We start from the raw sequence: 57,671 nt of genomic DNA on the forward strand, positions 1-57,671 counted from the left end.
AACCCACTGCGTATCGTTTTGAAAAACAATTCCAAATTTATCTTTAGGTGTTATTTCATCAATAATTATTTTATCATCTTCAAATGATAAATAACTAAGTAGTGGAGATTTTTTCCTTGTAATTTCTTTTTTTACATCCTTGTCTTCAATTAAATTGCTTTCAAATTTGTAAGGATTTTTAGAAGGTGAGATTAAAAATTTTTTATTACTTTTGTAATCTTCAATATAATCGAATGCATAAAATAATAAAGTATCATCATTAGGTCTTGCTTTATGAGGGATTTCTGTGCCTCTATCAGTGTAAATGTTTATGTCTAATTTATTTTTATATTTAGTTTGATCACAGTTATTATAATACCAATTAGTGTCACCTTTATCAAAAGATTTACATTTTTCACTTTCAATTTTTTCTAAATATTGTGAGTGACCATTTTTTGATAACCAATTATTAAAGTTACCAATCATTCTTTCAATATTTATATTTTTATTTGTTGGTGGACCTGCATAGGAATTAACAATGCTTATAAAAAGAAATAAAAGTAAGTATTTTTTCATTTCACATCTTTAACCTAACTTTAAAATGAAGTCATCTTTTGAGTTCCTTTTAAAAATGACCTTTAAAGTAATGAACAAAGTAATGAACAATCTTAAAAAACTAAGTAATTCAATGGTTATTCAATCAGCGAATGAGAATGTAATCCCACTCTTTCTAAACAAAAATTCAAAAAGGGCAGTCTTTACTGCCCTTTTTTTTTATTTATAATATTTTTAAAGTATCTTAAAAAAAAATTGTTAATAAAAAGTTTATTATTTTTTTAACATCATTATTAATTTTTCCACTACCAACAATGGCACACGATATTATGGGCAAGATTGGATTTTATGATGGTCTTTCCCATCCTGTTTTAGGATTGGATCATCTACTTGCCATGATAAGTGTTGGAATAATATCTGCTCAGATCGGTGGTAAAGCTATTAGGATTGTACCTTCCATTTTTTTAATTTTAATGACAGTTGGAGGTTTGTTTGGTTTTTCATTAATTGTTAAAGAATTTTATTTTGTAGAAATTGGAATTGTTTTTTCTGTAATTCTTTTAGGGATAGGAATTAGTATTGAAAATAAAATCCCAACTAAAATAATAATGATTTTTGTAGCAACTTTTGGCTTATTTCATGGAATTGCTCATGGATTAGAAGTACCTGCGGCTGCTAATCCTATTTTATTTGTTTTAGGTTTTATTATTGGAACAATAACACTACATTTATTAGGTGTCTTAATTGGTCACTTATCAATTAAAAATAACATGTCTTTAATTTTACTACGATTAACAGGGGTATCTTTTGCTGTTTATGGAATTTATCTACTTAATGAAATATTTTAAAAGTATTTGATATTATCTTTAAATAACTGATATAATTTTTAAATGTCAAAAAGATATAGCGGAAAATCATTTAAGGACTCTAGTGTTAGTAAAAAACCAAAATTGAGTCTGAAAGAAAAAAGAAAGCAAAAAAAAGAAAAAACTAAAAAATCTTAAGTTTAACTTCTTTTTTTGCTATGTTTTTTAAAGCTAAAGTTTTTAGGTCTGCTATTTCTACTTTTAAATTTTTTCTTTCCTTTAAAACCAAAGCTTTTATTTTCTGGTTCTGAAGATGTATTTTCTAAGGATTTTCTTTCAAGATATTTTGGATTGTTTGTAAAACCATTTGGTTTTGATTTATTTTTTTTAGTAAAACTTGATTTTCCTTTAAAACCAAAACTTTTTTTCTCTCCATCTCTAGATGGCTTATCTCTAAAACTTGATTTTCCTTTAAAACCAAAACTTTTTTTCTCTCCATCTCTAGATGGCTTATCTCTAAAACTTGATTTTCCTTTAAAACCAAAACTTTTTTTCTCTCCATCTCTAGATGGCTTATCTCTAAAACTTGATTTTCCTTTAAAACCAAAACTTTTTTTCTCTCCATCTCTAGATGGCTTATCTCTAAAACTTGATTTTCCTTTAAAACCAAAACTTTTTTTCTCTCCATCTCTAGATGGCTTATCTCTAAAACTTGATTTTCCTTTAAAACCAAAACTTTTTTTCTCTCCATCTCTAGATGGTTTATCTGATCTACTTTTACCATAAGATTTTGGCTTATCTCTAAAACTTGAAGATCTGTCCTGTTTACCTTTTCCAAAAGATCTTTTTTCATCTCGAGCTTTTCTTTTTTTATTATTCGGCCCCTTACCTCTTCTTTTATTTTTTGAGTCTCTTCTTAAGCCACTAGGTGCTGGTTTGAAATTTGGATCAATTAACTTATTTATAGAATTCCACATCGATCTATCATCAGGTGTTAAAAAAGTTAAGGCAGATCCTTCAGATCCTGCTCTAGCAGTCCTTCCGATTCTATGAACATAATCCTCTGGAACTTGAGGTAGATCATAATTAATCACGTGTTGAATTAGAGGGATATCCAACCCTCTAGCAGCCACATCTGTTGCAATTAAAATTCTCTTCAATCCTTTTCTAAAAGAATTAATAACACGATCTCTTTTGCTTTGACGAAGGTCTCCATGAATAGCATCAGCTGAATGCCCCTCTTCTTTAAGTTTTTTAACCATCTTATCGGCACCTCTTTTGGTCTTAACAAAAACTAAGATAGAGCCTTTTCTGGCTAAAAATTGATCAATTAATTCATCGTACTTATTTTCTTTAAAAACTTGAAGAGTTTCTTGTTTGATTTTTGCAATTGGAACAGAAGTTGCTCCTGTTGAAATTCTTTCAGGTTTGTTTAAATATCTATCTGAAATTCTTAAAATATTTTGAGGTAAAGTTGCTGAAAATAATAATGTTTGATGATCTTTTGGAACAAATTTTAAAATCATCTCAATTTGTGGGGTAAACCCCATATCTAACATTCTATCAGTTTCATCTAAAACTAAATACTTTGTAGCTGATAAGTTTAAGCTTTTTCTTTTTAGATGATCATTAATTCTTCCTGGAGTTCCAACTATTATTCTAGATCTATTACCTAGTTGTCTAAGCTGTTTTTGCATCGACTCACCGCCAATGAGTAAGGCTGATTTAATATTTATTTTATCACTTATAATGCTTTTAATTGCCTCCATTACTTGTGTTGCAAGCTCTCTTGTTGGACACATAACTAGAGCAAAAGCATTTTTGTCTAAAATCAATTTGTTAATTAAAGGGATACTAAAAGCTAAAGTTTTACCTGTTCCAGTTTGTGCTGTTCCTAAAATATCTTTTCCCTCTAAGGCCACAGGTATTGCCATGGCCTGAATAGGTGTCGGCTTTGTAAAATTCATTTTTTGTAACGAATTTTTTAATGAATCTTCTATTTTAAGTAATTTAAAATTTTCCATTTAATGATTTAGAAGTGTTGATCTTGATTCTGTGTTCCTTCTAATTTTATTGCGATATCTATATGTTTTTAAAACAATCACAAGAAATGAATTCTTCATTAAAGTCTATTTACTAAGTAATTAGTGTCTTTTTTTAAGTTTTCAAATCAAAGAATTAATGTATAAGAGCCACAATTTATGAGCAATAACATCAGAAACATCACCATCATTGCGCACGTTGACCATGGCAAAACTACCATGATTGATAATCTTATGAAACAAAGTGGTTCATTTAGAGATAACGAAGTTGTTGATGAAAGATTGATGGACTCTGGTGAGTTAGAAAAAGAGAGAGGAATCACTATTCTAGCCAAACCAGCATCAATTAATTGGCAAGATTCTAGAGTAAATATTATAGATACTCCTGGTCACAGAGATTTTGCTGCAGAAGTTGAACGTGTACTAAGTATGGCTGATGGCGCGTTACTTCTGATAGACTCTGCAGAAGGTGTAATGCCTCAAACAAAATTTGTATTAGCTAAAGCACTCAAACAAGGATTAAAACCTATCGTCGTAATTAATAAATTAGATAAAGCTGATCAAAGAGCTAATGAAGTATTAGATGAAACTTTTGATTTGTTTGTTAGTTTAGATGCTAATGAAGAACAATTAGATTTCCCAGTTTTATATGCAAGTGGAAGATCAGGCTGGGCAAGCAAAGAGGTTGATGGTCCCAGAGAAAATCTTCACCCACTATTAGATCTAATAATTGAACACGTTGAACCAGCTAAATTAGATAAAACAAAACCTTTTGCTATGCTATCTACTTTGCTTTATGCAGACAGTTTTTTAGGAAGAAGTTTGGTTGGAAGAATATCTCAAGGAACTGCAAAAGCTAATCAACCTATCAAAGCAATTAACCTTAAAGGTGAAAAAGTTGACGAAGGTAAACTAACAAAAATTTTTAGATACGAAGGGACTAAAAAAGTTCCCATTGAAATAGGTGAAGCAGGTGACATTGTAGTTATTGCAGGTTTAGAAAAAGCAAACGTGGCAGATACCATTTGTGATCCTGAATTAAATGACCCAATTCCTGCAACTCCAATAGATCCCCCTACCATGTCTATTACGATAAGTGTGAACAGTTCACCTTTGGCTGGAACTGAAGGAAAAAAACTTACAAGTACACAAATTAGAGATAGATTAGTTTCAGAAGCCCAGAACAATGTTGGTATTACTTTTTCTCAAAATGAAAATGTAGACTCGTTTGTAATAAGTGGTCGAGGTGAATTAATGCTTGAAATTTTACTTACACAAATGAGACGTGAAGGATTTGAGATGACCGTAAGTCCTCCAAAAGTACTGTATCAAAAAGATGAGGCTGGTAATAAGCTTGAACCTATTGAGGAAATCACTGTTGATCTTGACGAAGAATATTCTTCAAAAATAATTGACTCTATGAATAGAAGAAAAGGTAAACTTTTAGATTTAAAAGATACTGGGAAAGATAAAAAAAGATTAGTGTTTCATGCACCAACAAGAGGCTTAATGGGTTACACAAGTAGATTTTTGACTTTAACAAAAGGAACCGGTGTAATTAATAGAATTTTTCATGGATATGGAAAGTTTGAAGGTGAAATGGATGGTAGAAAGAATGGTGCTCTAATTTCAATGTCCACTGGAAAAGCTGTAGCGTTTGCAATATTTAACCTTCAGGCTAGAGGTGAAATGTTTGTAACTCATAATGACCCTGTTTATGAGGGAATGATTGTGGGATTAACTCCAAAACCTGGTGATATGATTATAAATGTTATGAAGGGTAAACAATTAACTAACATGAGAACTCAAGGTACAGATGAAAATGTTGTACTAACTCCGGTAAGACAGATGTCAATTGCTGAACAATTAAGTATGCTAAATACTGATGAAGCTCTTGAAATTACACCAAAATCCTTAAGATTAAGAAAAGCTATTCTTAATCCTCATGACAGAAAAAGAAGTGAGAAGTCTGGAACTGCTGCTTAATTAAATAGTTTATTAACTAAAAATAATCCTAAAGCAACACAAGGTCCAATTCCAAACGCAAACAATAGAGTTCCAATACCAACTGTACCACCTAAATACCAGCCAATTGACATAACTGTTATTTCAAGAGCGGCTCTAACTAAAGCTATAGGTAGGTTTGTTTTTTGTTGAAGACCAATCATCAATCCATCTCTTGGACCTGCTCCTAAGTTTGCAACTAAATAAATTCCTCCTCCAATCCCAACTGTCAACACAGCAAAAGCACCTAACAATATTTGAGAAATATAATTTTCTGGAGTTTGAAAATATCTAATACAAACATCAATCATCAGTCCAATTATTAATGCATTTAAAATAGTTCCAATTCCAGGCTTCTGATTTAATGGAAACCAAAATAACAAAACAATAAAACTAATAAAAATAGTTATGACACCAACAGAAAAACCAAAATTTAAATATAAACCCTGAGCCAATACAGACCATGGAGATGCACCCGAAGCAGAAACAATTAACAAGCCTTCACCTAAACCAAACAAAGTTAGTCCAAAACAAAGAAAAAAAGACGTAGATATCTTTGGTTTTAAATTAAGCGGTTTAACTGAGCTCCATGATACACTTGGAATATTTTTAATTTTTAAAAACATTATTTAATAAATTATTTCTTTTAACTTCAAAGTCTATTAAAATGATATTTTTATGAAAAAATTTTTACTCTTAATTTTTCTTATAATCTATTCGTTTAATAGTAATGCTCATATGGCTCATTACAATAAGTTCAATAAAATAGAAATGGAAATTTTAAGGGATGGTGAAGTTATTGGCTACAATTACTATTTTTTTAAAAAAGATTTAGATAATACAACTGTCACCAATCAAATAAAATTTACTGTTAAATTATTTGGAGCAACTATTTTTGAAATTGAAAGTTTTGGAGAGGAAAAATATACTAAAGATAAATTGATTTCTTTTAACTCAAAGACACGTCAAAATGAAAAAGATAAATATGTTCAATTAAGCTTAAATGAAAAAGAAAATAGATACGATATTAAAGGCTCATCATTTATAGGCAGCGCATCAATAGATAGTGTAATTGGAAATTGGTGGAGTCACAAAATTCTACAAACAAACTTTCAAATAAGTCCAGTTTCTGGAAGCATTAAAGAACAAATAGTCACTTTTATTGGTAAAGAAAAAATTAAATTATATGGAAATATGTATGAAGTAGAGCACTTTAAATTAACTTCAAAAGACATGTCTATTCCCAAAGATAAGAGATTAAATTTTGATATTTGGTTTGATAAAAAAAATGCTTTAATTCTTAAAGTTGCCTATTCTCGAATGGGAAATTGGGAATATAAAGTTAAAAAATTTGAATAAATTTATTTAACAATTTTTTTGTAAAGATCATTAGCACTTATCCAGCCTGCTTCGAGTCTTGGTCCCGCAAACCAATCTGCACATACCCCTAGATTTAATGAAGAATTCCAATAACTTTTTATATTTAGAGGATTTGAATTTGATGAATACTTCCATCCATGATTAAGGGAAAATAATACTTTAGTTTTTTTAATACCTGTGAGCTTAAAAAAATGATTAATAAGAATTTTAGAATTTATATTTTTGTTTTCTCTATTTTTATTGATCATCTTATTTGCCCAATTGTGAGTACTTTGTAAAGTCCATAAATCTTGATTACTTTTAAATCTCTTTTTACTATTTTCTTTTGCTGCCCAACCCAAAATCTCATCATCAAATAAATAGCTACTCACATTTTTACTCGTTTTTTTTATTACTAGCATAACTGTAATATTAGCATCCATTTTAACTTTCGTTTTGATGAATGGAGCTTTTATAAATTTTTTTGACAACTTTGATAATTGAGCAAATGGAAAAGTTAAAATTAGGTTTTCATAAATTTTTTTATTTCCATCAGAAAAAGTAAGAACCCATTTTTTTTCCTTATAGTCAATTTTTTTTAATTCTTTTTGAAAATAACATTGGATATTTTTTAAAAGATATTTGCTAATATCGTTATTTCCCTTTTTACCTATAATTTTTAAATGATTTTTATTTTCTTTTTTAACTTTATTTAGAAATAGATGATTGCCACCCCATTTTTTTAAAATTTTTTTTTTTACCAAAATGTTGATAAATTTTTTAAAAGCTGAGCTTTTAGGTGAAATATATTGTGTACCATGATCAAATCCTTTTGTTTTATTTAATCTTTTAAAAGAAGACCTACCACCTGGCCCTCTGGCTTTATCAAATAAATCAACAGAATATTTTCTACTTAAAAGGTTAGCAATAGTTGCACCCGATATTCCTGAGCCAATTACACAATATTTGTTCATTTACCAGCAACGGTCATATCATCAATCATCATGGTAGGTGAATTAACTGAGTATTTAAATTCTAAATCATTTGCCAGTGTAATTTTTTTGAACATTTCATTAAAGTTTCCTGCTATGGTTATTTCATTTACTGGATACTTAAATTCTCCATTCTCAATTAAAAAACCTGTGGCACCTACTGAGTAATCGCCTGTTACAAGATTTGTTCCATGGCCTATAGTTTCAGTTACGTATAAAATTTTAGAATGACTTTTTAGCAAATCATCATAATTGACACTTCCGTTTTCAAAATAAAGATTGGTGCTTCCACCACTTCTTCCATTTGATTTTAAGTTCAATTTTTTTCCATTGTAGGTATCCACTAAGTAATTATTTAAAACTCCATCATTTACTAATTTTAATGTATCTGTTTTAACTCCTTCAGAATCAAAACACTTTGAACCCATACCCTTAATTAGATCAGGTTTATCAATAACATTAATTGAATTTGAAAAAATTGGTTGGTTTAATTTGTCTTTAAGGAACGATGTTCCCCTTGCTATAGAAGAAGCTGAAATAGCTCCTGCAAAAGAGCCAAGAAATCCTTTTGAAATTCTTCTATCAAAAATAATACTTAGTTTATTACTACCAATTTTTTTAGGATTAAGTTTTTTTATAGTTTGCTCAGCCGCATTTCTTCCAAGCTCAGATGGATTAGAAATATCATTTAAGTGACATTTACTTGTAAATTCATAATCTCTTTCCATACTATTTTCATTTTTTGCGACAGTAACGCAAGAAGCAGTAAATGAAGATGATTTATACCCATTACAAAAACCATCGCTATTAGCTAAAATAAAGTTTGATTTATTTTCTGTAAAACCTGACTCTGTATTTATAATTTTTTTATCAATTGAAGCTATTTCTTCTAACTCTTTCAGATAATCTATTTTTTTATCATTTTCTATATGAGATGGATCATACAAATTTAGATCTTTAATATTTTTTGCTAATAATTCTTTATCTGGAAGAGAATTAAATTCATCATCAGGAGTAATTTTTGTAGTTTCACAACATTTTTCGATTAATGTTTTTAAGTTTTCATCTAATAAATTTGAGGAAGATATTGATGATTTTTTTTTACCTAAATAAGTCTCTATGCTTATTGCTAAACTATCAGATCTGTTAGATTCATCTAAAATTTTATTTCTAAAGCTTACTGTCTCAGAAATTGAATTTCCAACATTTACACATACATCTGTTGCTCCAAGTTTTTTGGCTAGATCTATACAGTAGGAGGCCTTTGATTTTAGGTAATCTTCATCTTTGATCATTATATTACAGTTTTGTTCCACCAACAGTCATTTTATCAATTAATATTGAAGGTTGGGCAACTCCAACAGGCACACCTTGACCCGCTTTACCGCAAGTTCCAATACCCGGATCCATCATCATATCGTTTCCAATCATAGATACTTCTTTTAAAATTGAAGGGCCATCTCCTATCAAGGTTGCACCTTTAATTGGTGAGCCAATCTTACCATTAATTATTTCATAAGCTTCAGTGCAATTAAAAACAAATTTACCCGATGTAATGTCTACTTGTCCTCCTCCAAAACTAACTGCAAATATTCCCTTATCAACTGACTTAATCATTTCATCTTGAGTTTGCTTTCCACTCAACATCATTGTGTTTCTCATTCTTGGCAACACAATGTGTTTGTAACTTTCTCTCCTTCCACTACCTGTAGATCTAGTTTTCATTAACCTTGCATTCAATCTGTCTTGCATGAAATTTTTTAAAATCCCATTCTCAATTAAAACTGTTCTTTCTGTAGGAGTTCCTTCATCATCAATAGTTAAACTACCTCTTCTTTTATCAATAGTCCCATCATCAACAATTGTAACTCCTTCGCTGGCAACTTTTTGACCCATCAAATCATGAAATGCAGATGTTTTTTTCCTATTAAAATCGCCCTCTAATCCATGGCCAATAGCCTCATGAATTAATATAGCAGGCCAACCTGGGCCTAAAACAACTTTCATTTCACCTGCAGGGGCTGGTTTACTATCTAAATTAACTGATGCAATTCTTAATGCTTCCTCACAAACATTTTTCCAGTTGTCATTTTTTAAATACTCATCATAAGACTGTCTTCCCCCTATCCCATAAACACCTGTTTCTTTTCTTCCATTTTTTTCAAGCATTACTGAGACGTTAAATCTAATTAAAGGACGAACGTCTGTTAAAGCTTCACCACCGGATCGAATTATTTCAATAGATTTTTGCTCTCCACTAAAACTAGCAGTAACCTGCTTTACAGTTGAATCTTTTTTTCGTAAATAGTCATTTACATTATTTAAAACTTCCAGTTTTGAATCTAACGTTTTTTGCTCGATAGGGTTAATATCATCATAAAATTTATTATTACTTTTTGGTATTTCATGATTATAAGTTCCTTTAATTGATTTAAGAGTAGATTTTAAATTTTTTGCTGAATCGTTTAATGCTTCTTTTGATATTTCATTTGAGTGAGAATAAGCAACTACCTCATCAGAAACTGCTCTGAATCCAAAACCAAGATCAGAACTATAATTTGAGCTTTTAATCTTATTATCATCTAATAGAATTGACTCTGACTTTGAATTTTCAAAATATATTTCTCCATCATTACAATTTCTTAATGTTTCAGATACAATCTCGTCTACATCTTTTCTGGTTAAGTCTGATTTGTCAAAAAAATTGCTCATAGACATTACATAGTTATTTGTATGCAATTTTCAATGGATGATTTTACGCATGTACAATATTTAATCCCAGATGTAATGTATAACAATGAAAGTTTATTTCAATAATTCATGTAAAATTTGTCGATCTGAAATTAATCTATACAAAAAAGAGGGGATTGACGAAATTGATTGGATTGATATTACCAATAATTCAAATGCTGAAAAAGAAACATCTAAAAAAGATAAAGAGCTTTTAAGAAGATTGCATGTTAAAGATGGGAATAGAGTTATTGAGGGAGCAGAAGCTTTTCTTTTTGTTTGGAAAAAAATTCCAAAATATAAATTTTTGTATAAATTCTTTAAGCTTCCAATAATTTTTCAAATTTTTAAATTTACTTATGAAATTATTGCCTATTTTTTATATTTAAAAAATAAAAAACAACTAAATAATTAGCTTGTAAAAAATAATAAAATTTTACTTAACAAAGACATTGAGGCAATAAACATAATCATTACTACAGAATACATTAGGCTAATAATTTTATTTTTTTTTCTTCTTAGTCTTACAAAATCTTTATCATCTAGGTCTGAAATATCTCTGTCGCCAACCACATGATAATCATAACTCCAACGCCATGTAGAATTTCCAAGTCTTGGATCAAAATTATTAAAATATGTTATCCAAGCAAGAATATACCTTAAGATTAGGTACAAAATTACCATTGTAATTGTTCCAAAAAACATAAAAGTTATATTACCTAATTAATTAAGATAATTTAATTGCTATTTTTAGACCTTTTTCTAGCAATAAGCTGTGTAAGAGAGTCAACCATTGTGTCTGATGCTTTAAATATTTCATTATTTTTAAATTCATGAGAAATATTTTTTTCAGGGTTTGTCTTATCTTCGATAACTATTCCCTCATCTGGAGAATTATTTTTAATATAAATTAATAATAACCACTCTTCATCAGAAGACTCATCCCATTTTACAAAAATTTCTCCTGTTTCAAATCTTTTATCGATACATCTAAAAATAGACATGTGCCTTGTGATATGTCTTTTATTTAACTGAAACACTAAACTACTTGCACTTCGATAGAAGCTTTCAAGTGCAAATTCGATTTTTTGCCTTGCTATAGTGTATTCTTTTTCTTTTTGTAAAAGCGTTTCTCTATCTTCATCACCTTGCAATTTAACTCCAAGGGCCTCTACTCTCTCTTTTATTTTTTGGTCTCTAATTATTCTATATTTTTCTTTTAGTTTTTCTATCCGCTGTTGAAGACCAGCATAATCATCTCTTTTTTCTCTAAGAGATATCTTTTCAAGTTTTTCTAATTCTTTAACTTCTCTAATTCTAAATTTTTCGATTTGTTTTTCTAATCTTAATTGTTTTAAAAATTGTTTTTGTTTTTCAGCTTGCTCTATTCTCAATAAAGCTTGTTCTTTTCTAAGGAAAATTTTTATATCCTTCGCTCTTAGTCTGTCTAATTTTACTTCATCTCTTAAAGACTGTTCTTGAAGCTTAATTTTTAATTCTTTTTGTTTTTGTCTTTCATTTTCAAGATTAATTTTTTCCTGTCTTTCGTTTTCTAATTTTTCTAGTTTTAGTCTTCTTGCTTCATCTTTTTTGGCTTCTTTATATTCAAAAATTGTATTAGCTATTTTATCAAAGAAAGCTTGGATATATTTTTCGACACTAAAATTAATTTTAAATTTTATTTGGGGTTTTAAAGAATTTTGAAAATTTATTATTTTCAAAATGAAATTCTGTTTTTTTGATATTCTTTTATTTTTAATTTTTTTTTTTGTTTTATTTTTATTTTGAGTCTTAGTTTTTGACTTTATCTTTTTTACTTTTTTAAAGATAAATTTATTTTTTTTCTTAACTTTTTTTTTTACTTTAGTTTTATTTTTTTTTGATTTTTTTTTTATTTTTTTCATTTCAAAAGATTGTTGCTTCTATCAATAATTTATTGATAAATATAGTCTCTTGTTACTGGAGTAGAAGTATAATTTTTTGTAAGTTGAAATTGATATACAACCTGATCTCCCCACTTAAATGCCATTTCACAACCCGCCAAATAAAACTCCCACATTCTAAAAAACTTTTCATCAAACATTTGAATAATTTTATCTTTGTTTTTATTACAATTTTCTTTCCAATGTCTTAATGTGTGAGAATAATGAAGTCTTAAAACTTCGATATCAGATACAATTAACCCAGCTTTTTCGATTGGAGTGGTCACTTCACTTAAACTTGGAGTGTACCCCCCTGGAAAAATATATTTTGTTATCCATGGATGTGGGTCCCTAGGTGGATTTACTGATCCTATTGTATGAACTAAAGATATCCCATCATCTGCTAGTAATTTATCTAATTGTTTAAAGAATTTCTTATAAAACTTCCTCCCAACATGCTCAAACATTCCAACACTTACGATTCTATCAAATTTTTCATTGAGCTGTCGGTAATCTATTAAATTAAATGTTATCTGGTGTTCTAAATTAAGTTTTTTTGCTTTTTTATTACAATAATTCAATTGATTTTCAGACAGGGTTATCCCTGCAACATTGCAATTAGCTGTTTTAGCAATGTCAATAGCTAAAGACCCCCAGCCACAACCTATATCTAAAACTTTCTGACCTGGTTTTATATTTAATTTTTTAATTATGTGTTTAATTTTATTATTTTGAGCTTCTTCAAGTGTGTCATTCTCATTTTTAAAATATGCACACGAATACTGCCTTTTAGGATCTAAAAATAAATCATAAAGATCGTCTGAAATATCATAATGATGCGATACATTCATTTTAGATTTTTTAATAAAATTAAAGTTAGTTAAGAATCTATAAGATCCCCTCAATCTATTAATTAAATAACTAAAAAAATTAAGCTCATTTCTTCCAAAATTCATTAGAGCTAAATCTAAAAAATCACTTAAACTTCCATTTTCTATAGTTATATCTCCATTGGTGTAGGCTTCACCAAAGTATAAATCTGGCTGAAATAATAATTTATAATGAAGTTTTTTATCTAAAATTTTAACCTTAATAGGCTTATCGCTCTCAGGTAGCCCTATGATATAATTTTTTGAATGGGCATCTTCCAAAATAAAACCATCTTTCTTAAATACACTATTAAGAAACCTAGCTAATTGCATTTCAAGTAGCCATAGTTGATTTGATAGAAAAATTTAATTTTTCTAAACTATCAATTAGCTCCTTTTCTTCATTAGAGTCTAAAATTGATAACGGTGGTAAAATATTTTTATAAATTAAATTATTTTTTGAATAAAAAGCATGGAGTCCAGATATCAAATTATATTTTTCGAATGCGCTTCTAACATCACAAAGTTTTTGATTAACTGTTTGTTCTTTTTTATCAAGAAAGTCATTATAAACTTTTCTTGCTAATGCCGAGGTCACATTACAAGTGGCTGTAATTATTCCAGAGCACCCAAGCTCTAAACCTTTCAATAGTTTAGATTCAGACCCTGGCAAAACTGAAAAATTATCAATTTTTAGATTTTCAAAAAGATTATATGAACTATCTTTAACACCAATAATTTGTTTAGGAAATAATCTTACCAATTCCTTAACGCACTCCACAGTAAACTTGTATCCACACAATTTTTCAAAATTATAAAGCACTATTTCACACTCTGGGTGTGCATCAATAATTTTTGAATAAAAGTTAATAACATCACGATCTGAATATTTATAAAATGCTGGTGGCATAATTAAAAATTTTTTAAAATTCAAAGACCTGGCTACGCTCATCAAATTTATAGTTTCACTTAAAGAATTTAAACCAGTTCCAATTATATATTTTTCTTTATATTTACTTGTGGACAATTGATTGAATAAATTTATCTTCTCACTAATTGATATCAACTGAGCTTGTCCTGTGCTGCCAAAAATTGCAGCTCCATGACAACCTTGGTCGATAATCATCTCAGCATGCTGAATTGTTTTTTTAACATCTAAAGTTAAATCATCATTAATAATAGACATTGAGGCTGCGTATATACCGTTGATTTTGCTCATAAGTAAAATTTATATAAAAAAAAAATTTAGTAAAGACCTAATCAATTAAGATAAATCTTTTAAAACGATCTCTTTTGCTTCATTAACTATTGATGAAAGCCTTGAAGTTTCGGGTGAGATATCAGGATGAATTTTTTTTTGTATTTTAATACATGCTTTATTTACAATTTCTTTTGTAATTTTTTCAGAAGGGTTAAGATTTAATATTTTGTATGCCTCTGAAGTAGTCATTGTGTTGGGATTAGATACGACATTATTATTGAATGAAAATCTTCCTGAATTTCTCAGTGTTTGAATTAATCTAAACAGTGAAATAATTTGAAAAAAAGATAAACCTTTTAGTTTTAATAAAGCTAAACTTGCAAGCGTTATAGGTAAAGTTAATAAAAATTTGCCTGCGACGGCAAACAAAATTGCAATGGCTATTAAGCCAATAAACAATAATATTCTAAGACTTTGTGATATTTTTTTTGAATTTATAGCGGCAAAAAACCTTAATAAAAAATATAAAGCTATTAAAATTAATACTGTATAAATTATTATATTCATATATTTCCTTAACAATGAAAATACCATATCTAAAAAAAAAACCAGAATTAAAATCATGCCATGATGTTACATGGGAAGATAATTATAGCTGGATACATCAAAAAAATATTTTAGAGGTGCTTAGAGATAAAAATAAACTATTACCTGAAGTAAAAGATTATCTTGAAGAAGAAAATAAATATACCGATCACCATTTAGAAAACACAAAACCTATACAAAAAAAATTATTTGATGAGATTAAAGGGAGAATAAAACTAGATGATGAGTCACTCCCCTACAAAGATCATACTTATGAATACTGGACTAAAACAACCAAAACTGGCAATTATTCAATAAAACTTCGAAAGAAAGTCAATTCAGATAAAATTGAAGAAATATGGAACGGGGATAAAGAAAAAAAAAACCTGAGTGTCGAATATTTTGGAGTTGGAGATTTAGAAGTAAGCAATAATGACAAATATTTAGGTTATTCCTTAGATACTAAAGGCTCAGAATATTATACAATTTATATAAGAGATATTGAAAGCAACGAAATAATTTCAAAAGAAATTCCAGAAACTTCAGGGGGAATAACTTTTAGTTTAGATGACAAATTTATTTTTTACTCTAAACTTGATGGAAATCATCGTGCAAGAAGAATTTATAGACACGAAATTGGAAATTTTAAAGATCAAGATCAATTAATTTTTGAAGAAAAAACTGAGGCATTCACTGTTGGTATTGGCCTAAGTTCAGATGAAAAATATTATTTTATTAATACATCTGATCATAATACTTCAGAACAATATTATTTTAGTGTTGAGGAAAAGAGTCCTAAACCTAAACTAATAATGAAAAGAGATAAAGGCATCCTTTACTCTGTAAGTTCTTGGAATGGAAAGTTTTATAATCACACCAATAAAGATGCAGAAGATTTTAAAATTGATATTTCAGATAGTCTAGAAAATCAAAAATGGAAAACATTTATATCTGCAAAAGATGAGGTTTTAATAGGTGGTTTAACTTTTTTAAATGACTGGATTATTAGATCTGAAACCTCCAATGCATTAGATAAATTATTTGTGAGAAATATTTCAACAGGGATTGAGGAAGAATTATTATTTTCTGATGAAAATATTTACGTGCCTGGAGTTTCTTTAGTACAAAGAGATAGAAATACTAACGATGTGTATCTTGGCTATTCATCTCCAAAAACTCCATCAAGAGTTTATTTATATAATTTACAAACCAAAGTAAAAAAGCTTGTCAAAGAACAGGAAATACCTTCAGGGCATAACCCAAACGACTACATAGTTGAAAGATTAGAATATAAATCCCACGATGGAAGATTGGTTCCTTTAACAATCACCAGACATAAAAATACTAAAATTGATGGCTCAGCCAACTTATTACTTTATGGATACGGTTCATACGGCAGTTCAATGAGTCCTAATTTTTCTTCCACTAGATTAAGTTTAATCAATCGAGATATCATTTGGGCAACAGCTCATATTAGAGGTGGTATGGAAAAAGGAATGAAGTGGTGGAAAGAAGGAAAACTTACTAATAAAAAAAATACTTTTGAAGACTATATTTATGCTGCAAAATACTTGATTGACGAGAAATATTCATCAAAAGGTAAAATAATAGGTATGGGTGGATCTGCTGGAGGCTTGCTAATGGGCGCTGCTGTCAATCAAGCTCCAGAATTATTTCTAGGAATTATTATGGCTGTGCCATTTGTAGATTCACTAACAACAAATCTTGATCATTCACTTCCTTTAACTATCGGAGAGTTTGATGAATTTGGAAACGCTAAAGATAATAAAGAACATTTTGATTATATATTTTCTTATGCGCCTTATAATAATATTAAAAAAATGGACTATCCCCATATACTAATCACCACAAGTTTGAGTGATAATAGAGTTTTATTTGATGAACCTGCAAAGTTTACTGCAAAATTAAGAGAATACAAAACCGATAATAATTTACTTCTTTTAAAAACAGAAATGAACGCAGGACATGGAGGAAAATCTGGAAGAGATGGAGCTATTGAGGAAATTGCAATTGATTATGCTTTTGCTTTAAAAATATCAAAAAAAATTTAATTGTCTAAATCTTGAAATATTAAAACTAATTCCTATATAATATTAGTAAGTCGCCTAATGGGACTTGCATAAATAACTTGCTTAACAAAAAAGGAGAATATTATGACAAGTAAGGATCTATCTATCTTTAACTCTCTAAGACCTTTTTCAATTGGTTTTGACGATATGTTTGATCAATTTGAAAATATGCTTGGAAATGGAAATTTGGCCATGCAATCAAATTATCCGCCATACAACATTAGAAAAACTGGAAAGGATAACTATGCAATTGAAGTTGCATTAGCTGGTTTTAATAAAAAAGATGTTGAGGTTGAGTTCGAAGATAATTTATTAACAGTAAGAACTAAATTAGTTAATAAACCAGAAGAAAATAATGTTGACGGAGAAATTATTCACAAAGGGATCTCTCAAAGACAATTTGCAAGATCATTCACCATAGCTGATGATGTAAAAGTGAATGGTGCTGAGCTGAAAGATGGTCTTTTGACAATTTCTTGTGAAAGAATTATTCCAGAACACAAAAAAAAGAAACTTATAGAAATTAAATAAGCTTACCTTACTTGCGGGGATCATTTCCTCGCAAGCACTTATTTAAAAGCAACCGTTAGATACAAATCCAATTACAATTTTATCAGGATTAATTTCAAATCTTCTCTCACAAGGAATTCCATATTTTCTTGTATTATAAATTAATTCATAATTTCCTTTTGCGTTTTTAAAATCTTCATCTGGCTTCCCTAGATCCATTTGCAAAACGCTTGCAGGCTTACTGATATATTTGCTTAATTTTTTATTTTCTTTTTCTACAATTGCATCTGTTTTTTCTTTAATTGTTTGGCATCCGGCAACCATTACAAACGTAATAAATGTAATTAAAAATAATTTTAATTTATGCATTGATTAATAATAACATCGTAAATGTGGCATAAATATAATCTTCTAAGTTGTATTTTGTGAATAAAGCTAAGTTTAAACAAGTATTTATTAATAGAATCAAATATTTGTCCATTATTAGGAGGACAAATGCTTGAAAATTATTTCAATTATAAAAAACACAAAACAGATTTTAAAACAGAGGTAATTGCAGGAACTACTACGTTTCTGACAATGGCTTATATAATGTTTTTAAATCCATTTATCTTATCGGGAGAGTTTGCCGGACCCGAAAAAGGTTTCTTTGATTTCGGCGCAGTTTATACCGCAACAATATTAGCAACAGCACTTGCATGTTTTATAATGGCTTTTTATGGAAAAACTTGGCCAATTGGACTTGCACCAGGAATGGGTATCAATGCTTTCGTTGCTTTTGGAGTTTGTGCAGGTATGGGATACACACCTCAAGAAGCTTTAGGTGCAGTTCTAGTTGCTGGGGTATTGTTTTTAATTATATCACTAACGCCTATTAGAGCTTGGTTGATAAATTCTATACCAAAAAGTCTCAAGTTAGGAATTGGAGCAGGTATTGGTTTATTCTTAGCAATTATTGGATTACAGATTATGGAAGTTGTTGTTGATGATCCAGTTACACTTGTAAAACTTGGTGATCTTAGCAATCCTTTAGTATTGTTAGGCTGCGCAACATTCATAGCAATAATCGTAATGGAAAAAATGAATATAAAAGGAAATATTATTATAGGCATTTTAGTATTCAGTATTATTGCTTGGGCTGCTGGACTTGCAAACTTTAATGGAATTGCTAGTTCTCCACCACCAATGACATATCTTTTTGATTTTGATTTGTCTGCTGCAATGACTGCGGGGATGTCTACAGTAATATTTACTTTATTATTTATAGATTTCTTTGATACAGCTGGAACTTTAACTTCTGTTGCGAATGTAGCTGGAAAAGTTGATAAACAAGGAAAAGTTAAAGATATCAATAAAGCTATGTTAGCTGATAGTGTTGGTACAGTTGCTGGTGCTATGATGGGAACTACAACGGTTACAAGTTATGTTGAATCTGGAGCTGGTGTAAAAGCTGGAGGGAAAACTGGTATGACATCACTAGTAATCGGATTATTGTTCTTAGCGTGCATATTCTTTGCTCCACTTGCAACTAGCTTACCAAAGCAAATTGATGGTGCGGCTTTACTTTTTGTTTCTGTTCTTTTCGTAAGAAATATTACAGATATAGAATGGGATGATATTGCTGAGTCTGCCCCAGCAATTCTTGCAATGATTGCAATGCCCCTAACATACAGTATTAGTAACGGTATTGCTTTAGCTTTTGTATCTTATGCTTTAATTAAATTATTTACTGGTAAGTTCTCAACTACTTCACCAGCAATATTTATTATTGCGATACTTAGTGTTATTAGTTTTGCAGTTGCTTAATTTAAAATTTAATAGGGCTAGAGTAATCTAGCCCTATTTATGAATTTCTTTTTATAATTTCTTCTATAGATAATTCTTCATAGTGTTCAGTTGGTTGAACAATCCATGGGTCTGTATCCAATCTTACTGGACAAAAATCTGGTTCAAAAGTTGAAGATTTCTTTTTCCATAAACAAGCTGTTTTAACTTCCTTAATATAATCTTTAGTAGGTCCATAGTTTTTAAGCCACTCTATACTTTTATTTAGGGTCAAACCTGTATCTGAAAGATCATCAACCAAAAGTACTTTGTTGTAATCTTTATTTTCTGCTAAAGAGCTAATTTCCCTTGCAAACATTAGCTGTCCTTGTTTATCTTCCATACCCTCTCCTGAATAGCTTTGAATAACAATATAAGCTATTGGTAATTTTAAAATTCTTGAAAGAATATCTAGAATTGGAGCAGCGCCTCTCATTATACCCACTAAAACAGTAGGCTTATATTCTTTGTGTATCTCAATTGCTAATTTCTCAACAATTTTGTTATACTCATCAAAAGTGATAATTAATTTATCTGCCATAAATTTTACTATCATAACTAAAATATTTTAAAAGGGAGAAATCATGAAAAGCTATTGGATCAGTTTATATCTAAAAGTTGAAAATCAAGACAATTTAAAAAAATATGCAGAAGTTGTAACACCAATTATTAAAAGTTTTGGGGGAGTTCCGCTTATAAGAGGTGGAAAACACAAAACATTTGAGGGAGATGATTTTGTAAGAACTGTTGTTTGGGAGTTTCCAAGTTATGAAAAAGCTATAGAATGTCATAACAGTAAAGAATATTTAGCCGGATGGGATATTGCAAAACTTACAACTGTAAGACATATGCAAGTGATAGAGGGATTTAATACTGAATAGGCTCAGGATCTATACTTCTCCATAAATACCAGGTTGCGACAGAACAATATGGTGCAAACCTTTTATTCAATAATTTTACATAACTTTCAGGTGGTAAATATTTTTTTTTATAGTTCTTTGAAATGGCTCTTAACAAACCTATATCCTGAACTGGCCAAATATTAGATCGATTGTAAGTAAATAATAAAATCATTTCAGCAGACCATCTTCCTATCTGTCTTAATTCAGAAAGATACAAAATAGCTTCTTCATCTGACATCTTAGATATTAGTCTTGGATTAAAAGTTTTATTTAGAATTTGTTTAGACAAACTTTGAATGCCTCTTACTTTTTGTTTGCTAAGCCCACATGTTTTTAGCTGAGTGAAAGATAAGGTGTTAACAGTTTTAGCATTGATTCTATTTTTACATTTTTTTTTAAATCGTAAAAAAACTGAGTTTGCTGCTGCAACACTGATTTGTTGTCCAATAATACTCTTACACAATGAATAAAAAACATCTTTTCTAGAAGTTAATATTGTTTCTGATGGAGATTTATATTTTTCAATCAAAGATGACATAACTTTATCTTTTCTTGATAAATATTTTTTAGCAGTCTTCCAATAAGCAGGTGTTTTACTCATGTCTAGCAATTGAAACTCTCTTCTTAAGAGTCATTTCTCTTTTAAATATTATAAATGAAGAAGAAACTACTAACAAAGCTCCTGCTAAAGTTTTTGAAGTGGGTATTTCATTCCAAATTAAATAACCAAAAATTATTGCAAAAATTAAAGCTAAGTACTTTAATGGAGACACTAGGCTTACTTCTGAAAGTTTATAAGATTGAGACAACCATAAATTTGCTAAACCTCCTAATATTCCTATCATTGAAAGTAATAGTAGATCTTTTAAATTTGGTAAAATCCAATTTTGATAAAAGGTAAAAAAACTTAAAATCATTATAGAAAATGAAAAGAAAAAACTAATTAACCAAACTGGCTCTGTTGTAGATAATTTTCTAATTGAAATAGCAACATAAGATAAACCTAAACAAAAAATAATTGGATATATATAATAAAGATTTAAAGAGCTAAAACCTGGTTCTGAAATAACTACAATCCCGACAAAACCCACTAAAACTGCTAACCATCTATAAAATCCAACTTTCTCATTCAATAGAAATATTGAGAAAATAGTTGTAAAAATTGGGGCAGCGAATGAAATACTAACAACTGTTGCAAGAGGTAAATTTCTTAAAGCTATAAATATAGATATTAAAGCTATTAAGCCAGCCAAACACCTTTTTAAATGTAACAATGGTCGATTAGTTTTATAAAAATCAAAATATCTATTTTTTGGTATAAGAAACAAAAGAGGTATTATCCCAAAAAAACCTCTAAAAAATAAAACTTCACCAACAGGATATTCATCAGACCACTTAACTATCACGTCCATTAATGAGAAGGCACATACTGAAATGAACATGTAAAAAAAGCCTAATTGATTTTTAGACAACATATGTTTAACTTTAAATTAATTAAGTTAATTATCAATGGAAATAGCAATTTTAGGTTTGGGATGTTTTTGGGGTCCAGAAATTAAGTTTAGTAAACTTGATGGAGTTATTAAAACTGAAGTGGGTTATTGCGGAGGCAATAGTAGTGAAACAACCTACAAAGATGTATGCACTGGAATAACTAATCATGCTGAAGTTGTAAAATTAGATTTTGACCCTAAAATTATTTCTTATGAAAAAATATTAAAATATTTTTTTGAAATTCATGACCCAACAACTTTAAATTCTCAAGGCCCAGATTTTGGTACCCAATATAGAAGTGAAATATTTTATTTAAATGATCAACAAAAAGAAATTTCAAAAAAAATAATTAAGGAGGAGAGCATTAAATTTTCAGAAAAAATTGTAACTAAAACTTCTCTAGTAAAAAATTATTGCGCTGCAGAAGAATATCATCAAAAATATTTAGAGAAGAGATAGTATGTCATTAGTTGATACAGCTTGGTTAAAAGAAAATATAAGCAATGTAAAAATTATTGATTGCTCTTGGCATATGCCTCAAGCAAAAAGAAATGGTCTTGAAGAATACAATAAAGAGCATATACCAAATGCAATTTTTTTTGATTTAGATAAAAATTCAAAAATAGATACAGACCTACCTCACATGCTAACCGATATAAACTCTTGGGAAAAAATTATGGGAAATATGGGCATTGAAAATAAAGATGAAATTGTAATTTATGATAACTCTGATGTAATAAGTTCATGCAGGTGTTGGTATAATTTAATTTATTTTGGTCATGATCCAAAACTTGTTCATGTCCTTAATGGTGGGTTTAAAAAATGGAAAATAGAAAATAAAATGACAAATAATAAAGAAGTTATCATTAAAAATTCTATATATTCATGTAAGGAAAATACAGACCTTGTTAAAAATAAAAAACAAATAGATGAAAATATCGATAAAAACGATTTTAATGTTATTGACGCAAGAAGCAGAGAAAGATTTGAAGGTAAGGTTGCAGAACCAAGAAAGGGTTTAAGAAGTGGTTCAATAAAAAATTCTTTATGCTTACCTTTTGGAGAGCTAATAAATGATGATCATACTTTTGTCAGTAAGGATAAAATCTCAGAAAAATTTAAGTCATTAAAATTTGACTATAATAAAAATTCAGTATTTTCATGTGGATCAGGAGTAACTGCAAGTGTATTGGCTCTAGCTTATTCGCTAATAAATGATAGATATATGCCGATAATTTACGATGGCTCATGGTCAGAGTATGGGAGAATTTAAGATATGAAAAGATCAACTAAAATAATAACAATTGTAATAGTATTTTTTTTCATAATTACAGCTGTGATTGTTGCAAGAACAATGGTTGGAAATTATTTTAAAAAAAAATTCAGTAAAAGGCCTCCTCCAGAAATAATTGTAAAAGTTGTTGAGCAAAAATTATTTCAAAACACAATTGAAACATTTGGTACTGCTGTACCAGCCCAGATTAAGTCTTATAATATTGAAAAATATGAAATTTTAGAACCTATTAAATATAACACAAAGGTTAAAACTGGGGATGTAATTGCTATACTTAAAAATAGAAACATAATAACTCCCTTTGATGGAATTATTGGTAAGCGAGATTTTTCTAATGATATTGATGTATCAAAAAGTTCTATTATATTAAATCTTGAAGACACATCTGTTCTATTTGTTGATGTTGATATACCCGAAACATTTGCACCTTTTGTAAAAAAAGATCAGGGTGTTGATATAAAATTTTCTGGAAATAATCTTAAAAAATACTCTGGGGTTGTAGAGTCAATTGCAAGTAGAATTGATACTAATAAGAGATCACTACCAGTAAGAATTAAACTTAATAATCCAGGCAATGAACTTTTATCTGGTTCATTATTAGAAGTATCTATTAATTATAATGAAAGAAACTCATTAAGCATTTTGGATACTAGTCTTATTATGGAGGGTGATAATGTTTATGTATATAAAGTGGACAAGGAAAATACTGTAAAAAAAACAGAGATAGAAATTGGTTTAAGAAAACAAGGAATTGTAGAAGTCAAAGCTGGTCTTAAAAATGGTGATACAGTAGTTGCTGAAGGTTTGAAAAAAACTAGACCTAATGGAAAAATAAAACCAATTACATATGGTTCAAAACCAAAATCATCGAGCTGGAAGAAAAAAGAAAAGCCAGCAAAAACAGAGCAGAAAAAAAGTAAATTTGATTGGATTAAAAAATTAAATATATTTAAAAAATCTGACTCTAAAAAAGAAGAAAATAAAAATAAATAATTGAATGTATATAACTGAACTTAGTATTAGGAGACCAGTTGTAGCCTGGGTTCTATCTTTAATACTTATTGTATTCGGTTTATTTGTTTATTCTGAGTTGCCAGTTAGAGAATTACCCGATGGTTTACAGCCACCTGTAGTGCAGGTAAAAGTTAATTATAAATCTGCATCAGCTCCAATTATAGATCAAGAAATTACTCAAATTATTGAAGATGTTGTTGGGGGAGCGGAAGGTATTAAAAATATAGACTCAAAATCTGAAAATGGAAGAAGTAGCATAAATATAGAGTTTGATACTGATATTGAGCTTGATGATGCTGCAAATGATATAAGAGAGAGAGTAGCAAGAGTAGTCGATAATCTTCCATTAGAGGCAGATGCTCCACAGATATTAAAACAAGCAGCGGGATTTACTACAACAATGTGGCTATCAGTTTCATCATCTACCTGGTCAGATTTAGAGCTAGGTGACTATGCAGATAGATATTTAGTTGATGCTTTTTCAAGTGTAAAAAATGTTGGAAGAATTCTTCTAGGAGGTCTTAGAGAACTCAGCGTCAGAGTTTGGATTGATCCTATTAAATTAGCTGCAAATGACATGACAATTCAAGAAGTTGAAAGTGCATTGAGAAATGAAAATATAAGCTTACCTGCAGGAACTTTAGAAGCAGATAATATAGATTTAACAATTAATTTAGATAAATCCTATACTAATATTGATGAATTAAAATTTTTACCTATCAAAAAAACAAAAGATAGAATCGTAAGATTGTCTGATGTTGCAAATGTTGAGCTTGGTCCAGTTTCTGAAAAAACTTTATTTAAGGCTCAAAGTAAAAATAATTTAGACCAAAAAACAGTTGGAATAGGAATTTATGCAAAAAGTGGTGCCTCAACAGTTGAGTTATCAAACGAAATTCAAAAAAAAATTATTGAAGTTAGAAAAACTTTACCTGATGGTCTAAAATTAGAAGTTTCATTTAATAGAGCCACATATGTTAAGGCAGCTATCGATGAGGTTTACAAAACTTTAGCGATTGCATTTATTTTAGTGGTAGTAATAATTTATTTATTTTTAGGTAATATTAAAGCAGTTATAGTTCCTGCTGTTGCTTTACCAGTAAGCTTAATTGCATCATTTTTAGGTATTTATTTATTTGATTTATCAATAAACATTTTTGTACTTCTTAGTTTTATTCTAGCAATTGGAATTATTACCGATGACTCTGTTATTATGACTGATGCAATATATAGAAGAATAGAAAATGGAGAAAGTCCATTAGTTGCTGCATACAAAGGATCAAAACAAATTACTTTTGCAATTGTTGCAACAACTTTGATTCTTCTTGCTGTTTTTATTCCATTGATTTTTATTAAAGGAATATCTGGAACTTTATTTAGAGAAACTGCTATAGCTTTATCTTTTTCTATTATTGTTTCCTCATTTGTTGCATTAACACTTTCACCAATGCTTGGAAGTAAATTTTTAGATAAAAAAGCTAGCTCTGGGTTTTTTGTAAAAAAATTTAATATTTTTTTTCAAGGTTTCTCTAATTTTTATAAAGAAACTCTCGATTACTGGTTAAATAAAAAAAAAACGATAATTACTTTTATTTTTTTAATTATAGCTGGATCTGTGGCTTTATTTACATACACAACTAAAGAACTTCTTCCTAAAGAAGATAGGGGAGTTTATTTGGTCATTGGTTTTACAGACGAAGGTAGTTCTTTTGATTACACACAAGAAAAAGCTCAAGTAGTAGAAAAGAGATTGCTTCCATTGTTGCAAGCTGAGAATAGCCCTTATGATAAATTTATTATGAGAGTTCCAGGCTTTGGAAGCTCTGCTAATTCATTTAACAGTTTTATTATTATCGCCTTACTTGAGGACTGGAAGGAAAGAGATAAAGACGCAATGACAATAATGAGACAGGCTATTGGTAAAATAGTGACTGTTCCTCAAACTTTGGCTTTTCCAATTTCTCCTCAGGCTATAAGGGTGTCTAATTATAATAAACCAATTCAAATGGTTATTCTTGGGAGTACTTATGAAGAATTAGAAGACATTCAAAAAGAAGTTATAAGTAAATTGAGAAGAAATAGAGGATTATCAAGAATTGAGTCAGATTTTAATAGAAATAAACCTGAAGTAAAATTAGTTATCAATAAGAATAAAGCAAAAGATTTGGGAATATCAACTAGATCTATTGGACAAACATTGGAAACATTATATGGCGGCAAAAGAGTTACAACATTTAATAAATTGGGAAAAGAATATCCAATTATTCTTCAACAATATCTATTTGATAGAAAAGATAAAGATAGTTTAAGTAAACTTTTTGTTAGATCTGGTACAACGGGAGAACTAATCTCGCTATCAAACTTAGTTGACTTAAGGGAAGAAGGTTCAGCAAAAGTGCTAGCAAGATATAACAGACAAAGAGCAGTTACAATTTCTGCAAATGTAAATGAAAACTATTCTTTATTTGAAGCAATTGAATATCTAGAAAATATAATAGCAGAAGTTGCTCCCACAAATCAAATCACTTGGAAGGGAGAGTCTGAAGAGGTTAAAGAAACAACAAATGAACTTTATATAATCTTTGCACTTGGATTACTGACTGCATATTTGGTAATGGCTGCAACATTTAACTCATTTGTACATCCTTTTATAATAATGCTGACTGTCCCATTAGCTGTTTTTGGGGGATTGGTATTTATTTTATTTTTAAATAGTTCAATAAATATTTTTTCTCAAATTGCTTTGGTAATTCTTATCGGTATATCAACCAAAAATAGTATTTTGATTGTTGATTATGCAAATCAAATTAGAACGACTGGAAAAAAAATAGAAACTTCAGTGAAAGAAGCATGTGAATTAAGATTTCGACCTATTATGATGACATCTATAAGCACCATGATAGCAATGTTACCTTTGGTGATTGGAAATATTGGACCTGGAGCAGGAGAGGCATCAAGATTAGCTGTTGGTGCAACTATTCTTGGAGGAATGATAATTTCTACTTTCTTCACTTTATATGTAACACCAACAATGTATTTGACACTTGCTAGAAATAGCAAAAGAATAGATTCGGTTGATTTAGAATTAAAAAAACAATTATCTAAAAAATAATATATTTATTTTTGGTTAGCGAGCTACTACATTTTGAGAGTTGTTTTTTATAAATATTTGATTGTTTTTCCACTTTTTTTGCTAAATTAATTATTTTTTTATTATCTCTATAATTCTTAAAACCTCCCCATCCTTCATGGTAGGCAACATATTGTTTGAAAGCATCTGTTTTAGATATATTTAAGATAGAACTCGATTTGTTAGTGTACCATCCAATAAAATCAACACTATCCTTAAACCTAGTTCTGACTGCAAGTTTGTTCCCTGTTTCTTTTTTATATTGTTCCCAGGTACCATTTACAGCTTGAGAATATCCAAATGAACTTGATGGTCTTTTGTAAGGAATTACTTTAAAAAGTTTTTGTCTAGGAGGTTTAGCAAGCCAATCAAAATCTGACTCCATTTTAATAATTGCAAGCTGCAAATAAACAGGGGTCCCCCATTTCTTTTCTGAATTACTTGCATGTTTAAACCATAGATATCTTTCGTTAAATATTGAACAACTATTTGAGGTATTCTTTGGTATCGAAGAGCAAGCAGAAATTAACAACAGTACTATAAATAAAATCTTAATTTCTATAATTTTCATATTTTTCGAAAAAAAAATTAATCATTAAAACAATTGATACACCAAGTAAATTTCCAAATAAATCAGAGAATTCGAAGCTTCTTATAGGAATAAATATATGTAATATTTCTAAAATTATTGAAAGTAGAATTAAATATAAATTTAAAAAATTCAATTTATTGGAGTTTTTATAAGTATATGAACCAATTATAGACAATAAGCCAAAAGCATAAAGATGGTTTGTGGAGACTAAAAAATCTTTAGTTATTTGAGGTTGCAATTGACAGTCGTTATATAAAAAGCAACCTAATAAACTGCCAGGAAATAGATATAAAACTAGCAAAATAAAATTAGATAGATAAAAAATAAATTTATATTTTGAAAAAAAATTAATCATTAATTGTATGATTATATTTTATAAATTAAATTAAGAGATTAACAAATGAGTTATTTAATTTTAGTTAGACATGGTCAAAGCGTATGGAACCTTGAAAAAAAATTTACAGGTTGGGTTGATATAGATTTAACTGAAAATGGTAAATTAGAAGCTAAAAAAGCAGGAGATCTAATTAAATTAAACAATATAGATATTGATATTTACTATTCATCTTTTCAGTTAAGGGCAAAAAATACCCTAAAATTGATAAAAGAAATTTTAGAAGACACAAAAATCTCAAAAGAAGCTTGGCAATTAAATGAGAGACATTATGGGGCGCTTACAGGTTTAAACAAAGATGAAATGAAAGTAAAATTGGGTGAAGATAAAGTTTATCAATTTAGACGTTCATGGGACTTAAGACCAGATCCATTAGATAAAAATAATCCTTATCATCCAATAAATATTAATACCTATAAAGAAATACCAATGGATAAAATTCCTGACACAGAGTCTCTTAAAGATACTTATGAAAGAGTATTAGAATTTTATAAACAGGAGATTGAAAATAAAATTTCAAAAAATAATATTTTAATTTCAGCACATGGAAATTCAATTAGAGCATTATGTAAATATTTATTTAAACTAGACGAAAATCAAATATCAAAATTGGAAATACCAACTGGAAATCCCTTGTTAATAAATTTAGATGAAAATAAGAAAATTACTGATTGTAAATACCTAGATAGTAAAAGAGCTAGAGATCTTGTAGTTTTTTAAAAGTATTAAGATCTGTTAAGTGATAGAAATCATTATTGGTATCAAAGCCATATAATTCCTTTTTTTCAATTAAACTATTCCACAAGTCGTTTATTGAAAATTTTTCAGCTTTATAAGTAGAAAGAAGTTTTTTATTTAATATTTGACAACCAGTATAAATAAATTTTCTATCATCATTTTTTATAATTAAATTATCTTTAAGATCAAAATCGCCATTTAAATTCTTATCAAAACTTAATTCTTTGTTAACAAGTAAAAGTATGTTTTTTAATTTTTTGAAAAAATATAATTTTTCCATCTCAATAATTTCTTTAGAGTAATTTTTTTTCCAAATTGTATCTGGATTAAATATTAAAACATCGTCTTCTGTTGTATGGTTTAGCATGTTTTTTATACCCCCCCCTGTATCCAGAATATTTTTACCATCCTCAATGATTGATATTTTAGGTTTAAAATTTTTTTTATTTATAAAAGTACGGATTTGATCTTTTAAATAAAAGGTATTTATAAAAATTTCTTTTATATTCAAACTTTCAATTAAATTAATGCAAGTTTCAAGCACTGAAATATTGTTCAGTTCAATCAATGGTTTTGGCGTATCTAAAGTTAATGGATTTAATCGTTTTCCAAAACCTGCACACAGAATTAGAGCTGTATTAATTTTCATCTATCTTAGATATAAATTTAGGAAAACTGGATACTAATAACAATCTCAAATTATGTAAATCTTTATTTTTAATCATTCTATTATCAATCATTTGCCACGCATAGGGAATAAGCTTTAAGTATTTTTTTTTCCTATCTCTTACGGCTAGTCTCATGAATATACCTATAATCTTTAAGTTTCTTAGAACTGATAAAATATCAAAATCATTTTTAAATTTTTTTGCATTAATTTTTTTATTAGTTTTTAAATAATAGCTATAAACTTTATCTTTCAAGGAATTAGATGTTTTATATCTTACATCATCTATCAAAGAAGCTAAATCATAAGCTCTGTTACCAATAAGAGCATCCTGATTATCAATTAATCCAATTTGATTTTTTGAGTTTATGATTAGGTTTGAAACATGAAAATCTCTATGAACAAAAGTATTATTTTTAAAATTTAATTTTAATAACAAAAATTTGATTTCTTTATTTAATTTATTTTTGAAGGAGTTAACTTTTGTATTATTTAATTTTTTTGGAACATACCAATCATTAAATAATTTTGTCTCATCTAATAAAATTTTATTTTTATAGTCTTTTATCTTATAAAATTTGTTTTTGAAATTTATAATTTTTTTATCTTTTATTAGTTGAACTTTATTCAAAACATTAATTACTTTTTTAAATATTTCATATTGATTTTTTTTATTTTTAGAAAATATTTGATAAATTGTTTTGTTTCCTAGATCCTGTATCTCAATATAATTTTTTTTAAAATTTTGACTTAATAATTTAGGAGCTATTATATTATTTTTGTTTAAAATTTTATTGATGGAGTCATAAACTAATAAATTTTTAATTTTTTCTTTATCAGCAAATACTATAATTGAATTCTTTTTATTATTTCTATAAAATTTTCTAAAGGATGCATCCCCCTTAATTTCCTTAAAATCTTTTGAAAGTTTCATAGTAAAAGATTAATCTAAACCATCAATTTTAACAGATCTATTATTCAATTCATTTTCATAACTAAATAACAAATCTATAGTCTTATTTAAGTTTTTTTTATTAATTAATTGAGGCCACTCTATTAAAGTTATTATGCTTTTATTATTTTCAAACAAATCTAAATTTTTTATTTCAGATTTATCTTTTAATCTAAACAGATCATAATGTTTAATTATCAAGTCATCTATCTCATACTCATTGAGTAAGTTAAATGTTGGGCTTGTTACTTCAGTAGTGGGTAAATTTTTTTTTACTTGAAATTGATTTATTAAATATTTTACAAATGTAGTTTTACCTACTCCCATTTCTCCATATAAAAAAATTATCTCACTTCCTTTTAGATAATTAGAAAGTTCTCTTGCTAGTTCTCTAGTCGTTTCTTCTGAAGATATATCTATTATGCTATTTTTAATAGCGATAGGCATCTGGTTTGAATGGACCCTCAGTCCCCACACTTATATAATCTGCTTGTTCTTTGGATAATTTAGTTAGTTTTGCACCTACTTTTTTTAAATGAAGGGTAGCAACTTTTTCATCTAAATGTTTGGGGAGTACATAAACTTTATTTTCATAATTTTTGTAATTATTCCAAAGTTCTATCTGTGCTATTACTTGGTTTGTAAATGAAGCACTCATTACAAAACTTGGATGTCCTGTTGCACAACCTAAATTAACTAATCTTCCCTCTGCTAAAAGAATGATTCTTTTTTTACTAGGTAATTCTATTTCGTGAACCTGTGGTTTAACTTCACTCCATTTATAATTTTTTAAAGCCTCAACTTGAATTTCATTGTCAAAGTGACCTATGTTACATAAAATTGCTCTATCTTTCATGTCTCTCATATGATCAGCGGTTACAATATCTTTGTTTCCTGTGGCAGTTACCACGATATCAGCTCTGCTAATAGCTTCTTCCATTAGAACAACCTCATATCCTTCCATTGCAGCCTGTAATGCACAAATTGGATCTGCTTCGGTAACTAAAACTCTTGCACCACTTTGTCTAAGAGATGCTGCACTTCCTTTACCTACATCTCCAAAGCCTGCCACGATTGCAATTTTTCCTGACATCATTACATCTGTTGCTCTTCTTATTCCATCAACTAAACTTTCTCTGCAACCATATAAATTATCAAATTTTGATTTAGTGACTGAGTCATTAACATTAATCGCTGGCACTAAAAGAGAATTGTCTTTCTCCATCTTGTTTAAAGCTTTTATTCCAGTTGTAGTTTCCTCTGAAACTCCTTTAATATCTTTCATTAAATCTTTATATTCATTATGCATAATCGCGGTTAAATCACCGCCATCATCTAAAAGCATATTTGGCTTCCAATCAGGTTTGCCAACAATTGTTTGCTTAATGCACCAAAGATATTCTTCCTCTGTCTCACCTTTCCATGCGTAAACAGGTATTCCAGCTTTTGCAATCGCAGCAGCTGCATGATCTTGAGTTGAAAAAATATTACATGAAGACCATCTTACTTCAGCTCCTAGTTCAACCAATGTTTCTATTAATACAGCTGTTTGAATAGTCATATGTAAACAACCAATAATTCTTGCTCCTTTTAAAGGTTTGGTTTGTGAATATTCTTCTCTTAATGCCATTAATCCTGGCATTTCACTCTCTGCAATCGAGATCTCTTTTCTTCCAAATTCAGCTGATGATATATCTTTAACTTTATAATCTTCCATTGGAAAGTTTTATACAGTTAACAAAGAACAAATCAAGTTAAGATTAGACCCTTGGAAATCTTATTTCCACAATCGCACCGTCTCTATCTAATCGATTTGATGCTATAATTTCACCATCATGAAGATCAACTAAATTTTTAACAATATTTAATCCAAGACCTGAATGCTCTCCAAATTTATCTGGTCTATTGCTATAAAATCTTTTGAATATTTTTGAAGTATCTTTCTCCTTAAATCCTTGACCATCATCTATAATCTTTACTATAATTTTTTTATCTATAGTGTTTGATATATTAACGAAAATATTTTCGCCTTCTTTACAAAATGAAATTGAATTATCTAATAAGTTAGCAATTATTTGCTCAATTCTATTTTCAATTCCATTAATAATATATTTTTCATTACCATCATTTTCATAATTAATTTTAATATTTTTTTTAACTTTTTGGATATTGTTATAATCTTCTACAACTGATTGAATAATTGGTTCTATATTAATTCTTTTCATCTTTTCTTTACTAAGAGCTACCTCATCCTTAAGCATCTGCGAATAATCGGTAATTAGTCTCTCAATTCTCAAAACATCATGGCTAAGAATATTTAGTAATTTTAATCTTTGTTCAGGGTTATTAGTATCTTGCAGTATCTCTGAAGCGCTTTTAAGAGACGCTAGTGGGTTTCTTATTTCATGAACTAAATCTGTGGAAAAATTCTCTGCATGCGCGACCCTTTTTTGAAGTTCAATTGTCATATCATCCAATGAATTTGATAAAAGGCCTAATTCATCATTACGATTTTTTAGAGTATCAATATTTATTTTGATCTGACTTTTATCTCTAATAACTTTTGTATAACTTACAAGGTTTTGGATTGGTTTAATAAAATATCTACTTAAAACAAAAGAGAATACTAAAATTACAAAGCCTACAGCAATTGCTGTTCTGATAACAAAAGCCTTCCTCTCATCAGTGGCTATTTTGATGTCATTAGCATTTTCTGTAATAGCAATATATCCAATATTTACATTATCTTTAATTACATTTTTAATTGTAATTAATTTAAATTGATTAATATCTTCCTTTATGAATGTGTAAGAATTTCCATAAGAATCAGAATTTAGATATTTATTTAATGTGTCTTTAAAAGGTAAATTTTTATTTTCAATTGAATTATCATTATCATTTTGGTTTTTTGTTTTATCTTTATTCTCATTTAAACTTTCAAATTCAATTTCATCTAATCTTGTAGAAAAAGATCTTGGATCAAGATCTAAGGTATCTGTATCACCAACTAAATTTAAATCATTATCAAAAAAAATTACTCTATCAAGGTTTTGAAATATAAATCGTGTTGAAAATAGAAACTTTCTAATATCGTCAACATTAAATTTTATATCTAATCTTGTAAGTGTATTAATTGTGTTATTTATTACATTCAAATGTTTTGCTGATTTTTTTTTAATTAGATTTGGTTGGACATTATTAAGATAAACAAATGTAAATAAACTTATAATTGTAAAAATTATAAAATTTATAAATAAAAATTTTTTTAATATAGAAAGATTTTTTAAGTATTTACTAAACATTAGCTAACATTCCATCTATATCCACTACCATATCTAGTTTCAATAGCTGAAAAATCAGGGTCTATTTTTTTAAATTTTTTACGAATTCTTTTCACATGACTATCGATAGTTCTATCTTCAATGTCAGTATCTTCTCTGTAAGCAATATCCATTAATTGTGCTCGTTCTTTAATAATTCCTGGTCTTTTTGCTAATTCTTTAACAATTAAAAATTCTGTTGTGGTCAGTTTATCTGGAAGTTGTTTATCATTCCATTCACATTCAAGTTGAGATGGATCTAATTTTAGTTTTCCATGTGAAATCAAATTTTTGTTTTCCTCTAAAATATTATTAGAATCTTTTTTCCTTAACTGAACTCTAATTCTTTCAATCAAAACTTTAATTGAAAAACCTCCAGATTTTTTTACAAAATCATCCGCTCCAAGTTTCAATCCTAGCAACTCATCAATTTCATCATCTTTGGATGTCAAAAAAATTACTGGTAATGATGTTTTTTTTCTAAGCTTTTTTAGTAATTCCTCACCATCCATTTTGGGCATTTTTATATCAACCACTGCTAAATCAGGAGGTGTTCTAGTTAAACCTATTAATGCGCTTTCACCATCAATATAAGTTTGGACTTTAAAGCCTTCTTTTTCTAAAGCTATGCTTAAACTTGTAAGGATATTTCGATCATCATCAATTAAAGCTATAGTTTGTTTGTGCATTCCTTATATAAAAATACTAAATTGTTCTAAATTGGGCAATCTAATTAAATTAATGAAGCATTCCCCAATTATCTCCAACATTAACATCTACGGTTAGTGGAGTTGAAAATGAGTGATAATCACTTTGTGCAACACCGGTCATTTCTTCTTTTATTATTTTGACCATTGTTTTTTCATCCTTTTTTGGCACTTCAAAAATTAATTCATCATGAATTTGTAAAAGCATTTTAGATTTAAAATTTTTTTGTTCTAATAGCTTTCTATCTAACCTTATCATAGCTAAACGCATAATTTCTGACGCTGACCCTTGTATAGGTGCATTAATTGCAGCTCGCTCTTGAAAATTTCTTACATTAAAGTTTTTATCATTAATTCCATTAAAATGAGATCGTCTCCCAAAAATATTATTTACATAGCCACTTTTTCTACAAAAAGTGATTGTGCTATCCATGTATATTTTTATCTCTGGAAATTTAGCAAAATATGCATTCAAAAATTCTTCTGCTTCATAATTTGAAACATTTATCTGTTTTGCTAAACCATACTGTGAAATTCCATAAATAATTCCAAAATTAATTGCTTTGGCTTTTCTTCGATGGTCTTGATTTACTTCTTTAATATCTATGTTGAAGATCTGACTAGCTGTTAAGGAATGTATATCCTCATTATTTTTAAAAGCTTTTTTAAGCTCTTTAACATCTGCAAGATCTGCTAAAATTCTCATTTCAATTTGATTATAATCTGCAGAGATCAATAAATAATCTTTTTTTGCAGCAAAAGCTTTTCTAATATCTTTTCCATCTTCTGATTTTATTGGAATATTTTGTAAATTTGGGTCACTAGATGCCAATCTTCCAGTTGTAGTAGCTGCCAATAAAAAAGAGGTGTGCACTCTTTTTGTTGAAGGATTAATATGCTCTGGCAGAGAGTCTGAGTAAGTATTTTTTAGTTTTGATACTTGTCTCCAGTCTAAAATCAATTGTGGAAACTCATGACCTTTAAAAGCTAAATCCTCTAAAACGCTTGCACTTGTAGCAAAACTTCCTTTTTTAGTCTTTTTTAAGCCTGCAATTTTTAGATCATTATAAATAATTTCTCCTAATTGTTTTGGTGATGCAATATTGAATTCTTTTTTTGAAATCTTAAAAACTTTTTTTTCTAAGTTTTTAATTTTTTTTTCAAATTTTAAAGATAATGATTTTAAGAACTTGCTATCCACTTCAATTCCCTCCATCTCCATAAAAGCAAGAATTTTTATTAATGGTTTTTCAAATATTTCATAAATATTTACCATTTTTTCTAACTTCAAATTTTTGATAAACTTTTTGTATAGTCTAAAAGTTATATCAGCATCTTCAGCTGCGTAATCTTTAGCTTTATCAATCTCCACATCACTAAAATTAATTTCTTTTTTTCCTGTTCCAACTATCTCTTTAAAAGAAATTGTTTTATGACCCAAATGAATTTCAGATAGTGTATCCATATTATGTCTATTTTTTCCAGCGCCCAATACATATGACATTAGCATCGTGTCTTCCATTGATGAAATTAAAATTCCCTGTTTATATAAAACTATAAAATCAAACTTAATATTTTGACCAATTTTCTTAACACTTGGATCTTCTAGTAAAGGTTTTAATTTTTTTATGACAATATTTTTATCAATACATTTTGATGATTTGTGTCCAATTGGAATATAACAAGCTTTGCCAATTTTAGAACATAGGGAAACACCAACTAAATCTGCTTGATGAGGATCTAGAGAATTTGTTTCAGTATCTACCGCAACCTCTCCTACTTCTTCTGCCTCTTTTATCCATTCATCTATTTGGTCAGGGCTAGTAATTAAGTGATAATTTTTTTTATTGATTGTTTGTTGTTTTTCTGAAGTTTTTTTTTCTTCAATTGAACTTGATAGTTTTGGTTCTCCATATGCAGAAATTACAGAACTTAATAATCGGTTAAACTCCATCTCTCTCAAAAAAGTATAAAGTTTATCTTTATCTATATCTTTTAATTTAAACTCACTTAATTCTCTATTAGTTGGAGCATCCTTCATTAAAGTTACAAGCCGTTTGCTAACTAATGCTTTATCTTTATTTTCAATTAATGTTTCTCTTCTTTTGTTTTGTTTTATTTCATCTGCTGATTTTAAAAGCTTTTCTAAAGTTCCATATTTGTTAATTAGCTCTGCAGCAGTTTTGACTCCTATGCCTGGAACTCCAGGAACGTTATCGCTACTATCGCCCGCTAGAGATTGTACATCTATTACTTTTGAAGCATCAACTCCAAATTTTGTGAAAATATCTTCTTCTGAGATAAATTTATTTTTCATAGGGTCAAAAATACGAACCCCTTTTTTGTACAATTGCATCAAATCTTTATCTGATGAAACAATTGTAACTTTGGCACCTTTCTTAAGTATTTTTTCAGCATAAGTTGCAATTAAATCGTCTGCCTCATAATTAGGCAAGTCAACTGAGGGTAAGTTAAAAGCCAGCACTGACTTTCTGATATACTCAAATTGAGGAGCCAAATCATCAGGTGCTTCTGAGCGATTTGCCTTATAATCACTATAAATATCGTTCCTAAATGTTTTTCTTGCTGAGTCAAAAATTACTGCAAAGTGAGTTGGTTTTTGTAAATTTTGTTCTGATTTTGAGTCTTCAAGTAATTTAAAAAGCATACTACAAAAGCCACTTACTGCTCCAGTTGGCAATCCATCACTTTTTCTAGTTAATGGCGGAAGCGCATAATAAGCTCTAAAAATGTATCCTGAACCATCAATAAGGTAAAAATGATCTGTTTTTTGAATTTTATCCATTAAAATATCAGTAAATATTACAGTCGTATTAAAATCTGTATATAAAAAAATTTACTTTTTTTAAGATCGTCAATTATATCTAGATTATTTTAAAGTTTGATAGTATTATTTCTAAATGGAGTTAACTAAAAATATATCACAATCTAAATTAATAAAATTGATGTTTGCAATAATACTTGGCTCTATAGCGTTAACTATATCAGCCAAAATTAAAATACCTTTTTATCCAGTTCCAATGACTATGCAGACATTTGTTGTTCTATTTTTAGGTGTTAGTCTTGGATATAAAATAGGTCTTGCAAGCATAGGGTTGTATTTGTTTGAAGGAATTTTAGGTTTACCTGTTTTTTCAAATTCTCCTGAAAAAGGTATTGGATTAGTTTACTTTACAGGTCCAACTATGGGTTATTTGATAGGTTTTTTAATTGCAGGATATTTAGCCTCCAAAGTTAATAGTAATGATAATTTTTTGATGGTTTTAGCTAAACTTACAGTAGCAACCTCTACTATTTATATATTAGGATTATTGTGGTTAGGAACTATTATTGGATGGGATAAACCAATTATAGCCTTAGGAGCCAAGCCATTTCTACTAGCAGAAACTTTTAAAGTTGTGCTTTTGGCCTTGGTAACAAAACAAATTTTAAAAATAAGAAATATTATCTAGGTGATCTTTTAGAGAGAATTCTTTGAAGAGTTCTTCTGTGCATTTTTAATCTTCTTGCGGTTTCTGAAACATTTCTATTACATAATTCAAATACTCTATGTATGTGTTCCCATTTCACTCTATCTGCAGACATTGGATTTTCAGGAGGAGCAGCTTTTTTTGCAGGATCTGCAAGTAAAGCTTTTTCAACATCCTCTGCATCAGCTGGTTTTGCAAGATAATCAATAGCACCCTCTTTAATTGCTGCTACTGCAGTTGGAATATTTCCATAACCAGTTAGCATGATTATTCTGCTTTCACTATTTGTAGTTTGAATTTCTTTTACAACCTCTAGTCCGTTTCCATCTCCAAGTCTTAAGTCTACCACCGCAAAACCAGGTTTCTTAACCTTAACTGATTCCACGCCTTTTTGTACACTTTCTGCTTGAATAACTTCAAATCCTTTTTTCTCCATTGCTCTAGCCAATCTCTCTCTAAAGGGATTATCATCATCAACTATAAGTAGAGATTTGTTCTCAAAATCGTTGATATTTTTAAGAACTACTTGTTCTTTCATTAACAACATATGGTGATTAGCTCACATATTTCAATACCTATTATTTGCTTTACATTATTAATCTATGGGCTTAATAGGAGGAAATTTTAAAGTTTTTTAGCAATAAAAAGCTTTTTTTTATTAAATTTTTTTTGGAGGCATTTTGAATGCAAAAATTTAAATCAGTTGAGCAAATAATAAATCAGCTGAAACCTGAAAAACCGATTTATTGTATAAGAAAGAATCCTATTCGATCTGCAGTAAAATATTTTAATAAAAATTTTCCTGGCAAAATCTTATATGCAGTAAAGACAAACCCACATCCTTCTGTAATTCAAACAGTTATAGATAGCGGAGTAGAGCAATTTGATGTTGCTTCTATAGAAGAAATTAAAAGTATTAGAAGTTTTAGCCAAACAGCAAAATGCTCTTATATGCATACGGTAAAAAGTAAAGAAAGTATTAAAGAAGCTTACTTTAATTATGGAGTTAAAACGTTCTCACTAGATACTAAAGATGAATTAATAAAAATAATCAAAAGTACAAATAATGCAAAAGATTTAGAATTATTTGTAAGAGTTGCAGTTTCTAATGAGCATGCTGAAATAGATTTGTCAAAAAAATTTGGTGCACTAAACTCAGAGGCAGTAGGATTATTAAGATTAGCTAAACAACATGCAAAAAAAATTGGGCTCAGCTTTCATGTTGGTTCACAATGTATGCATCCAATATCATATTCGAAAGGTATTAATGAAATCGGAAATATAATTAAAAAAACAAAAATTTTACCTGACTACATTAATGTTGGAGGAGGATTTCCAACAATTTATCCAGACTTAGTCCCTCAATCTATGGATAGTTATTTTAACGAAATTAAAAAAGGTTTAGAAAAATTAAAACTTGAAAAATTACCTGAAATTATTTGTGAACCAGGAAGAGCCTTAGTTGCAGAAAGTGGTTCTACAATTGTAAGGGTTAATCTAAGAAAAAAACAAAAACTTTACATAAATGATGGTACATATGGAACTCTTTTTGATGCAGGAACTCCAAATATAGTTTTTCCATCTAAACTGATTAAAGAAAATTCAAATAAGATAATATCAAAAAAATTAACTGCTTTTGATTTTTTTGGACCAACATGTGATAGCATGGATTATATGAAAGGTCCTTTTCTTCTTCCAAATAATATTAAAGAAAATGATTACATTGAACTTGGTCAGCTAGGTGCCTATGGTTTAACATTTAGAACTCAATTTAATGGTTATTATTCAGATGAAATCTTTGAAGTTGAAGACAAACCAATCATGACAATGTATGACAAAGACATTAACAAAGCTACTTTGGTTGCTTAATGTCAGATCATAAAAACCCAGGTCATAATAGTAAAAAAGACTTTTTAAAAAATCCTATTGAACACATTGATATAACGTCTTTTGACTCTCGAAAAATAATCTCTTCAATGGAAAAGATGTCCTTTGTTTCAAGAGAAACAGCTAATGCAGCAAATATTTACAATGAGATGCTAAAAGATAAAGACTGCACAATTTTTTTAACTCTAGCTGGATCAACATCAGCTGCTGGATGTATGAATATTTATAAAGATTTAGTTAAATATAATATGGTTGACGCAATTGTTGCAACTGGAGCCTCTATAGTGGATATGGATTTTTTTGAGGCACTTGGATTTAAACATTATCAAGGTTCACAATTTCAAGATGATACTGAATTAAGAAACAATTATATAGATAGAATATATGACACTTACATTGATGAAGAAGAGCTTCAAATGTGTGACAAAATTATATGTGAAATCGCTGATACGCTAGATCCAAGAAGCTATACATCTAGAGAATTTATTTATGAAATGGGAAAATATTTAAAAGAAAATTCAAAAAAGAAAGACTCTTTAATTGAAACAGCTTTTGATAACAATGTACCAATTTTTTGTCCTGCTTTTACAGATTCAAGTGCTGGTTTTGGCTTAGTGATACATCAAGAAAAAAATCCAAAACAACATATGACTATAGACTCTGTAAGAGAATTTAGAGAGCTTACTGAAATTAAAATTAAATCTAAAGGATCAGGTCTATTTATGATTGGTGGAGGTGTACCAAAGAACTTTATACAAGATACTGTAATTTGCGCTGAACTATTAGGTAAAGAGGTTGATATGCATAAATACGCTGTACAAATTACTGTAGCTGACTCAAGAGATGGTGCTTGTAGCAGCTCAACTTTAAAAGAAGCAAGTTCTTGGGGTAAAGTAGATATTACAAAAGAACAAATGGTATTTGCAGAAGCAACAAGTGTATTACCCTTAATTGCGAGTGACGCTTATCATAAGGGTGAGTGGAAAAATAGAGACAGAAAAAACTTTACAAAAATTTTTGAATAAAATTGAAATATCTTTCAAATAAAAATGGATTTTTAGGAATTGACAATAAAGTTGATTTCAAAGAAAAAGTTGTTGTAGTTCCTTTTGGCCTTGAAAAAACTGTCAGTTATGGCGGAGGCACTAAAAATGGACCAAAAGAAATTATTAAAGCATCTCATCAAGTAGAGCTATATGATGAAGAATTAAACTGTGAACCATACAAAAAAATAGGTATTAAAACTTTAAGACCCTTCAAGATAGATAAAGATATCAAAAAGGCACTTTTAAAAATGTCTGAAATTAATAAGGAAATTTTAGATAAAAAACTTTTCCCAATGACTTTTGGTGGTGAACACTCAATTACGCCAGGATGTATTGCTCCTTTTGTAAAAAAATATAAAGATATTTGTCTTCTACACTTTGATGCTCATGCAGATCTACGAGAAAGCTATAATGGAGAAAAATTTTCGCATGCTTCAGCAATAAAAAGATGTTTGGACTATCCAAATGTTTCATTAATTTCTTTTGGCATAAGAAATATATCTGAAAGTGAGATTCCATTTTTAAAGAAGAACTCATCTAGGATTAATATTTTTTGGGCCAAAGATAAAAACAAATGGAATCTTAATAAATTTAAGAAATTAATAAAAAATAAAACTGTTTATCTGACATTTGATGTTGATGGTCTAGATTCAAGCATAATGCCTGCAACCGGAACTCCTGAACCTGGTGGATTATTATGGGATGAGACTTTAAATATTATTAGAATTGCTGCAAAAAATTCAAAAATTGTTGGTGCAGATATTAATGAATTATCACCCATAAAAGGTTTTAACTCATATAACTTTCTTGTGGCTAAGCTAGCCTACAAAATTTTATCTTATAAATTTTTGTATTAAATTTAGATTGGCTTGCTAATTGTAAGTAAAATTTTAAAAGGTATCAACATTACTAGTGATACAAATAATTTTACCGCTAAATCACCTAATGACAATGTTATCCAGGGAACTCCAGTTGCATAAAATGATATTGAAAAAAATAAAAAAGTATCAACTGTTGAACCAATAAAAGATGAGGTTAAAGGTGCTATAAACCACTTCTTTTCTCTTAGACGATCAAAAATTTGAATATCTAATAGTTGTGCTGTGATAAAAGCAACTCCTGATCCAATTGCTATTCTTATAGAAATTAAATCAGCAAAATCAGTTGAGAATAAAAGAGTAAAAATGATCCCAATAAAAAATCCAAAATATACAATTTTTCTAGCTACAAATTTACCATAAAATCTATTAGCTAAATCTGTAATCAAAAAAGCTACCGGATAACTAAAAGCTCCATAGGTAAGAATTTCACTTAAGCCATAATAATTTATTGGAAATTGTACAAGATAATTAGAGGATAATACAACTACTCCCATCAAAATTGACAGGGTAGTAAATAGTTTACTCATTAAGCAGATTTGGCTACAGGCTTTTTCTTAAAAGGAGATTTTATTAATATGCCCTTTTTTAATTTCTTTAATCTTGGTGATAAATTTTTATTTTTAACAGCCTTAAGGAATTCATCAAAGCTACCTTTCTTATCAACAGATCTAACACCAGAGTTGCTCACAGTTAATTTTAAACTTCTCTTCATTAATTCACTGGTGAATTTTACTTTTTTTAAATTTGGCAAAAACCTTCTCTTAGTCTTGTTGTTAGCATGACTAACATTGTGACCCTTCATTGGGATTTTACCAGTTAATTCACATTTTTTTGACATAATAATAGTGCTTATATAAGGGGAGATGAGTAATGCGTCAAGTTTAATGCATTTAAGATAGAGTTTTATTTCCTATAATTTCAGTATAATTTTTAACTCCATCTCTGATTAATAATTCTTTTAGGTCTTTTTTAATAATTCCAGCAATATTTGGACCTTTAAAAACCATTCCTGTATATAGTTGAACAAAATCTGCTCCAGCTATAAATTTATCATAAGCAGCTTGACCAGAATCAACTCCGCCAACACCTATTATTTTAATTTTACCTTTTAATAATTTGTGAAATTTATTTATTAAAATATTAGATTTTTTTTCAATTGGTTTTCCAGATAAACCACCTTTTTGATGTCTTTGAATATTGCTAAGTTTATCTCTCGTAGCTTCTGATGTGTTTGAAACAATTATTGCTTTTATTTCATATCTTAAAAGAATTTCTGATATCTGATTCACTTGATCTTCACTTATGTCTGGTGAAACTTTAACAGCAATGGGAATATTTGATTTTAAATTTTTTCTTTCTTCCATAATAGATTTGAGTAAATCTTGTAATTTATCACCTTCATGAAATGTTCTTAAATTTTCAGTGTTAGGTGAAGAAATATTGATTGTTATATAATCCGCATCATCATAAAAAGTTTTTAATCCAATTAGATAATCATTCAATCTATCGCTAGAGTCTTTATTGGGACCAACATTAATACCTAACAAGCCTAATTTTTTGTTTCGTTTTATACGTTCCTTAACAATTTGAGCACCCTGATTGTTAAAACCTAGTCTATTAATTAATGCTTCATCCTCTACTAACCTGAAAACTCTAGGTTTAGGATTTCCATACTGCTTCAAAGGAGTAATTGTTCCAACTTCTACAAACCCAAATCCTAATTTAAACAATGAGTTATATACCTCAGCATTTTTATCAAAGCCAGCTGCCATTCCAATCGGGTTATCCAAATCTTTATCGAAAATTTTTGCTTGAAATATAGGGTCATTCTTGTTTTCATCAAATACGTTCGGAACTAAATTAAACTTTAATGACTTTATTGCTAGAGAGTGTGCTTTTTCTGGATCTACTTTAAATATTAGCGATCTTAGTTTAGAAAACATTATTTTAATTTATTAATTAACAGCTCAGTAGTTTCTTTTATACCAAAAAAACTTATAAAAAATCCCATTCGAGGTCCATTTTCATCTCCAAAAACTACTTCGTATATCAATTTAAACCAATCTCTTAGATTGTCAGCATATCCATTTTCTTTTCCAGTTGAATAAATCAAAGTTTGAATATCTTCTGGCGACATTTCATCTGTACATTTTTCAAGAGTTTTCACCAGTGCTTCAAGAGCTAATTTTTCTAATTGATTTGGTGTTTTGTATTTTTTTTGAGCTTTAATGACATCATTAAAGTATTTAATTGCATAACCAACTAAACCATCAAAGATTGGGAAATTTGCTTCAGAAATGTCAGATTTATATTTCTTAACAAACTTCCATAATAAATCCTTGCTGTCAGCATTGCTAGTTTCTACTAAATTAAGCAACATTGAAAATGTCATGATCATCTCTTCTTTTGGAATATTGCCATTGTGAACGTGCCAAACTGGGTTCATCAATAACTGTAGTTCATTTTGTTTTTTAGATTTTTCAATAGAGTCTAAATATTCATCAACAGCTTTAGGAACTATTTCTTTGTATAGTTTTTTTGCTCTTTTCGGATTTTGATACATATACAAAGATAAACTTTCTGGTGATGCATACTCCAACCATTGATCAATTGTAATTCCATTACCTTTTGATTTTGAAATTTTTTCACCCTTTTCATCTAAAAATAGCTCATAAGCAAAGCCAGACGGGTTTTTCTTTCCTAATAGATTTATTATCTTAGTAGATAAAATTGCACTCTCTATCAAATCTTTTCCATACATCTCAAAATCAATATCTAAAGCATACCATCTCATTGCCCAATCAACTTTCCATTGTAATTTGCAATTTCCATCTAAAATGCTTGCTTCTAATTTTTTTCCTTTATTGTCAAAAGTAATATTTGATTTTTCTTTATCAATTTCGATTACTGGAATTTCTAAAACATGTCCGGTATCAGGACAAATAGGTAAAAAAGGACTGTAGGTTTGTTGACGCTCTTTACCTAATGTAGGAATTATAATGTTCATAATCCCTTCATAATTTTCTAGAATAATTTTTAGTGTTGGATTAAAAAATCCACTTTTATAAAGTGATGTAGAACTTTGAAAATTATAATCAAATTTAAAACTATCTAAGAAATTTTTTAACATCTCATTGTTATGCTCACCAAAGCTACCAAATTTTTCAAAGGGATCAGGAACTTGAGTTAATGGCTTATGAAGATTATTAGTTAATAATTCTTGATTAGGAACATTATCTGGAACCTTTCGTAAACCATCCATATCATCAGAAAATGTAATTATTTCAGTTGGAAAATCTGACAACTGTTTCAAGGCATTTACCATCATTGATGTTCTTGCAACTTCACCAAACGTTCCTATATGCGGAAGACCACTAGGACCATAACCTGTCTGAAGAGTAATTTTACCTTTTTTTTCTATGAAAGATTTTCTCTCTCTCAACAATTTTTTTGCTTCAACAAAAGGCCAAGCACTAGTTTTGTCTAAATTTTCTTTTTTAATCATGAATTATGCTTCTAAAAATCCTAAATCAGTGGTTTTGCTAATTCTTATAGAGTTGAAATTTATTTACCATAAAATAATGTTCTTTCAAAATGTCTAATTACAAAACTGTTTTTTTTACACTAGGAATTTTACAAATAATTCTTGGTGTTTCAATGTTCATACCTATTATTGCTCAATTTGCTTACTCTGAAATAGACTCATCATTTTTTGGAGCATCGATCGTTACAATAATTTTTGGAACTTTATTTTTCTTATCAAATTTAGATCATGATAAAAAATTAAATTTACAACAAGCATTTCTTCTTACTGCGCTTTCTTGGCTGAGTATTGCAATCTTTGGGTCTTTGCCCTTCATATTTTCAACAATAGAACTTTCTGTAACAGATGCTTTTTTTGAGAGTATGTCTGGGATAACAACCACTGGTTCAACTATTATTTCAAATCTTGAATCTACACCAAAAGGAATTTTGTTATGGAGAGCTATATTACAGTGGTTGGGTGGTATCGGTATTATAGTTATGGCGATCACTCTGATGCCAATAATGAACGTTGGTGGAATGCAATTATTCAAAATATCAAGTAATGATTCATCAGAAAAAATACTTCCAAAATCTAAAGAGATAGCTTTAAGATTAATCTATATTTACTCAGGCTTAACCATATTGTGCGGAATAACTTATTGGTTATTTGGGATGAGTAAATTTGATAGCTTAACTCATTCTATGACCACAATAGCAACAGGTGGTTTTTCAAACTACAATCAATCTATTGGTTATTTTAATAGTATTTCAATTGAAACAGCTTCTATGATATTCATTATTTTAGGGAGTATACCATTTATAGCTTACATCAAATTTATAAGTGGAAATAAAAAAATTTTTTTAACAGACATACAAATTAAAACTTTTTTTAAAATTATTATTACATCAATTTTATTATTATCTGCATACTTATTGTTAGATAATTATGAAAGTTTTAATTTAAGATCAGTTTTTTTTAATAGTATCTCTATATTAACAGGAACTGGTTTTGTAAATTCTGAATACGATAGTTGGGGCAGTTTTCCAATCACTTTATTTCTAGCGCTGATGTTTATTGGTGGATGTGCTGGATCGACAACTTGTGGTATTAAAATTTTTAGAATTCAAATTTTATATTCATTTATAGTAACCCAACTTAAAAAAATTATTTATCCAAAAGGTGTATTTGTAATTAAATATGATCAAAGTTCAGTTGATGATAAATTTATTGCTTCAATAATTTCTTTTATTTATTTTTACTTCGTAATTTTCTTTGTGCTTGCCGCCCTACTGTCTTTAACAGGTCTTGATTTTATTACTTCAATTTCAGGTGCTGCTACTTCAATTTCAAATGTTGGACCAGGATTAGGGCCTATTATAGGTCCTAATGGAGATTTTTCATCTTTACCTGATATTTCTAAGTGGATTTTAACAATTGGTATGATTTTAGGTAGACTTGAACTTTTTGCAATATTAGTGTTGTTTCTGCCATCTTTTTGGAGAAATTAAAATGATTGAAATAAAAAAACAATCTCTATCAGAAACCTTTGCGGTTTATTTTGATAGAAGAATGATGAGAATATTACTACTTGGAGCTATTTCAGGTTTTCCATGGGTATTAATTGGCAGCAGTTTGAGTTTATGGCTCAAAGAAGAGGGTTTGAGTAGATCTACAATAGGATGGGCAGGGTTGATTTTTGGGGTATACGCATTTAATTATTTATGGGCACCTCTTATAGATAGACTTCAAATTCCTTATTTAACAAAAAAACTTGGTCATAGACGTGGCTGGATAGTTTTAATGCAAATAGCAATTTTAATTTGTTTAGTCGTGTGGAGTTTAATAAATCCAACAGAAAATCTTGCACTATTAATTACAATTGGTTTAATCATTGCCATTGCATCAGCAACACAAGATATAACTGTTGACGCATTAAGAATTGAACAGATCGGTGAAAATGAAGGCAAATCAATGGCAGCAGGTGCTGCAATGGCAGTTGTTGGCTGGTGGAGTGGATATAAATTAGGTGGTGTAATTGCTTTATTTACTGCAGAATACTTACAAAATATCGGGGTAACTAATTATTGGCAATCAACATTTTTGATTTTGGGAATAGTAGTAATTTTAATGAATATTGGGCTAATGTTTGTTCATGAAGCCCCGTCGAGCACTAGGAAGGTTAATCAAAAGAAAACTGACGAATTAATTCAAAGTAAACTTGGATCACAAAATTTTATTACAAATATAATTGCTTGGATAAGTGGAACCCTTGGGGGTCCTGTAATAAGTTTTTTCAAAAAGAATGGATTTTCAATCGCAATAGGTATTTTAGGTTTCGTGTTTTTATTTAAGATAGGTGAGGCATTTTTGGGTCGTATGTCTATAGTCTTTTATAAGGAAATAGGATTTTCTAAAGGCGATATTGCTATTTATTCAAAAACTTTAGGCTGGATTACAACAGTTATCTTTACATTATTAGGGGGTCTATTTGTAATTAGATCAGGAGTTTTAAAAGCAATGTTTCTTGCGGGTATTTTAATGGCTGCAACTAATTTAATATTTACAGCATTAGCTTGGAGTGGAAAATCAGAGTGGTTATTTGCTGTTGCTGTAATTTTTGACGATATAGCTGCAGCTTTTGCAACAGTTGCTTTTGTAGCTTTTATTTCATTGCTTGTGGACAGAACCTACACAGCTACCCAATACGCTCTATTAGCTTCAATAGGAACCGCTGGAAGAACTACACTCGCATCATCATCTGGAGCTTTGGTTGATTGGTTAAATGGTGATTGGGGTACATTTTTTATTTTAACAGCAATAATGGTTATTCCATCTTTGATTTGCTTATGGTTTATTAAAGATAAAATAAAATTAAGTGAAAAATAATTTTCTTTTTAAGAAACAGTTTTCTAATATTTATAAAAAAGCTTCAAAAAATTCTGAAGTTACATCACAAATAATTTATGGTGAAAAATTTAAAATTTTGTCAAAGAGAAAAGATTGGTTAAAAATACAAACTTTATTTGACCATTATGTTGGCTACATAAAAAATGAAAAGTATAAGAAAATTAATAAACTAACTCACAAAGTTTATAGTTTAAAAGCTTTTATTTATAGTAAACCTAATAATAAAACGAAATCTTTTTTACCTTTTGCATCAAAATTTTCAATAATTCATGAAGATAAGAAGTTTATACAATTTGATAAAAATAAATGGTTAAAAAAAAAAGATATCAAAAATATTAATCACAAAGAGAAGGATTTTCTTAAAATATTAAGATTATTTTTAAAAACTAAATATGTGTGGGGTGGTAAAACTTGTAGGGGAATAGATTGCTCAGCTTTATTGCAACTATTTTATTATTATAATAACTCTTTTTATCCAAGAGATACCAAAGACCAAATCAGATATTCAACAAAACAATTAAAAAGAAAAGTATTTAAAAAAGGTGATATAATTTTTTGGAAAGGTCACGTTGCTGTGTGCATTGATTCTAAAAAATTAATTCATGCTTATGGTCCAGAAAAAAAGGTATTAATAATGCCGATAATAAAAACAATAGAGAGAATTGAGAGAACAGCCTGTCTGTCTATTAAAAAAATATCCTCTATAAAATATTAACTTCTTCCAAAATCAGGTTTATTTACATCTTGTTTTAATTTAATAATTTTTGTTCTTACTTTTTTTGTTTGAATTAATTTTTTTAAAATTGATTTATTATTTTTTGAATTTATATCTTTTTTAAAAGAATTTAAGTTTTTGATAAATAGATCGATAGCTTTTGAGATATTTTTTTTATTGTTAAAAAATATATCTCTCCACATAATTTCATTTGAAGCTGCTATTCTTGAAAAATCTCGTAAACCACCTGCGCTATATTTAATCAAATCATAATTTTGTATTTTTTCAAAATCTTGTGCTGATTTAACCAAATTGTATGCAATTAGGTGTGGAAGATGACTGGTTATAGAGAAAATTTTGTCATGTTTTTCTGAACTCATAATAACTATTTTTGATCCAATCTTTTTCCAAAATTCACTCAATATATTTAAATGATTTTTTTTAGTGTTTTTCTCTTTTATCAAAACACACCATTTATCCTCAAATATATCCTGTCTTCCATGTTCTGGTCCACTTACTTCAGATCCAGCTATTGGGTGACTTTGTGTCCACGAGATATCTTTTCTTAAAAATTTTTTAATAATCTTTGAAGACTCTATTTTTGATGAACCAATATCAGTTACAATGGTTTTAGATGATAAATACTTATTCATTTTAAGAATAAGATTCTTGTATTCGTTCATTGGTGTACATAAAATAATCAAATCTGCTTTTATAACCCCATCCTCTAATTTTTTTATAATTATTCCAGGTAGTTTTAATCTTTTTATTTTTGTAATATTAGATTTTGATTTCTCATAGATATAAATTTTGTTAGCCATCCTTTTTTTTTGAATTCTTCTCAACAAAGAGGATCCGAGTAACCCACATCCAATAATCAAAATATTTTTCATACTAATTTAATATTTTTTTTGCAGCATTCATAAATGCTAAGTTTTCATTTTTAGATCCAATAGTTAATCTTAATTTATTCTTAATGTGATAACCATCTTCTGTGGATCTTAAAATAATTCCTTTTATTTTTAATCTTTCATAAAAATACTTTGCTGTATATTTACATTTTTCAAAATCTAAAAATAAAAAATTTGCAGAAATTGGATTTGAAAAAATTTCGTATCTTTCTAGAAAAGATTTTATTTTCTTTGCGTAATACAAGTTATGTTTAATTGAGCGTTTTATAAAATTTTGATCTTTAAGCGACTCAGTTGCTGCCATTTGCCCAATATGACTAACATTAAATGGGGGTTTTATAACATTTAATGCATTTATTATTTTTTTGGATCCATATCCCCACCCAACTCGTAAAGAAGCTAGCCCAAATATTTTAGAGAACGTTCTTAATACAAAAACATTATCTCTGTTTTTAAACAAATCTAATCCTGATTTGTAGTCAGAATTTTTCATATATTCTGCATAAGCGTCATCTACCACCAATAAAATATTTTTATTCAATTTTTTTCTAAGTTCTAATATTTCTTTTTTTGTCAAATAAGTTCCAGTAGGATTATTAGGGTTAGCAAGGAAAACGATTTTTGTATTTTTTGTTACTTTTTTAAGTATCTCAATATTTGAAATTTTATAGTTAATTTCTTTCGCAAATTTAACCTTTGCATCAACAATATTTGCATAAATTCTGTACATTAGAAAACTGTATTCTGGAACTAAAACTTCATCTTTTGGCTTTAAAAATAATTGACAGATCATTTGAATAACTTCATCTGAACCTGCTCCACATATAATTTTATCTGGATCACATTTATATTTTTTTGATATTTCTTTTCTTAAATTCTGAGATTTACCATCTGGATATCTCTCTAAATTTAAACCTTTATTAGATATCATCTTGGCTGCTTTAGAGCTCATTCCCAAAGCTGACTCATTTGCAGATAATTTAATTATTTTTTTTAGTTTTTTAATTTTGGATTTACCTGGTTTGTAGGGCTCAATATTAAAATTTTTAAATTTTGGAATGGTCATATTTTTAATTTATGGGTTCTTTATAGATAAAATTATAAATTTTTACATAGAATAAGACATTTTTAAAAAAAATTGACATAATAAATAACATCTAGTACAAAATTTATGCGCTGATTTAACTGAATTGCGAGCGCTTAAAAAAAACCGCTAAAATTGTTTTTTTTCTCTCAATTCAAATAATAGCATTTATTATGAATACAGAATTAAACTTAAAAACTCTGATAGTTAAAAAACCACTTAAACTGGATTGTGGAAAAACTATTAATGATTTTCCCATTGCATATGAAACTTATGGAACTTTAAATAAACAAAAAGATAATGCTATTTTAGTTTTTCATGCACTTACAGGTGATCAATTTGTAACTGGTCTAAATCCAATTACAAATAAAGGTGGCTGGTGGTCTTATGCTGTAGGCCCTGATAAGGCAATTGATACAAACAAATATTTTGTAATCTGCTCAAATGTAATTGGTGGATGCCTTGGCTCATTTGGGCCAAGTCACAAAGATCCAAATACACAAAAAGTTTTTGGTACAAATTTTCCTGTGATCACCATTAATGACATGGTAAATGCACAGAATAATTTACTAGATCACTTTGGTATAGAAAAACTTTTTTCTATTGTTGGAGGATCAATGGGAGGAATGCAAGTTCTGCAATTTATTAGTAATTTTCCAGATAAGGCTAAAACTGTAATTCCTATTGCATGTACCTCGAGTCATTCGGCACAAAATATTGCATTTAATGAACTTGGAAGACAGGCGATTGCTGCGGATAACAATTGGAATGAAGGAGATTATGGTTCCAAGGATACTATACCCAATAAAGGTTTGGCAGTTGCAAGAATGGCTGCTCACATCACATATCTTTCAAAAAAAGGTCTTCAAGAAAAATTTGGTAGAAAATTACAAGAAAGAGAAGATCTTAAATTTGGATTTGATGCTGACTTTCAAATTGAAAGTTACTTGAGATACCAAGGGTCAGTTTTTGTAGATAGATTTGATGCAAATAGTTACCTTTATATTACAAGAGCTATGGATTACTTTGATTTAGCTAAACAATTTAACGGAAATTTGTCAGATGCTTTTAAAGATACCAAGGCTAAATTTTTCATAATATCTTTTACATCAGATTGGCTTTACCCTACTCAGGAAAATAAAGATATTGTAATTGCTTTAAATGCTATTGGTGCTGATGTGGGTTTTGTTGAAATTGAGTCAGACAAAGGACATGACTCTTTCTTACTTGATGTTCCAGACTTTCTAAATGCTCTTAAAAATTTTTTAGACAAATCTTATACAGATAATTAATCATGAAAAATGAATTCAAAGTTATTGCTGATTTAATTGAAAAAGATAAAAAAGTTTTAGATGTTGGGTGTGCTGATGGTACTTTAATGAAATTTTTAAAAGATAATAAAAATATTAACATTAGAGGATTAGAAATCTCAAAAGATAAAGTTCAAAAATGTATAGCAAAAGGTCTAACGGTAATTGAAGGAAATGCTGAAAAAGATTTAATACAATTTCCAGACAAATCTTTTGATTATGTTATTTTAAGTCAAACACTTCAGGCATTTTTAAATCCTGAACTGGTAATAAATGAATTATTAAGAGTTGGAAAAAAAGCAATAGTTACCATCCCTAATTTTGGTTTTTGGAAAATTAGACTTCATTTATTAACTAAAGGAACAATGCCTATAACTAAAACATTACCTGATGAATGGTATAACACTCCAAATTTACATATGTGTACAATTAAAGATTTTGATTATTTTGTTAAATCTAGAAATTTTAAAATTTTCAAATCGATAGCTCTAAATAACGAAAGCGTATCATCAATTAATGATACTAATTTGGGTCTTAAAAATTTATTTGCCGATCTAGGTATATTTTTAATTGAAAAATAATATGAGAATAGAGATAATTCCCTGCTTAAAAGATAATTACAGTTATTTAGTAATTGATGAATCTAATAATACAGCATGTGTAATTGACCCAAGTGAATCTAAACCAGTTATTAATTTTATTGAAAAAAAAAATATTACTCTAAAATATATTCTAAATACACATCATCATTTTGATCATATTGGAGGAAATATAGATCTAAAAAACAGATATAATTCAATTGTAGTTGGGTATAAAGATGACGTTAATAGAATTCCAGAGATCCAAGTTTTACTTGAGGATGGTCAAATTTGGAAAGCTGATAACTTTGAGGCAAAAATTATTCATGTACCTGGTCATACCTCAGGTCATATTAGTTTTCATTTTTTTAAAGAAAAACTAATCTTTACTGGTGACACACTATTTTCTCTTGGTTGTGGAAAAATTTTTGAAGGCACTTATCAAGAAATGTTTAACTCTTTAGGAAAGATAAAAAGCCTTCCTGATGACACTAAAATTTATTGTGGACATGAATACACACTTCAAAATTCCAAGTTTTGTATCAAACATGAGCCTGAAAATATAAATTTACAAAACAAAATATCAAAAATTAATGAAAAGCTTAAAAACAACTTGCCCACTATCCCCTCTAGCATCAAAGATGAAATAGAATGTAATATATTTTTAAGAGCAAAAAACGTTGAATCCTTTTCAAAATTGAGAGATTTAAAGGATAATTTCTAGTTAATTCGACTTGACTAAAACCTTGCTACAACTATATTGCGTTAACTTAAATTTAAATTCTTACTATGTCTTACGCAATAATAAAAACAGGTGGAAAACAGTATAAAGTAAAAGCTGGTGAAATCCTGAAAATTGAAAAATTACCAGACTCAAAACCTGAGTCCAAGATAGAATTCAACGAAATACTTGCATATGGAGATGATAAATCTATAGAAATAGGTACCCCACATGTTGAAGGTGCTAAAGTAGAAGCTGATTTAATTAAAAATGGTAAGGATAGAACTATTTTAATCTTCAAAAAAAGAAGAAGACATAATTCAAGAAGAAAAAATGGTCATAGACAAGAACACACAATGATTAGAATTAATAAAATTTTTTCTAAAGATGGTAAAGTTTTATCTGAAGCAGAAAAAATGGTTAAACCAACTAAAAAAGTTGAAGCTGAAGTTAAACCAAAAACAGAAGCGGCAAATAAATAAATTAGGTAAGTTATGGCAACAAAAAAAGCAGGTGGATCATCGAGAAACGGACGAGATAGTGCTGGACGAAGACTTGGTGTTAAAAAGTATGGTGGTGAGACGGTAATACCTGGAAATATAATTGTAAGACAAAGAGGAACTAAAATTTTTCCTGGCGAAAATGTTGGAATGGGTAAAGATCATTCTATTTTTTCAATAGTAAAAGGTAAAGTTGTATTCAAAAAATCTAAAGCAGACAGAACTTTCGTTTCAGTAAAGCCCAATTAATAATACAACTTAAATAGATGTTGTATTATGAAATTCCTAGATCAAGTAAAAATTTATACTAAAGCTGGAAACGGTGGCGATGGCTCACCAAGCTTCAGAAGAGAAAAATATGTTGAATATGGAGGCCCCGATGGAGGTGATGGAGGAAAGGGTGGATCAATAATTTTAAAGGCTGAAGAAAATCTTAACACACTTATAGATTATAGATACCAACAACATCATAAGGCACAACGAGGAGAAAATGGTGCTGGACAAAATCGTACAGGTAAAGGAGGTGACGATTTATTTCTAAAAGTGCCCCTTGGAACTCAAGTTTTTGAAGAAGACAACAAAACTTTACTATTTGATTTTAATAAAAGAGGAGAAGAGTTTGTCGTTGCTATTGGTGGCAAAGGTGGACTTGGAAATACTAGATTTAAAAGTTCTACAAATAGAGCTCCAAGAAAATTTACCAAAGGTGGAATTGGAGAAGAGTTTACAATTTGGCTTCAATTAAAAACAATCGCTGACATTGGAATAATTGGCTTACCAAATGCTGGAAAATCAAGTTTGTTAGCTGCAATAACAAACGCAAATCCAAAAATCGCAAATTATAGATTCACTACTTTAAATCCTAATTTAGGAGTTGCATCTTATGATGATAAAGAAATTACTATTGCAGATATTCCAGGACTTGTAGAGGGCGCTCATGAAGGTGTTGGTCTTGGTATACAGTTTTTAAAACATATAGAGAGATGTAAATCATTATTGCATCTTATAGATATTACTAACTTAGATTTAAATGAGTCTTATGAACAAGTTAAAAATGAATTAAAAAGTTACAGCTCAAAATTAATTGATAAAAAAGAGCTTGTAGTACTTAATAAAATAGATTTAGTAGATGAAGATACCGTTAAAGATGTAATTGATTATTTCTCAAAAGGTAAAAATTGTGAAATAATGACTATGACTACATTAGAAAAAGACTCTATATCTAAAATTAAAGCTAAACTTTTGTCATATGTCTCTTAAGAGCTCTAAAATAATTGTTGTTAAAATAGGATCTTCACTTCTCGTTGATAGTAATAAAAAAATTAGAAAAAAATGGCTTTCTAGTTTTGCAAAAGATATCAAAAAATTAAAAGATAAAAATCAAAAAGTAGTAATTGTAAGCTCAGGCGCAATAGCGCTTGGATGCAAAAAAATGAATATAAATAAAAAAACGATTAAACTTGATAAGAGTCAGGCTATAGCTTCAATCGGACAAATCGAATTGATGAACTTATTTTCTCAAACATTTACAAAATATAAGCTAAATATATCACAAATCCTATTAACTCTTGAAGATACAGAGGAAAGAAGAAGGTCTTTAAACGCTAAGAGAACCTTTGAAAATTTATTCGATTTAGGTTTTATTCCTATCGTTAATGAAAATGACACAATAGCTACAACTGAAATAAAATATGGTGACAATGATAGACTGGCGTCTAGAGTTGCACAAATTTCAGATGCTGACACTTTAATTCTTCTTTCAGATGTAAATGGTCTTTACACAAAAAATCCAAAAATTTATAAAGATGCTGAGTTAATCAAAAATGTAAATGATATAAAAAAAGATTTAAAAGAGATTAATATTAAAGGTGTAAACGAATATGGCAGTGGTGGAATGGAAACTAAAATTGAAGCAGCAAAAATCTGTCAATTAGCAGGCTGTAATATGGTTATAGCAAATGGACTACACTTAAATCCTATCTCAATGATTAATGAAAAAAATAATTGTACGTGGTTTAATTCTAAAGTTTCAAAGCTTGATGCTAGAAAAAAATGGATCATAAGTTCTATTGCGCCAAAAGGATCAATTATAATTGATGATGGTGCAAAAAAAGCACTAAGATCTGGAAAAAGCTTATTAGCAGCTGGAATTAAAAAAATCTCAGGAAAATTTAATAAAGGGGATCATGTTAAAATTTTAGATAAAAAAAATAATGAATGTGCAAGAGGCTTGAGCTCCTTTACCTCTGATGAAATAGTTAAGATTATGGGACATCATTCTAATCAAATAGAGAAATTATTGGGTTATGTTGCTAAATCAGAAGTAATTCATAAAGATGATATGGTAGAAATTTAGAATGAATAAAATGATGAATTTAATAGGTGTCAAAAGTAGAAAAGCATCTGAAAAAAAAGTTGATATAGACACCAAAAATAAAGTCTTAAAATTTTATGCTGAATTGCTTGATAAAGAAAATAAATCAATTTTAAGAGAAAACTCAAAAGATATTAAATTTGCACAAAACAAAGGAATAAAAGAAAATTTGATTAACAGATTAAGAATTGATGGGGTGAAACTCAAAAATATTAAAAACTCTATTATTAAAATTTCAAGTCTAAAAGATCCCGTAAATGTAACTCTAAAAAAATGGAGTAGACCTAATGGATTAAATATCAAAAGAGTAACTATTCCAATTGGAGTGATTGGTGTTATTTTTGAAAGTAGACCCAATGTAACATCTGATGTGGCAAGTTTATGTTTTAAATCTGGTAACGCTGTAATTCTTAAAGGAGGATCTGAGGCAATAAATACCAATAGAATATTAGCAAAATTATTTCGACAAGCTCTTCGAAAAAACAAAGTTGATGAAAATTATATTCAATTTGTAGACTCTAAAGATAGAAAAATGGTCGATACCATGCTCTCAAAAATGAAAAAATATATAGATGTAATAATTCCTAGAGGTGGAAAAAACTTAGTTAAAAGAGTTCAAGAATTTTCAACAGTTCCAATAATTGGTCACTTAGAAGGTATTTGTCATACATTTGTAGATAAAGATGCGGAGCTAAATATGGCATCGAAAATTATTTATAATGCAAAATTAAGAAATACAGCCATTTGCGGTGCAACAGAAACTATTTTACTTCATGAGAAAATAGTAAAAAAATTTTGTAATCCAATTTTAAAAAGACTTGATGATCAAAATTGTAAAATATATGGAGACAATATCATAAGAAAATACTTCAAAGGTAAAGTGTATCCAGCCAAAGAAAAGGATTGGTCTACAGAATATTTGACAGCAGCGGTATCGGTTAAAGTTGTGAAGAGTGATGAAGAAGCCATTCATCATATCAATAAATATGGAACAATGCATACTGACTCCATAATTACTAAAAATAAAAAAACAGCTAATAAGTTTTTAAAAAATGTTAAAAGCTCTAT

At 28.7% G+C, this 57,671-nt stretch carries 58 protein-coding genes (2 of these 58 only partly in view); 28 read left to right on the forward strand and 30 right to left on the reverse strand.

Annotation, left to right across the window (positions count from 1 at the left end):
* A protein-coding gene (locus AC5SLZ_RS05915) for a hypothetical protein (RefSeq protein WP_494615372.1) crosses the window boundary here: on the reverse strand, positions 1-555 show its beginning. The gene continues 801 nt to the left of window position 1, outside the view; only the first 555 of its 1,356 coding nucleotides appear in the window; its start codon is at positions 553-555; the stop codon falls past the left edge of the window.
* Positions 556-848: 293 nt separating this feature from the next.
* Here AC5SLZ_RS05915 and AC5SLZ_RS05920 point away from each other — a divergent pair, with 293 nt between their 5' ends.
* On the forward strand, positions 849-1,382 hold the full coding sequence (locus tag AC5SLZ_RS05920; RefSeq protein ID WP_494615374.1) for a HupE/UreJ family protein: 534 nt from the start codon (positions 849-851) through the stop codon (positions 1,380-1,382).
* 158 nt (positions 1,383-1,540) lie between these two features.
* Here AC5SLZ_RS05920 and AC5SLZ_RS05925 read toward each other — a convergent pair whose 3' ends face one another.
* Positions 1,541-3,364, reverse strand: coding sequence for a DEAD/DEAH box helicase (locus AC5SLZ_RS05925; RefSeq protein WP_494615375.1), 1,824 nt, complete (start codon positions 3,362-3,364; stop codon positions 1,541-1,543).
* A 177-nt stretch (positions 3,365-3,541) separates the two neighbouring features.
* Here AC5SLZ_RS05925 and typA point away from each other — a divergent pair, with 177 nt between their 5' ends.
* Positions 3,542-5,368 carry a translational GTPase TypA gene (gene typA / locus AC5SLZ_RS05930; protein ID WP_028035926.1) on the forward strand — a complete coding sequence of 609 codons (1,827 nt, stop codon included), beginning with the start codon at positions 3,542-3,544 and terminating at the stop codon, positions 5,366-5,368.
* Here typA and yczE read toward each other — a convergent pair.
* Positions 5,365-6,012 (reverse strand): membrane protein YczE, encoded by a 648-nt coding sequence (gene yczE / locus AC5SLZ_RS05935; RefSeq protein ID WP_494615377.1) that lies wholly within the window; start codon positions 6,010-6,012, stop codon positions 5,365-5,367. The two genes, typA and yczE, sit on opposite strands and share 4 nt — an antisense overlap.
* A gap of 145 nt (positions 6,013-6,157) precedes the next feature.
* Here yczE and AC5SLZ_RS05940 point away from each other — a divergent pair, with 145 nt between their 5' ends.
* Positions 6,158-6,745, forward strand: a complete 588-nt coding sequence (locus AC5SLZ_RS05940) for a DUF6134 family protein (protein WP_494615378.1) — start codon at positions 6,158-6,160, stop codon at positions 6,743-6,745.
* Positions 6,746-6,747: 2 nt separating this feature from the next.
* Here the strand turns inward: AC5SLZ_RS05940 and AC5SLZ_RS05945 are convergent, their stop codons facing one another.
* The 3 genes from AC5SLZ_RS05945 to tldD are packed head-to-tail and all read right to left on the reverse strand — an operon-like array spanning position 6,748 to position 10,449.
* Positions 6,748-7,719 (reverse strand): NAD(P)-binding protein, encoded by a 972-nt coding sequence (locus tag AC5SLZ_RS05945; RefSeq protein ID WP_494615379.1) that lies wholly within the window; start codon positions 7,717-7,719, stop codon positions 6,748-6,750.
* Positions 7,716-9,032, reverse strand: coding sequence for a TldD/PmbA family protein (locus AC5SLZ_RS05950; RefSeq protein WP_494615380.1), 1,317 nt, complete (start codon positions 9,030-9,032; stop codon positions 7,716-7,718). Before AC5SLZ_RS05950 ends, AC5SLZ_RS05945 begins: the two co-directional genes overlap by 4 nt.
* Before the next feature lie 4 nt (positions 9,033-9,036).
* On the reverse strand, positions 9,037-10,449 hold the full coding sequence (gene tldD, locus AC5SLZ_RS05955; protein ID WP_028035931.1) for a metalloprotease TldD: 1,413 nt from the start codon (positions 10,447-10,449) through the stop codon (positions 9,037-9,039).
* A gap of 85 nt (positions 10,450-10,534) precedes the next feature.
* On the opposite strand from tldD, the gene AC5SLZ_RS05960 reads away from it, so the two are divergent.
* On the forward strand, positions 10,535-10,882 hold the full coding sequence (locus AC5SLZ_RS05960; RefSeq protein WP_028035932.1) for a thiol-disulfide oxidoreductase DCC family protein: 348 nt from the start codon (positions 10,535-10,537) through the stop codon (positions 10,880-10,882).
* Here AC5SLZ_RS05960 and AC5SLZ_RS05965 read toward each other — a convergent pair.
* From AC5SLZ_RS05965 to AC5SLZ_RS05985, 5 genes are read right to left on the reverse strand one after another with little or no spacing between them, the layout of a single operon-like run.
* Positions 10,879-11,172, reverse strand: coding sequence for a hypothetical protein (locus AC5SLZ_RS05965; RefSeq protein ID WP_494615382.1), 294 nt, complete (start codon positions 11,170-11,172; stop codon positions 10,879-10,881). The genes AC5SLZ_RS05960 and AC5SLZ_RS05965 overlap by 4 nt on opposite strands.
* Before the next feature lie 32 nt (positions 11,173-11,204).
* Entirely contained in the window at positions 11,205-12,371 is a 1,167-nt protein-coding gene (locus tag AC5SLZ_RS05970; protein ID WP_494615383.1) for a hypothetical protein, read from the reverse strand.
* Between the two features lie 29 nt (positions 12,372-12,400).
* Complete coding sequence (locus AC5SLZ_RS05975) at positions 12,401-13,591, reverse strand: class I SAM-dependent methyltransferase (protein ID WP_494615384.1); 1,191 nt, start codon at positions 13,589-13,591, stop codon at positions 12,401-12,403.
* A 1-nt stretch (position 13,592) separates the two neighbouring features.
* Positions 13,593-14,477: a dihydrodipicolinate synthase family protein gene (locus AC5SLZ_RS05980; RefSeq protein ID WP_494615386.1), complete on the reverse strand. Its 885-nt coding sequence runs from the start codon at positions 14,475-14,477 to the stop codon at positions 13,593-13,595.
* A gap of 45 nt (positions 14,478-14,522) precedes the next feature.
* Entirely contained in the window at positions 14,523-15,026 is a 504-nt protein-coding gene (locus AC5SLZ_RS05985; protein ID WP_494615387.1) for a J domain-containing protein, read from the reverse strand.
* 14 nt (positions 15,027-15,040) lie between these two features.
* Between AC5SLZ_RS05985 and AC5SLZ_RS05990 the strand changes: the two genes are divergently transcribed.
* Together AC5SLZ_RS05990 and AC5SLZ_RS05995 are read left to right on the forward strand one after the other, a co-directional pair.
* Entirely contained in the window at positions 15,041-17,116 is a 2,076-nt protein-coding gene (locus tag AC5SLZ_RS05990) for a S9 family peptidase (RefSeq protein ID WP_494615389.1), read from the forward strand.
* Positions 17,117-17,218: 102 nt separating this feature from the next.
* Complete coding sequence (locus tag AC5SLZ_RS05995) at positions 17,219-17,665, forward strand: Hsp20 family protein (protein ID WP_494615391.1); 447 nt, start codon at positions 17,219-17,221, stop codon at positions 17,663-17,665.
* A gap of 42 nt (positions 17,666-17,707) precedes the next feature.
* On the opposite strand, the gene AC5SLZ_RS06000 is transcribed toward AC5SLZ_RS05995, so the two are convergent.
* Positions 17,708-18,013, reverse strand: coding sequence for a hypothetical protein (locus AC5SLZ_RS06000; RefSeq protein WP_028035940.1), 306 nt, complete (start codon positions 18,011-18,013; stop codon positions 17,708-17,710).
* Between the two features lie 126 nt (positions 18,014-18,139).
* Here AC5SLZ_RS06000 and AC5SLZ_RS06005 point away from each other — a divergent pair, with 126 nt between their 5' ends.
* Positions 18,140-19,450 carry an NCS2 family permease gene (locus AC5SLZ_RS06005; protein WP_028035941.1) on the forward strand — a complete coding sequence of 437 codons (1,311 nt, stop codon included), beginning with the start codon at positions 18,140-18,142 and terminating at the stop codon, positions 19,448-19,450.
* Between the two features lie 37 nt (positions 19,451-19,487).
* Here AC5SLZ_RS06005 and AC5SLZ_RS06010 read toward each other — a convergent pair whose 3' ends face one another.
* Complete coding sequence (locus tag AC5SLZ_RS06010; protein WP_494615393.1) at positions 19,488-20,024, reverse strand: phosphoribosyltransferase; 537 nt, start codon at positions 20,022-20,024, stop codon at positions 19,488-19,490.
* A gap of 28 nt (positions 20,025-20,052) precedes the next feature.
* On the opposite strand from AC5SLZ_RS06010, the gene AC5SLZ_RS06015 reads away from it, so the two are divergent.
* Entirely contained in the window at positions 20,053-20,349 is a 297-nt protein-coding gene (locus AC5SLZ_RS06015) for a DUF1330 domain-containing protein (RefSeq protein ID WP_494615395.1), read from the forward strand.
* Here AC5SLZ_RS06015 and AC5SLZ_RS06020 read toward each other — a convergent pair.
* Together AC5SLZ_RS06020 and AC5SLZ_RS06025 are read right to left on the reverse strand one after the other, a co-directional pair.
* A complete protein-coding gene (locus AC5SLZ_RS06020) occupies positions 20,336-20,971 on the reverse strand; it encodes a DNA-3-methyladenine glycosylase family protein (protein ID WP_494615396.1) in 636 nt (211 codons plus the stop codon). The two genes, AC5SLZ_RS06015 and AC5SLZ_RS06020, sit on opposite strands and share 14 nt — an antisense overlap.
* Positions 20,964-21,782, reverse strand: coding sequence for a DMT family transporter (locus AC5SLZ_RS06025; protein WP_494615398.1), 819 nt, complete (start codon positions 21,780-21,782; stop codon positions 20,964-20,966). Before AC5SLZ_RS06025 ends, AC5SLZ_RS06020 begins: the two co-directional genes overlap by 8 nt.
* 97 nt (positions 21,783-21,879) lie before the next feature.
* Between AC5SLZ_RS06025 and msrA the strand changes: the two genes are divergently transcribed.
* From msrA to AC5SLZ_RS06045, 4 genes are read left to right on the forward strand one after another with little or no spacing between them, the layout of a single operon-like run.
* On the forward strand, positions 21,880-22,323 hold the full coding sequence (msrA, locus tag AC5SLZ_RS06030) for a peptide-methionine (S)-S-oxide reductase MsrA (RefSeq protein ID WP_494615400.1): 444 nt from the start codon (positions 21,880-21,882) through the stop codon (positions 22,321-22,323).
* Between the two features lies 1 nt (position 22,324).
* Positions 22,325-23,137 (forward strand): sulfurtransferase, encoded by an 813-nt coding sequence (locus AC5SLZ_RS06035; RefSeq protein ID WP_494615401.1) that lies wholly within the window; start codon positions 22,325-22,327, stop codon positions 23,135-23,137.
* Positions 23,138-23,140: 3 nt separating this feature from the next.
* Positions 23,141-24,151 (forward strand): efflux RND transporter periplasmic adaptor subunit, encoded by a 1,011-nt coding sequence (locus AC5SLZ_RS06040; protein ID WP_494615402.1) that lies wholly within the window; start codon positions 23,141-23,143, stop codon positions 24,149-24,151.
* A gap of 4 nt (positions 24,152-24,155) precedes the next feature.
* A complete protein-coding gene (locus AC5SLZ_RS06045) occupies positions 24,156-27,284 on the forward strand; it encodes an efflux RND transporter permease subunit (RefSeq protein WP_494615404.1) in 3,129 nt (1,042 codons plus the stop codon).
* Here AC5SLZ_RS06045 and AC5SLZ_RS06050 read toward each other — a convergent pair.
* On the reverse strand, positions 27,274-27,873 hold the full coding sequence (locus tag AC5SLZ_RS06050; RefSeq protein WP_494615405.1) for a transglycosylase SLT domain-containing protein: 600 nt from the start codon (positions 27,871-27,873) through the stop codon (positions 27,274-27,276). The two genes, AC5SLZ_RS06045 and AC5SLZ_RS06050, sit on opposite strands and share 11 nt — an antisense overlap.
* Before the next feature lie 421 nt (positions 27,874-28,294).
* Here AC5SLZ_RS06050 and AC5SLZ_RS06055 point away from each other — a divergent pair, with 421 nt between their 5' ends.
* Positions 28,295-29,008, forward strand: a complete 714-nt coding sequence (locus AC5SLZ_RS06055; RefSeq protein ID WP_494615407.1) for a 2,3-bisphosphoglycerate-dependent phosphoglycerate mutase — start codon at positions 28,295-28,297, stop codon at positions 29,006-29,008.
* On the opposite strand, the gene AC5SLZ_RS06060 is transcribed toward AC5SLZ_RS06055, so the two are convergent.
* From AC5SLZ_RS06060 to polA, 7 genes are read right to left on the reverse strand one after another with little or no spacing between them, the layout of a single operon-like run.
* On the reverse strand, positions 28,986-29,675 hold the full coding sequence (locus tag AC5SLZ_RS06060) for a nucleotidyltransferase family protein (RefSeq protein ID WP_494615408.1): 690 nt from the start codon (positions 29,673-29,675) through the stop codon (positions 28,986-28,988). The genes AC5SLZ_RS06055 and AC5SLZ_RS06060 overlap by 23 nt on opposite strands.
* Positions 29,665-30,627 carry a phosphotransferase gene (locus tag AC5SLZ_RS06065; protein WP_494615409.1) on the reverse strand — a complete coding sequence of 321 codons (963 nt, stop codon included), beginning with the start codon at positions 30,625-30,627 and terminating at the stop codon, positions 29,665-29,667. The genes AC5SLZ_RS06060 and AC5SLZ_RS06065 overlap by 11 nt, the downstream gene beginning before the upstream one ends.
* 9 nt (positions 30,628-30,636) lie before the next feature.
* Complete coding sequence (gene tsaE, locus AC5SLZ_RS06070; protein ID WP_494615410.1) at positions 30,637-31,092, reverse strand: tRNA (adenosine(37)-N6)-threonylcarbamoyltransferase complex ATPase subunit type 1 TsaE; 456 nt, start codon at positions 31,090-31,092, stop codon at positions 30,637-30,639.
* Positions 31,076-32,362, reverse strand: a complete 1,287-nt coding sequence (ahcY, locus tag AC5SLZ_RS06075; RefSeq protein ID WP_028035955.1) for an adenosylhomocysteinase — start codon at positions 32,360-32,362, stop codon at positions 31,076-31,078. The genes tsaE and ahcY overlap by 17 nt, the downstream gene beginning before the upstream one ends.
* Positions 32,363-32,405: 43 nt before the next feature.
* Entirely contained in the window at positions 32,406-33,947 is a 1,542-nt protein-coding gene (locus AC5SLZ_RS06080; RefSeq protein ID WP_494615412.1) for a sensor histidine kinase, read from the reverse strand.
* A complete protein-coding gene (locus AC5SLZ_RS06085; RefSeq protein WP_494615414.1) occupies positions 33,947-34,654 on the reverse strand; it encodes a response regulator transcription factor in 708 nt (235 codons plus the stop codon). The genes AC5SLZ_RS06080 and AC5SLZ_RS06085 overlap by 1 nt, the downstream gene beginning before the upstream one ends.
* A gap of 49 nt (positions 34,655-34,703) precedes the next feature.
* On the reverse strand, positions 34,704-37,478 hold the full coding sequence (polA, locus tag AC5SLZ_RS06090) for a DNA polymerase I (RefSeq protein ID WP_494615415.1): 2,775 nt from the start codon (positions 37,476-37,478) through the stop codon (positions 34,704-34,706).
* Positions 37,479-37,593: 115 nt separating this feature from the next.
* Here polA and AC5SLZ_RS06095 point away from each other — a divergent pair, with 115 nt between their 5' ends.
* Complete coding sequence (locus tag AC5SLZ_RS06095) at positions 37,594-38,145, forward strand: biotin transporter BioY (protein ID WP_494615417.1); 552 nt, start codon at positions 37,594-37,596, stop codon at positions 38,143-38,145.
* Here AC5SLZ_RS06095 and AC5SLZ_RS06100 read toward each other — a convergent pair.
* Positions 38,138-38,701 (reverse strand): ActR/PrrA/RegA family redox response regulator transcription factor, encoded by a 564-nt coding sequence (locus tag AC5SLZ_RS06100; RefSeq protein ID WP_028035960.1) that lies wholly within the window; start codon positions 38,699-38,701, stop codon positions 38,138-38,140. The two genes, AC5SLZ_RS06095 and AC5SLZ_RS06100, sit on opposite strands and share 8 nt — an antisense overlap.
* A gap of 146 nt (positions 38,702-38,847) precedes the next feature.
* Between AC5SLZ_RS06100 and AC5SLZ_RS06105 the strand changes: the two genes are divergently transcribed.
* Genes AC5SLZ_RS06105 through speB form a run of 3 tightly spaced genes read left to right on the forward strand, consistent with a single transcriptional unit; the run spans position 38,848 to position 41,953 of the window.
* Positions 38,848-40,032, forward strand: coding sequence for a type III PLP-dependent enzyme (locus tag AC5SLZ_RS06105; protein ID WP_494615418.1), 1,185 nt, complete (start codon positions 38,848-38,850; stop codon positions 40,030-40,032).
* Positions 40,032-41,075, forward strand: coding sequence for a 1,9-bis(guanidino)-5-aza-nonane synthase (locus AC5SLZ_RS06110; protein WP_494615419.1), 1,044 nt, complete (start codon positions 40,032-40,034; stop codon positions 41,073-41,075). The genes AC5SLZ_RS06105 and AC5SLZ_RS06110 overlap by 1 nt, the downstream gene beginning before the upstream one ends.
* A gap of 2 nt (positions 41,076-41,077) precedes the next feature.
* Complete coding sequence (speB, locus tag AC5SLZ_RS06115; RefSeq protein ID WP_494615420.1) at positions 41,078-41,953, forward strand: agmatinase; 876 nt, start codon at positions 41,078-41,080, stop codon at positions 41,951-41,953.
* Positions 41,954-41,955: 2 nt separating this feature from the next.
* On the opposite strand, the gene AC5SLZ_RS06120 is transcribed toward speB, so the two are convergent.
* Genes AC5SLZ_RS06120 through AC5SLZ_RS06135 form a run of 4 tightly spaced genes read right to left on the reverse strand, consistent with a single transcriptional unit; the run spans position 41,956 to position 45,482 of the window.
* Positions 41,956-42,504 (reverse strand): queuosine precursor transporter, encoded by a 549-nt coding sequence (locus AC5SLZ_RS06120; protein ID WP_028035964.1) that lies wholly within the window; start codon positions 42,502-42,504, stop codon positions 41,956-41,958.
* Complete coding sequence (rpmB, locus tag AC5SLZ_RS06125) at positions 42,504-42,815, reverse strand: 50S ribosomal protein L28 (RefSeq protein WP_028035965.1); 312 nt, start codon at positions 42,813-42,815, stop codon at positions 42,504-42,506. Before rpmB ends, AC5SLZ_RS06120 begins: the two co-directional genes overlap by 1 nt.
* A 52-nt stretch (positions 42,816-42,867) precedes the next feature.
* Positions 42,868-43,920 carry a quinone-dependent dihydroorotate dehydrogenase gene (locus AC5SLZ_RS06130; protein ID WP_494615422.1) on the reverse strand — a complete coding sequence of 351 codons (1,053 nt, stop codon included), beginning with the start codon at positions 43,918-43,920 and terminating at the stop codon, positions 42,868-42,870.
* Positions 43,920-45,482 (reverse strand): lysine--tRNA ligase, encoded by a 1,563-nt coding sequence (locus tag AC5SLZ_RS06135; RefSeq protein WP_494615423.1) that lies wholly within the window; start codon positions 45,480-45,482, stop codon positions 43,920-43,922. The genes AC5SLZ_RS06130 and AC5SLZ_RS06135 overlap by 1 nt, the downstream gene beginning before the upstream one ends.
* An 89-nt stretch (positions 45,483-45,571) precedes the next feature.
* Between AC5SLZ_RS06135 and AC5SLZ_RS06140 the strand changes: the two genes are divergently transcribed.
* The 3 genes from AC5SLZ_RS06140 to AC5SLZ_RS06150 are packed head-to-tail and all read left to right on the forward strand — an operon-like array spanning position 45,572 to position 49,125.
* A complete protein-coding gene (locus tag AC5SLZ_RS06140; RefSeq protein WP_494615424.1) occupies positions 45,572-47,011 on the forward strand; it encodes a TrkH family potassium uptake protein in 1,440 nt (479 codons plus the stop codon).
* Position 47,012: 1 nt separating this feature from the next.
* Positions 47,013-48,389, forward strand: coding sequence for an AmpG family muropeptide MFS transporter (locus AC5SLZ_RS06145; RefSeq protein WP_028035969.1), 1,377 nt, complete (start codon positions 47,013-47,015; stop codon positions 48,387-48,389).
* Positions 48,379-49,125 (forward strand): C40 family peptidase, encoded by a 747-nt coding sequence (locus AC5SLZ_RS06150; RefSeq protein WP_494615426.1) that lies wholly within the window; start codon positions 48,379-48,381, stop codon positions 49,123-49,125. Before AC5SLZ_RS06145 ends, AC5SLZ_RS06150 begins: the two co-directional genes overlap by 11 nt.
* On the opposite strand, the gene AC5SLZ_RS06155 is transcribed toward AC5SLZ_RS06150, so the two are convergent.
* Together AC5SLZ_RS06155 and hisC are read right to left on the reverse strand one after the other, a co-directional pair.
* Complete coding sequence (locus AC5SLZ_RS06155) at positions 49,122-50,018, reverse strand: prephenate dehydrogenase (RefSeq protein WP_494615427.1); 897 nt, start codon at positions 50,016-50,018, stop codon at positions 49,122-49,124. The two genes, AC5SLZ_RS06150 and AC5SLZ_RS06155, sit on opposite strands and share 4 nt — an antisense overlap.
* A 1-nt stretch (position 50,019) precedes the next feature.
* Positions 50,020-51,102 carry a histidinol-phosphate transaminase gene (gene hisC / locus AC5SLZ_RS06160; protein WP_028035972.1) on the reverse strand — a complete coding sequence of 361 codons (1,083 nt, stop codon included), beginning with the start codon at positions 51,100-51,102 and terminating at the stop codon, positions 50,020-50,022.
* 191 nt (positions 51,103-51,293) lie between these two features.
* Between hisC and metX the strand changes: the two genes are divergently transcribed.
* The 8 genes from metX to AC5SLZ_RS06200 form a co-directional block, all read left to right on the forward strand.
* Positions 51,294-52,412: a homoserine O-acetyltransferase MetX gene (metX, locus tag AC5SLZ_RS06165; protein ID WP_028035973.1), complete on the forward strand. Its 1,119-nt coding sequence runs from the start codon at positions 51,294-51,296 to the stop codon at positions 52,410-52,412.
* A gap of 2 nt (positions 52,413-52,414) precedes the next feature.
* Entirely contained in the window at positions 52,415-53,011 is a 597-nt protein-coding gene (gene metW / locus AC5SLZ_RS06170; RefSeq protein ID WP_028035974.1) for a methionine biosynthesis protein MetW, read from the forward strand.
* A 1-nt stretch (position 53,012) separates the two neighbouring features.
* A complete protein-coding gene (gene gloB / locus AC5SLZ_RS06175) occupies positions 53,013-53,732 on the forward strand; it encodes a hydroxyacylglutathione hydrolase (RefSeq protein WP_494615428.1) in 720 nt (239 codons plus the stop codon).
* Between the two features lie 65 nt (positions 53,733-53,797).
* Complete coding sequence (gene rplU / locus AC5SLZ_RS06180; RefSeq protein WP_028035976.1) at positions 53,798-54,211, forward strand: 50S ribosomal protein L21; 414 nt, start codon at positions 53,798-53,800, stop codon at positions 54,209-54,211.
* A 12-nt stretch (positions 54,212-54,223) separates the two neighbouring features.
* On the forward strand, positions 54,224-54,478 hold the full coding sequence (gene rpmA, locus AC5SLZ_RS06185; protein ID WP_028035977.1) for a 50S ribosomal protein L27: 255 nt from the start codon (positions 54,224-54,226) through the stop codon (positions 54,476-54,478).
* Between the two features lie 27 nt (positions 54,479-54,505).
* Positions 54,506-55,489: an Obg family GTPase CgtA gene (cgtA, locus tag AC5SLZ_RS06190; protein WP_494615430.1), complete on the forward strand. Its 984-nt coding sequence runs from the start codon at positions 54,506-54,508 to the stop codon at positions 55,487-55,489.
* On the forward strand, positions 55,479-56,585 hold the full coding sequence (gene proB, locus AC5SLZ_RS06195) for a glutamate 5-kinase (protein ID WP_494615431.1): 1,107 nt from the start codon (positions 55,479-55,481) through the stop codon (positions 56,583-56,585). The genes cgtA and proB overlap by 11 nt, the downstream gene beginning before the upstream one ends.
* Before the next feature lies 1 nt (position 56,586).
* A protein-coding gene (locus AC5SLZ_RS06200) for a glutamate-5-semialdehyde dehydrogenase (protein ID WP_494615432.1) crosses the window boundary here: on the forward strand, positions 56,587-57,671 show its 5' portion. Its footprint extends 166 nt past the window's final position; 1,085 of the gene's 1,251 nt are visible here — the first part of the coding sequence; its start codon is at positions 56,587-56,589; its stop codon lies beyond the right edge, outside the window.

Source organism: Candidatus Pelagibacter sp. PS_06 (assembly GCF_059418045.1).

What these genes read in the sequence shown, in the direction of transcription:
- AC5SLZ_RS05920 (WP_494615374.1), top strand. Translation starts at nt 849, where the DNA reads ATGGCACACGATATTATGGGCAAGATTGGATTTTATGATGGTCTTTCC.
- AC5SLZ_RS05925 (WP_494615375.1), bottom strand. Translation starts at nt 3,364, where the DNA reads ATGGAAAATTTTAAATTACTTAAAATAGAAGATTCATTAAAAAATTCG.
- typA (WP_028035926.1), top strand. Translation starts at nt 3,542, where the DNA reads ATGAGCAATAACATCAGAAACATCACCATCATTGCGCACGTTGACCAT.
- yczE (WP_494615377.1), bottom strand. Translation starts at nt 6,012, where the DNA reads ATGTTTTTAAAAATTAAAAATATTCCAAGTGTATCATGGAGCTCAGTT.
- AC5SLZ_RS05940 (WP_494615378.1), top strand. Translation starts at nt 6,158, where the DNA reads ATGGAAATTTTAAGGGATGGTGAAGTTATTGGCTACAATTACTATTTT.
- AC5SLZ_RS05945 (WP_494615379.1), bottom strand. Translation starts at nt 7,719, where the DNA reads ATGAACAAATATTGTGTAATTGGCTCAGGAATATCGGGTGCAACTATT.
- AC5SLZ_RS05950 (WP_494615380.1), bottom strand. Translation starts at nt 9,032, where the DNA reads ATGATCAAAGATGAAGATTACCTAAAATCAAAGGCCTCCTACTGTATA.
- tldD (WP_028035931.1), bottom strand. Translation starts at nt 10,449, where the DNA reads ATGAGCAATTTTTTTGACAAATCAGACTTAACCAGAAAAGATGTAGAC.
- AC5SLZ_RS05960 (WP_028035932.1), top strand. Translation starts at nt 10,535, where the DNA reads ATGAAAGTTTATTTCAATAATTCATGTAAAATTTGTCGATCTGAAATT.
- AC5SLZ_RS05965 (WP_494615382.1), bottom strand. Translation starts at nt 11,172, where the DNA reads ATGTTTTTTGGAACAATTACAATGGTAATTTTGTACCTAATCTTAAGG.
- AC5SLZ_RS05970 (WP_494615383.1), bottom strand. Translation starts at nt 12,371, where the DNA reads ATGAAAAAAATAAAAAAAAAATCAAAAAAAAATAAAACTAAAGTAAAA.
- AC5SLZ_RS05975 (WP_494615384.1), bottom strand. Translation starts at nt 13,591, where the DNA reads ATGCAATTAGCTAGGTTTCTTAATAGTGTATTTAAGAAAGATGGTTTT.
- AC5SLZ_RS05980 (WP_494615386.1), bottom strand. Translation starts at nt 14,477, where the DNA reads ATGAGCAAAATCAACGGTATATACGCAGCCTCAATGTCTATTATTAAT.
- AC5SLZ_RS05985 (WP_494615387.1), bottom strand. Translation starts at nt 15,026, where the DNA reads ATGAATATAATAATTTATACAGTATTAATTTTAATAGCTTTATATTTT.
- AC5SLZ_RS05990 (WP_494615389.1), top strand. Translation starts at nt 15,041, where the DNA reads ATGAAAATACCATATCTAAAAAAAAAACCAGAATTAAAATCATGCCAT.
- AC5SLZ_RS05995 (WP_494615391.1), top strand. Translation starts at nt 17,219, where the DNA reads ATGACAAGTAAGGATCTATCTATCTTTAACTCTCTAAGACCTTTTTCA.
- AC5SLZ_RS06000 (WP_028035940.1), bottom strand. Translation starts at nt 18,013, where the DNA reads ATGCATAAATTAAAATTATTTTTAATTACATTTATTACGTTTGTAATG.
- AC5SLZ_RS06005 (WP_028035941.1), top strand. Translation starts at nt 18,140, where the DNA reads ATGCTTGAAAATTATTTCAATTATAAAAAACACAAAACAGATTTTAAA.
- AC5SLZ_RS06010 (WP_494615393.1), bottom strand. Translation starts at nt 20,024, where the DNA reads ATGATAGTAAAATTTATGGCAGATAAATTAATTATCACTTTTGATGAG.
- AC5SLZ_RS06015 (WP_494615395.1), top strand. Translation starts at nt 20,053, where the DNA reads ATGAAAAGCTATTGGATCAGTTTATATCTAAAAGTTGAAAATCAAGAC.
- AC5SLZ_RS06020 (WP_494615396.1), bottom strand. Translation starts at nt 20,971, where the DNA reads ATGAGTAAAACACCTGCTTATTGGAAGACTGCTAAAAAATATTTATCA.
- AC5SLZ_RS06025 (WP_494615398.1), bottom strand. Translation starts at nt 21,782, where the DNA reads ATGGACGTGATAGTTAAGTGGTCTGATGAATATCCTGTTGGTGAAGTT.
- msrA (WP_494615400.1), top strand. Translation starts at nt 21,880, where the DNA reads ATGGAAATAGCAATTTTAGGTTTGGGATGTTTTTGGGGTCCAGAAATT.
- AC5SLZ_RS06035 (WP_494615401.1), top strand. Translation starts at nt 22,325, where the DNA reads ATGTCATTAGTTGATACAGCTTGGTTAAAAGAAAATATAAGCAATGTA.
- AC5SLZ_RS06040 (WP_494615402.1), top strand. Translation starts at nt 23,141, where the DNA reads ATGAAAAGATCAACTAAAATAATAACAATTGTAATAGTATTTTTTTTC.
- AC5SLZ_RS06045 (WP_494615404.1), top strand. Translation starts at nt 24,156, where the DNA reads ATGTATATAACTGAACTTAGTATTAGGAGACCAGTTGTAGCCTGGGTT.
- AC5SLZ_RS06050 (WP_494615405.1), bottom strand. Translation starts at nt 27,873, where the DNA reads ATGAAAATTATAGAAATTAAGATTTTATTTATAGTACTGTTGTTAATT.
- AC5SLZ_RS06055 (WP_494615407.1), top strand. Translation starts at nt 28,295, where the DNA reads ATGAGTTATTTAATTTTAGTTAGACATGGTCAAAGCGTATGGAACCTT.
- AC5SLZ_RS06060 (WP_494615408.1), bottom strand. Translation starts at nt 29,675, where the DNA reads ATGAAAATTAATACAGCTCTAATTCTGTGTGCAGGTTTTGGAAAACGA.
- AC5SLZ_RS06065 (WP_494615409.1), bottom strand. Translation starts at nt 30,627, where the DNA reads ATGAAACTTTCAAAAGATTTTAAGGAAATTAAGGGGGATGCATCCTTT.
- tsaE (WP_494615410.1), bottom strand. Translation starts at nt 31,092, where the DNA reads ATGCCTATCGCTATTAAAAATAGCATAATAGATATATCTTCAGAAGAA.
- ahcY (WP_028035955.1), bottom strand. Translation starts at nt 32,362, where the DNA reads ATGGAAGATTATAAAGTTAAAGATATATCATCAGCTGAATTTGGAAGA.
- AC5SLZ_RS06080 (WP_494615412.1), bottom strand. Translation starts at nt 33,947, where the DNA reads ATGTTTAGTAAATACTTAAAAAATCTTTCTATATTAAAAAAATTTTTA.
- AC5SLZ_RS06085 (WP_494615414.1), bottom strand. Translation starts at nt 34,654, where the DNA reads ATGCACAAACAAACTATAGCTTTAATTGATGATGATCGAAATATCCTT.
- polA (WP_494615415.1), bottom strand. Translation starts at nt 37,478, where the DNA reads ATGGATAAAATTCAAAAAACAGATCATTTTTACCTTATTGATGGTTCA.
- AC5SLZ_RS06095 (WP_494615417.1), top strand. Translation starts at nt 37,594, where the DNA reads ATGGAGTTAACTAAAAATATATCACAATCTAAATTAATAAAATTGATG.
- AC5SLZ_RS06100 (WP_028035960.1), bottom strand. Translation starts at nt 38,701, where the DNA reads ATGAAAGAACAAGTAGTTCTTAAAAATATCAACGATTTTGAGAACAAA.
- AC5SLZ_RS06105 (WP_494615418.1), top strand. Translation starts at nt 38,848, where the DNA reads ATGCAAAAATTTAAATCAGTTGAGCAAATAATAAATCAGCTGAAACCT.
- AC5SLZ_RS06110 (WP_494615419.1), top strand. Translation starts at nt 40,032, where the DNA reads ATGTCAGATCATAAAAACCCAGGTCATAATAGTAAAAAAGACTTTTTA.
- AC5SLZ_RS06120 (WP_028035964.1), bottom strand. Translation starts at nt 42,504, where the DNA reads ATGAGTAAACTATTTACTACCCTGTCAATTTTGATGGGAGTAGTTGTA.
- rpmB (WP_028035965.1), bottom strand. Translation starts at nt 42,815, where the DNA reads ATGTCAAAAAAATGTGAATTAACTGGTAAAATCCCAATGAAGGGTCAC.
- AC5SLZ_RS06130 (WP_494615422.1), bottom strand. Translation starts at nt 43,920, where the DNA reads ATGTTTTCTAAACTAAGATCGCTAATATTTAAAGTAGATCCAGAAAAA.
- AC5SLZ_RS06135 (WP_494615423.1), bottom strand. Translation starts at nt 45,482, where the DNA reads ATGATTAAAAAAGAAAATTTAGACAAAACTAGTGCTTGGCCTTTTGTT.
- AC5SLZ_RS06140 (WP_494615424.1), top strand. Translation starts at nt 45,572, where the DNA reads ATGTCTAATTACAAAACTGTTTTTTTTACACTAGGAATTTTACAAATA.
- AC5SLZ_RS06145 (WP_028035969.1), top strand. Translation starts at nt 47,013, where the DNA reads ATGATTGAAATAAAAAAACAATCTCTATCAGAAACCTTTGCGGTTTAT.
- AC5SLZ_RS06155 (WP_494615427.1), bottom strand. Translation starts at nt 50,018, where the DNA reads ATGAAAAATATTTTGATTATTGGATGTGGGTTACTCGGATCCTCTTTG.
- hisC (WP_028035972.1), bottom strand. Translation starts at nt 51,102, where the DNA reads ATGACCATTCCAAAATTTAAAAATTTTAATATTGAGCCCTACAAACCA.
- metX (WP_028035973.1), top strand. Translation starts at nt 51,294, where the DNA reads ATGAATACAGAATTAAACTTAAAAACTCTGATAGTTAAAAAACCACTT.
- metW (WP_028035974.1), top strand. Translation starts at nt 52,415, where the DNA reads ATGAAAAATGAATTCAAAGTTATTGCTGATTTAATTGAAAAAGATAAA.
- gloB (WP_494615428.1), top strand. Translation starts at nt 53,013, where the DNA reads ATGAGAATAGAGATAATTCCCTGCTTAAAAGATAATTACAGTTATTTA.
- rplU (WP_028035976.1), top strand. Translation starts at nt 53,798, where the DNA reads ATGTCTTACGCAATAATAAAAACAGGTGGAAAACAGTATAAAGTAAAA.
- rpmA (WP_028035977.1), top strand. Translation starts at nt 54,224, where the DNA reads ATGGCAACAAAAAAAGCAGGTGGATCATCGAGAAACGGACGAGATAGT.
- cgtA (WP_494615430.1), top strand. Translation starts at nt 54,506, where the DNA reads ATGAAATTCCTAGATCAAGTAAAAATTTATACTAAAGCTGGAAACGGT.
- proB (WP_494615431.1), top strand. Translation starts at nt 55,479, where the DNA reads ATGTCTCTTAAGAGCTCTAAAATAATTGTTGTTAAAATAGGATCTTCA.